The following is a 47227-nucleotide window of genomic DNA, read 5'->3' as shown; positions in this document are numbered from 1 at the left end:
CGAGCAGGCCCGTACGCCAACTGCCGCCGAGGACCGTGGTCATCGGTACGGTCGCGGCAGCGGCGAGCGAGGTTCCGACGGCCAGGGGGGCGGCGGTCAGGCCTTGCGGGCCCGCGCCGTCGCCTTCTTGGCCGGGGCGGCGGCATTCTTGGCCGTGGCCCGCTTCCGGGCCGCCGGCACCACCGGGGCCGCGTCCGAGATGCGGTCCGCGCCCAGGATGTCCCGCAGGAACTTGCCCGTGTGGCTCGCGCCCACCGCCGCGACCTGCTCGGGCGTGCCCTCGGCCACCACGAGACCGCCGCCGTAGCCGCCCTCGGGACCCATGTCGATGACCCAGTCCGCCGTCTTGATGACGTCGAGGTTGTGCTCGATGACGATCACCGAGTTCCCCTTGTCCACCAGCCCCGACAGCACCTTGATCAGCTTCGAGATGTCCTCGAAGTGCAGACCGGTCGTCGGCTCGTCCAGGACGTACACGGTCCGCCCCGTCGACCGCTTCTGGAGCTCCGAAGCCAGCTTCACGCGCTGCGCCTCACCGCCCGAGAGCGTCGGCGCCGACTGGCCGAGCCGCACGTACCCGAGGCCCACCTCGTTCAACGTCCGCAGGTGCCGCGCGATCGTCGGCACGGCCTCGAAGAAGTCCAGCGCCTCCTCGATCGGCATGTTCAGGACTTCCGCGATGGACTTGCCCTTGTAGTGGACCTCCAGCGTCTCCCGGTTGTAGCGGTCGCCGTGGCACACCTCGCACGGGACGTACACGTCCGGCAGGAAGTTCATCTCGATCTTGATCGTGCCGTCGCCGGAGCAGTTCTCGCACCGGCCGCCCTTCACGTTGAAGGAGAAGCGGCCCGGCAGGTAGCCGCGCACCTTCGCCTCCATCGTCTCGGCGAAGAGCTTGCGCACGTGGTCGAAGACACCCGTGTACGTCGCCGGGTTCGACCGCGGCGTGCGCCCGATCGGCGACTGGTCGACGTGCACGACCTTGTCGACCAGGTCGTCCCCGTCCACCCGCGTGTGCCGCCCCGGCACCGACCGGGCGCCGTTCAGCTCGCGCGCCAGGTGCGTGTAGAGGATGTCGTTGACCAGCGTGGACTTGCCGGAGCCGGAGACGCCCGTGACCGCCGTGAGCACGCCCAGCGGGAAGGACACGTCGATGTCCCGCAGGTTGTTCTCCTTGGCGCCGTGGACAGTGAGCCTGCGGTCCCCGTTCACCGGGCGGCGTACGTCCGGGACGGCGATGGACCGCTTGCCGGACAGGTACTGCCCGGTCATCGACTCGCCGTTCTTCAGCAGCTCCTTCAGCGAGCCGCTGTGCACGACCTTGCCGCCGTGCTCGCCCGCGCCCGGACCGATGTCCACGACCCAGTCGGCCACCTTGATGGTGTCCTCGTCGTGCTCGACCACGATCAGGGTGTTGCCCATGTCGCGCAGCCGCACCAGCGTCTCGATCAGCCGGTGGTTGTCCCGCTGGTGCAGGCCGATGGAGGGCTCGTCGAGCACGTACAGCACGCCCACCAGGCCCGAGCCGATCTGCGTGGCCAGCCGGATGCGCTGGGCCTCGCCGCCCGACAGGGTCCCGGCGGCGCGGTTCAGCGAGAGGTAGTCCAGGCCGACGTCCACGAGGAAGCGCAGCCGCTCGTTGACCTCCTTGAGGACCCGCTCGGCGATCTTCTTGTCCCGGGCGTCGAGCCGCAGCTGCCCCAGGAACTCCGCGCACTCGCTGATCGACATCGCGGCGACCTCGGCGATGGACTTCTCCATCACCGTCACCGCGAGGACGATCGGCTTGAGGCGGGTGCCCTCACAGGTCGGACACGGCACCTCGCGCATGTAGCCCTCGAAGCGCTCGCGGCTCGCGTCGCTCTCCGACTCCGCGTGCCGCCGCTTGACGAACGGCACGGCGCCCTCGAATGCCGTCGTGTAGGCCCGCTCCCGTCCGTACCGGTTGCGGTAGCGGACCTCGATCTGGGTCCGGTGCCCGTACAGCAGGGCCTTCTTCGCACGCGCCGGCAGCCCGGCCCACGGGATGTCCGTACGGAAGCCCAGCTCGCCGGCGAGCGCGCCGATCAGCCGCTGGAAGTAGTCCTTGGTGTGGCCGAGCGACCACGGGGAGACCGCCCCCTCGTCCAGGGACTTGTCCTCGTCCGGAATGATCAGCTCCGGGTCCACCTCCATGCGCGTACCGATGCCGGTGCACTCGGGGCAGGCTCCGAAGGGCGAGTTGAAGGAGAAGGACCGCGGCTCCAGCTCCTCGAAGGACAGGTCGTCGTACGGACAGTAGAGGTGCTCGGAGAACATCCGCTCACGCTCGGGGTCGTCCTCGGCCAGGTCGACGAAGTCCAGGATCACCATGCCGCCGGAGAGGCCGAGGGCGGTCTCCACCGAGTCGGTGAGCCGGCGCTTGGCGCTGTCCTTGACGGTGAGGCGGTCGACGACCACCTCGATGGTGTGCTTCTCCTGCTTCTTCAGCGTGGGCGGCTCGGAGAGCTGGATCGTCTCCCCGTCCACCCGCGCCCGGCTGTAGCCCTTGGTCTGGAGGTCGGAGAAGAGGTCGACGAACTCGCCCTTGCGCTCGCGCACCAGCGGCGAGAGCACCTGGAAGCGGCTGCCCTCCGGGAGCGCGAGCACCCTGTCCACGATCGCCTGCGGGGACTGCCGCGAGATCGGGCGGCGGCACTCGGGGCAGTGGGGCTTGCCGATGCGCGCGAAGAGCAGGCGGAGGTAGTCGTAGACCTCGGTGATGGTGCCGACGGTCGAGCGCGGGTTGCGCGAGGTCGACTTCTGGTCGATCGAGACGGCCGGGGAGAGGCCCTCGATGAAGTCGACGTCGGGCTTGTCCATCTGCCCGAGGAACTGGCGGGCGTACGACGAGAGCGACTCGACGTAGCGGCGCTGGCCCTCGGCGAAGATCGTGTCGAAGGCCAGGGAGGACTTGCCCGACCCGGAAAGTCCGGTGAAGACGATGAGGGAGTCGCGGGGCAGGTCGAGCGAGACGTTCTTGAGGTTGTGCTCGCGAGCGCCACGAACGATGAGACGGTCGGTCACGCCGGTCCGCACCTTTCTTGAGAGAGCGGGGGGCACGGGCCCCCGTCCCAGGGTATGGGGGGCGCCTCTGCGGTGGGGTGGTGCTTGACTTACGAGCGTATAGCACGCGCATTCGATTTACGGCACGCCCGGGACGGCTTCACCCGATCGGGTGGCCGACGCCCCGGGCCCACTAGGCTCGCTCCCATGACTGATCATGTGCACGACCTGCGATCTGTACGTGAGGCCACGGACCGGCTGCTGACCGCGGCCGCGAAACTGGACAACGCCGCCCTGGCCGGGGAGTCACACCTCCCCGGGTGGACCCGCGGCCACATCCTGGCCCACCTCGCACGCAACGCGGACGCCCTCGTCAACGTCTTGGAGGGCCGCCCGATGTACGAGAGCGGCGAAGCCCGCGACGCGGACATCGAGCGCGATGCCGGTCGGCCTCTGGTGGAACAGCTGGAGGACGTGCGGAATTCCGCGGACCGCTTCCAGGCCGTCGCGGAAGTCCCCCAGGACTGGTCCCGGACCGTCGAACTGCGCAACGGTGTGACCGACCTCGCCGCGAACGTGCCCTTCCGTCGGCTCGTCGAGGTGGAGCTGCACCACGTCGACCTCAACATCGGCTACGGGCTCGACGACCTGCCGGAGGAGTTCACCGGGCGCGAGATCGCGTTCCTCGCGGACCGCTGGGCCGGGCGCCCGGAAGTCCCCGCCACCGCCCTGACCGCGACGGACGGCCGCACCTGGCGGACCGGCACCGCCGGGGACCCCGTCGTCTCGGTCTCCGGCCCGGCGGCCGGGCTGCTGGCCTGGCTGGCCGGCCGCGGCGACAAAGGCGCCTCGCTGACCACCGCGGGCGGAGCCCTGCCCGCCCTCCCGGCGCTCTAGGATCACGACATGACGTACAGCGGAGCGGTCAAGGTCGGCGGTCCGGCCGACGTGCATGAACTCTCGGACCTGATGATTTCCAAGGTCGCGGTGGGCTCGATGAACAACAACGCCTACCTGCTGCGCTGCCGGGCCACCGGCGAACAGCTGCTGATCGACGCAGCCGCCGAGGCGCACACGCTGCTGCAGCTGATCGGGGACGACGGCATCGCCTCGGTCGTCACCACACACCGCCACGGCGACCACTGGGGCGCCCTCCAGGAGGTGGTCGACGCGACCGGCGCCCGGACGTACGCGGGCGCCTTCGACGCCGAGGGCATCCCGGTGCCCACCGACGTGGCGGTGGCGGACGGCGACACGATCACGGTGGGACGGGTCACTCTGACCGCCCGCCACCTGGTGGGACACACTCCGGGCTCGATCGCGCTGGTCTACGACGACCCGCACGGGCACCCGCACGTCTTCACCGGGGACTGCCTCTTCCCCGGCGGCGTCGGCAACACGTGGGGGGACCCGGAGGCCTTCGCGAGCCTCATCGACGACGTGCAGCACAAGCTGTTCGAGCAGCTGCCGGACGAGACCTGGGTGTACCCGGGGCACGGCAACGACACCACGCTCGGCGCCGAGCGCCCGCACCTGGCCGAGTGGCGCGAGCGGGGCTGGTAGTCCCGGCCCGGCCGGCACCGGCCGGTCGCCGTCCGGTCAACTCCGCGGAGGAGTGCACTCCTTCCGGTCGAAGATGACCGAACGCACGTCCCGGAGGTGTGGGGCGGGGTAGTTGCTGCACCATGCACCACGACCCCGCCCCCGCCTCGGCGACGCCTCCGTCCCCGGCCACGTCGTCGCCGCCGCCGTCGCCGACGCCGTCGATGCCGCGACTGGCCCTGGCCTCGCTCGCCGGAACGGCCATCGAGTTCTACGACTTCTTCGTCTACGGCACGGCCGCCGCCCTCGTGCTCGGCCCGCTCTTCTTCCCCTCGTTCTCCCCTCTGGCCGGGACCCTCGCGGCCTTCGGCACCTTCGGCATCGGCTTCCTCGCCCGCCCGCTGGGCTCCGCCGTCTTCGGCCACATCGGCGACCGCTACGGCCGCCGCCCGGTGCTACTCGTCTCCCTGCTGCTGACCGGCCTCGCCACCGTCGGGGTCGGCTGCGTGCCGACGTTCTCCTCGATCGGGGCGGCCGCGCCGGTCCTGCTGCTCCTGCTGCGGTTCCTGCAGGGGCTCGGCCTCGGCGGCGAGTGGGGCGGGGCAGTGCTGCTGACGGCCGAGCACGCCCCCGAGCACCGGCGCGGGCTGTGGGCGAGCTTCCCCCAGATCGGGCCGCCCGTGGGCTTCATGCTGGCCAACGGCATGATCCTGGCGCTGTCCGCGGCCCTCAGCGACGAGCAGTTCACCTCTTGGGGCTGGCGGGTGCCGTTCTGGGCCGCCGGGCTGCTGGCCCTGGCCGGGCTGTGGCTGCGCCGCTCGGTGGAGGAGACCCCGCAGTTCCGCGCGCTCGCGGAGACCGGGCGGCGCGCCGACGCCCCGCTGTCCGAGGTGGTCCGCGGGCACTGGCGGCTGCTCCTGCTGACCGGCGGGGCCCTCGCCTCGGGGTACGCCGTCTTCTACGCGGTCACCACCTGGTCCCTCGCGTACGCCACCAAGCACCTTGAGGTGGACCGCACCGTGATGCTGGCCTGCATCATGGCGGCCGTCGTGCTCAAGGCCACGGTGACCCCGCTCGCAGCCGTGCTGGGCGACCGGTACGGGCGCAAACCGCTGTGCCTGATCGGCTGCGCGATGTGCGCGGTGTGGATGTTCCCCTTCGTCGCGCTGCTGCGCACCACGGATCCGCTGCTGATGACGATCGGCTTCCTGGGCGGCCTGCTGGGCATGGTGACCACTTTCGCCGTGGTGGGCGCGTACCTGCCGGAGCTGTACGCCCCGCGGATCCGCTGTACGGGCGCGGCCGTCGGCTACAACCTGGGCGGGGTGCTGGGCGGGGCCCTGACCCCGATGGTGGCGACGGCGCTGGCGGACGGCTCGGGCCCGCCGTGGGGCGTGGCCCTGTACCTGAGCGGCCTCTCCCTGCTCAGCCTGGGCTGCTTCGCGCTCCTGCCGGAGACCAACCCCGCGGTCGTCCGGCCCCGCAGGGGGCCGGGGGCGGGCAGGGAAGCGGGGGCGGCCGAAGCGGCCGCCCCCGTGTAGTGCCGGCCCGCGGGCCGGCGGCGGATCAGGCGCCGATGCTCTCCGAGCGGGCGGCGGCCTCGGCGGCCGCCTGCTTCTTCGAGGCCCGCAGGCTGGTGAGGGTGGTGATCACCAGGACGCCGCAGATGACGCCGAGGGAGACCGGGATGGAGATCTGCGGTACGTGGACGCCCGACTCGTGCAGGGCGTGCAGCACCAGCTTGACGCCGATGAAGCCGAGGATGACGGACAGGCCGTAGCTGAGGTGGACCAGCTTCTGGAGCAGGCCGCCGATGAGGAAGTACAGCTGGCGCAGGCCCATCAGGGCGAAGGCGTTGGCGGTGAAGACGATGTACGGGTCCTGGGTGAGGCCGAAGATCGCGGGGATCGAGTCCAGGGCGAACAGCACGTCGGTGGTGCCGATGGCGAGCATGACCACCATCAGGGGGGTCAGGATGCGCTTGCCGTTGTTGCGGATGAACAGCCTGGTCCCGTGGTACCGGTCCGCGACGCCGAACTTCTTCTCGATCGACTTGAGGAGGCGGTTCTCCTCGAACTCCTCTTCTTCCTCGCCCTTGCGGGCCTCCTGGATGAGCTTCCACGCGGTGTAGATCAGGAAGGCGCCGAAGAGGTAGAAGACCCAGGAGAAGGTGGTGATGATCGCGGCTCCGGCGGCGATGAAGATCGCGCGCAGGACGAGGGCTATCAGCACGCCCACGAGCAGCACCCGCTGCTGGAGCTGGGAGGGCACCGAGAACTTCGCCATGATCAGGACGAAGACGAAGAGGTTGTCCACGCTCAGGGACTTCTCGGTGATGAAGCCCGCGAAGAACTCCTGGGAGGCCTGGCCGCTGCCGAAGAACAGCAGGCCGAGGCCGAAGAGCGCGGCGAGGACGATCCAGACGACCGTCCAGGTGCCCGCTTCCTTGATCGATACGTCGTGCGGTTTGCGGCCGATGAAGAAATCGGCGCCGATCAGGATGCCCAGACCGAGAATGGTCAGCACCCAGAGGGTCAACGAAACGTCCACTTTTCACGCCTCCGGCGGATGGCTCGGCACACAGGTCAGCGTCATCGCTGCCGGAGGTCTCTTCCACCCGGGCCGCTGGGGGCCACGGGCCGACGCCCCGGGACCGACTGCGGTTCACATGACCGAGTGGTCCGTACTGACGGGCGCGCCGTGCAGGAAAGCAGGAATACTCCCCTCCGCACGATCAGGGTACCGGTCAGAGGCGGAAAAGGTAAAGGGAACGCCAAGGGATGGTCATGCGCGGCCCTGGCGGCGGGCCGTGGCGATCCTCTCCAGCGTCTCCTCCAGGACCTGGCTGCCCTGCGGCGGCAGGTCGGGTTCGAAGGTCCAGGCATGGCCGACCCACGGGTCGGCGAGGTGGTGGTCCGGGACCGGCGACAGCCGCATCAGCGAGCGCCACAGCGGGTCGAGCAGCGGCCCGTACGCCGAGGCCTCGTCCCGGTCCGCGACCATCAGCAGGTGCACGCCGACGGCCGGACCCTCGTCGGCCAGGTACCGCAGCTGCGTGACCGCCCGGTCGTCGAAGCCGTGCGGGAAGTCGTGCACGATCAGGAGCTGCTCGGCCGTGTCCACGTCCGGCGGCAGGTCCTCGGGCGCCCCGGCCCGCAGCGCCATCTGTACGAGGTCCACCCGCCGGGTCAGCTGCGCCAGGGTCTGCGTGACCGCCGCGGCGCCGGCGGCGGGCGGCCCGGCCAGCACCCCGGCGCGTACGAGCGGAGCCAGTGAAGCGGCCCCGGCCCCGGCCGCGTCGATGACATGGACCGTGTACCGGTCGCCGGGGTGGACCGCGAGGAGGCGGACCGCGTGGGCGACGGCCATGTCCATGGCGGCCCGGCGCAGCCGGTCGGTGTCCATGGCCATCGCGGCCTCCGAGCCGGTGCGGCCGTTGTCGATCCAGAGCCCCCGCTCCAACGGGAGGCGCACCAGCATCGGAATGCGCAGTCCGGGCCGCTCCGGCAGGTACAGGTCCCCCAGGCGCAGGGCCAGCGGCTCCTCCTGGGGCACTTCCCTGCCGTGCCAGACGGGATTGGCCCAGCGGGCGTACGCGGTCGGCAGCGCGGGCTCGACCACCTCGGACTCGGCGGCCAGCTGGGCGAGGTCCCGGTCGAGCACCGCCTGCGCCCGGGCGACGAGCTCGTCACGGCGGGCCCGGGCCTCGTCGCGGGCGGCGCTGCCGGAACCCGCGAGGCGGTGGCGGGGGTCGGACAGGGCCTCGTCCAGCTCCCGGTCCATCCGGGAGTCGGCGAAGTCGCAGGCGCTCCGGTAGGCGGCGACCGTCCGGGCCAGGTCCTCGAACATGCCCCAGACCTGGTTGTAGAGGCGCTCCTCCATGGACCAGCCACTGGCGTCGCCCGCGACGGGACGCGGCACCTCGCCGGGCCCCGGGGTCTCGGCGGCCCGGGGCGCCGGCTCCGGCGCCTCCGCGGTGGTCCGGCGGCGGCGCGGGTGTACGTAGTCGAGGGTGGGCGGGCTCAGCGCGGGCGGCCCGTCGGCGGCGGCCGACGGCTCGGAGGCGGCCTGGCCGGGGAAGGGCGTTTCCCCGCCCTGTGGAGCGGGCAGGCCCCGTCCGGCCGTCGGAGCCGCGGCTGCCGGCGTCGGCGTCGAGGCGGCAGGGGCCGTGGCCGTGGCCGTGGCCGTGGCCGTGGCCGAAAGGACGGTGGCAACCAGTGCCGCGGCGGCCTGCCCGCCCAGTCCGGCGTCGGCGAGCAGCGCGCCGAGCCCGTCGGCGTAGCCCTGGCCGACGGCCCGTACCTTCCAGGCGCCCTGGCGCCGGTACAGCTCCAGGGCGAGCACGGCGGTCTCGGAGTCCAGCCCGGTCAGGGTGTAGCCGGCGAGCTCCGGGCCCGCCGGGTCGGCGACGGAGACGGAGGGTGCGGGGACCGCGCCGAACCGCGCGGGGCCCCCGGGCGGCAGCACCAGGACCACCCCGACGCGGTGCACGGCCGGCCCGACGGCGTCGAGGTCGACGGCGAAGCGGTGTTCGGCCGCCGTCCTCCCCGGTGCCTCCAGGCCGGGCAGGGCGGGGGCGCCGGGGTGGGCGAGCGCCTCGGGGCCCGCCAGCCGTCCCGCGTCGTCGCAGACCGGGACCACGGCGAGCACGGGTGTGCCCGCCGAGACCCTGATCTCCACCCGGCTCCGGGACAGGGGGTGGTTCTGCCCCCGGACCAGTTCGGCCGTCATCGTGCAGCCCCTCCCCCGCCCTCGCCCTGCTCTTGCTTCTGCTCGTGTTCTCTTGTCCCGTACGGCTGTTCTCGGCTCCGTACGGCTGTTCTCGGCTCCGTACGGCTTACAGGTGCGGCAGGATCGCCGGCATCAGGTCCTGGAAGGTACGGCCGTTGGCCGGGTTCCCGAGGGCCGTCATCTGCCAGCCGGCGCCCACCCGCGACACCTTGGCCATGATCTGCGCGGTGTACGCGCCGCCGCCGTCGAGGGTGTAGCGGGCCAGCTCCTGGCCGTTGGTCTCGTCGACGATCCGGCAGAAGGCGTTCTGCACCTCCTGGAACGTCTGGCCGGTGAAGGAATTCACCGTGAAGACGATCTGGTCGATGTGCACCGGCACGCGCTGCAGGTCGACGAGGATCGACTCGTCGTCCCCGCCCTGGCCGGCGCCGCCGACGAGGTTGTCACCGGTGTGGCGGACCGAGCCGTCGTCGCTCTGCAGGTGCCGGAAGAACACGACGTCGACGGGCTGCTTGTCGGCGAAGAGCACCGCCGACGCGTCGAGGTCGATCTCCCGGGTCCGGGAGCCGAACAGCCCCCGGCGCTTGGCCGCCTGCCAGCCGAGGCCCATCCGGACCGCGGTCAGGGTGCCTCCGTCCTGCTTCTGCAGACTGATGGCCTGACCCTTGGTCATGTTGACCGTCACGCGCTGTCCCCTCTCCTAGCCCGCCCCCGATGTGGGCGCGCAGCGTGTACCTGCGGCTGCCGCCAACCCTACTGACCGCTCACGGGTCAGGCGAGGCCCGCTTCCTTCATCTGCCGCAGCTCCTTCTTCAGCTCGCTCACCTCGTCCCGGATCCGGGCCGCGACCTCGAACTGGAGCTCGGCGGCTGCGCCCCGCATCCGCTCGGTCATCTGCTCGATGAGTGCGGCCAGTTCCTGGGCGGGACGGTCGGTCGCCACCACGGGCGCCTTGGCGGCCTTGGCCCCCTTGCCGGCCCCCTTGGCCGCCTTGGCCGGGGACGCCACGCCGGCGGAGAGCGCCGGGACGGGGGCCTTGGGCCCCTTGCCGTCCTTGCCCTGCCGGTAGCCGGTGCCGAGCAGCTGCTCGGTGTCCAGCTCCTCCCGGGCGATGGTGGCCACGATGTCGTTGATCTTCTTGCGCAGCGGCTGCGGGTCGATCCCGTTGGCCTTGTTGTAGGCGACCTGCTTCTCCCGGCGCCGGTTGGTCTCATCGATGGCCTTCTCCATCGCCGGGGTCATCTTGTCCGCGTACATGTGGACCTGGCCGGAGACGTTGCGCGCCGCGCGGCCGATGGTCTGGATCAGCGAGGTCCCCGAGCGCAGGAAGCCCTCCTTGTCGGCGTCGAGGATCGCCACCAGCGACACCTCGGGCAGGTCGAGGCCCTCGCGCAGCAGGTTGATGCCGACCAGGACGTCGTACTCGCCGGCCCGCAGCTCCCGCAGCAGCTCGACCCGGCGCAGGGTGTCGACGTCGCTGTGCAGGTAGCGGACGGCGATGCCGAGCTCCAGGAAGTAGTCGGTGAGGTCCTCCGCCATCTTCTTGGTGAGGGTGGTGACCAGGACGCGTTCGTCCTTCTCCACCCGCTGGCGGATCTCGTGCACCAGGTCGTCGATCTGGCCCTCGGTCGGCTTGACCACGACCTCGGGGTCGATGAGGCCGGTGGGGCGGATGATCTGCTCGACGAAGCCGTCGCTGCGGGAGAGCTCGTAGGCGCCGGGGGTGGCCGACAGGTAGACGGTCTGGCCGATCCGCTCCTGGAACTCCTCCCACTTCAGGGGCCGGTTGTCGAGCGCGGAGGGCAGCCGGAAGCCGTGGTCGACCAAGGTGCGCTTGCGGGAGGCGTCACCCTCGTACATCGCGCCGATCTGCGGGACGGTCACGTGCGACTCGTCGATCACGAGGAGGAAGTCCTCGGGGAAGTAGTCGATGAGGGTGTTGGGCGCGGAGCCCGGCGCCCGGTCGTCCATGTGCAGCGAGTAGTTCTCGATGCCGGAGCAGGACCCGATCTGGCGCATCATCTCCAGGTCGTAGGTGGTGCGCATGCGCAGCCGCTGGGCCTCCAGCATCTTGCCCTGCTTCTCCAGCTCGGCGAGGCGCTCGGCCAGCTCCGCCTCGATGCCGGCGATCGCCTTCTCCATGCGCTCGGGGCCGGCGACGTAGTGGCTGGCGGGGAACACGTACAGCTCGCGGTCCTCGCTGATGACCTCGCCGGTCAGCGGGTGCAGGGTGGACAGGGCCTCGATCTCGTCGCCGAACATCTCGATGCGGACGGCCAGTTCCTCGTAGACCGGGAAGATCTCGATGGTGTCGCCGCGCACCCGGAAGGTGCCGCGGGTGAAGGCGACGTCGTTGCGCGTGTACTGGATGTCGACGAAGCGGCGCAGCAGCTGGTCCCGGTCGATCTCCTCGCCGACCTTGAGGGGGACCATCCGGTCGACGTACTCCTGCGGGGTGCCGAGGCCGTAGATGCAGGAAACGGAGGCGACGACGATGACGTCGCGCCGGGTGAGCAGCGAGTTGGTCGCGGAGTGGCGCAGCCGCTCCACCTCCTCGTTGATCGAGGAGTCCTTCTCGATGTACGTGTCCGACTGCGGAACGTAAGCCTCGGGCTGGTAGTAGTCGTAGTACGACACGAAGTACTCGACGGCGTTGTTCGGCAGGAGCTCGCGGAACTCGTTCGCCAGCTGGGCGGCGAGCGTCTTGTTCGGCGCCATCACCAGGGTGGGGCGCTGGAGCTTCTCGATCATCCACGCGGTGGTCGCCGACTTGCCGGTGCCGGTCGCGCCCAGCAGGACGACATCCTTCTCACCTGCGCGGATGCGCTTCTCCAGGTCGGCGATGGCCGCCGGCTGGTCGCCGCTGGGCTGGTAGGGGCTGACGACCTCGAAAGGCGCCACCGTGCGTTCGATCTTCGATACGGGCCGCATGAGTCCACCGTACGACCCTCCACTGACACTCACGCATTCCCCGCCGGCCCGCGGCACGCACCGCAGGGGGCGGGCGGAGCGGATCTCCTCCTTTCTGGTCCGTTTGTCGTAGTTCGGTGGCGGCCTGGTGATCTTCAAGCCGATGATCGCCCTAGCGGTCCCGCCGTGAGGTGCATCGCCACAACGTCTGCCGTTCCGCACCCGCCTGACGCAGGAACAGGGCTCCGACCCGAGGAGAACGCACATGTACGTCCGACCTGCCGCCGCGGCCGCGGCCGCCTTCCTGGGCTTCACCCTGACCGTCATGGGCGGGACGGCCTCGTCCGCCGCCACCGGCCCCGAGACCGGGCCCGGCACGGGCACCGGAACCGGAACGGGCACCGGAACCGGCGCCGCCGGCTCGGCCCCGGCCGCCACCGCGACCGGGCCGCTGGGGCCCGTCGTGTACGCCCACCGGGGGGCTTCGGCGTACGCGCCGGAGAACACCCTCGCGGCCATCGACCTGGCGATGCGGCTGGGCTTCGACTGGGTCGAGAACGACGTCCAGCGCACCAAGGACGGGGAGCTGGTGGTGATCCACGACGACTCCCTGACCCGCACGACCGACGTCGAGCAGGTGTTCCCGGACCGCAAGTCCTGGCTGGTCAAGGACTTCACCGCGGCGGAGATCGCCCGGCTCGACGCGGGCAGCTGGTTCGGCCCGCAGTTCACCGGCGCCCGGGTCCCGACGCTGCGGCAGTACCTCGACCGGGTGCAGCGCAACCAGCAGCGGCTGCTGCTCGAAATCAAGAAGCCCGAGCTCTACCCGGGGATCGAGGAGCAGACCCTGCGGGTCCTGGACGAGGCGGGCTGGCTCGACGAGAGCCACGTCCAGCGCCGCCTGGTGGTGCAGAGCTTCAGCGCGGACTCCGTCCGCATCGTGCACGACGTGCGCCCCGACCTGGTGACGGCCTTCCTCGGCACCCCCACGGTGGCCGACCTCCCGCGGTACGCCGAGTTCACCGACCGGATCAACCCGTGGCACACCACGATCTCGGCGGACTGGGTCGCGGCGGTGCACGGCCTGCTGGGGGCGCACGGCAAGGCGATGGAAGTCGACACCTGGATCGTGGACGACGCGGCGACCGCCCGGAAGGTCCAGGGGATGGGCGTGGACGGGATCATCACCAACGCCCCGGACGTCGTGCAGGAGGCGGTACTCGGGCAGGAGGCGGCGCTCGGGCGCGAGGGGCTGCTCGGGCAGGACGGGCTGCTGGGACAGGGCGGGCTGCTCGGACAGGGCGGGGTGCTCGGACAGGGCGGGGTGCTCGGACAGGGCGGGCTGCTCGGACAGGACGGGGTGCTGGGGCGCGAAGGGGCGCTCGGGAGCTGAACCGCGCGGGATCCCGCTGTCGGTGGCGGCCCGTACGGTGGAGGGGTGGACAGCACCGAGCGGCCGCGCGGGCCGCACCTCGAATGGACCGTCGTCGCCAGCGACATCGGTCCCCTGCTCCTGGCCGCGACCCCGGAGGGGCTGGTCCGGGTCGAGTTCCATGCCGAGCCGGACCGGGTGGAGGCGATGATCGGCGCGCTGGTCTCCCGGCTCGGCGCCGATGCCCGGCGTCCCGCGCCGGGCGAGGAGGTCCTGCTGGCCAAGCCGATACGCCAGCTGACCGCGTACTTCGCGGGCTCGCTGCGGCGCTTCGCACTGCCGCTGGACTGGCGGCTCAGCTCCGGCTTCCACCGCAAGGTGCTCCAGGAGCTGGACCGCTCGGTGCCGTACGGGGCGGTCGTGGGGTACGTGGAGCTCGCCGCCCGGGTCGGCCAACCGGGCGCGGCCCAGGCCGTGGGCCACGCCATGGGCTCGAATCCGCTGCCGCTGGTGGTGGCCTGCCACCGGGTCGTGGAGAACGACGGCGGGATCGGCGGCTTCGGTGGCGGGGTGGAGACCAAGCGGAGCCTGCTGGCGCTGGAGGGCGTGCTTCCGCAGCCGCTGTTCTGAGCGGCCGAGGGGTGGTGAGGGGTGGTAAGGGGTGGGACACTGCCGCGGTGACTACTGTCGCCGCCCCTGGCCTCCTCGCACCCGTACGCCGCCCCTCCCCGCGACAGGGGTGTACGGCGTGAGCGCGCTGCCCGGCACCGACCGGCCGGCCCTGCCCGTCGACCCCGCGGACCTCCCCCGCCTGCAGCGGCGTACCTCCGGCGTGCTGGTCGCCGCCCAGATGCTGGGCGGCGTCGGCGTGCCCATCAGCATTGCCCTGGCCCCCGTCCTCGCCACCGAGATCAGCGGCACCGAGGCGCTGTCCGGCTTCGCCTCCACCGCCGCCGTCATCGGCACGGCCCTCGTCTCGCTGCCCCTGGCGGCCCTGATGACCGCGCGGGGCCGCCGGCCGGGGCTGGTGCTCGGCTACGCGATCGGAGCCGCCGGCGCGGGCCTGGTCGTCCTGGCCGCCGCGGTCCGGAGCTTCCCGCTGCTGATGCTCGGCATGGCCGCTTTCGGAGCCGCCTCCTCCGCCAACCTCCAGGCGCGGTTCGCCGCCGCCGACCTCGCCGCCCCCGACCACCGGGCGCGGGCCATCTCGGTCGTGGTCTGGGCCTCCACGATCGGCGCGGTGCTCGGCCCGAACCTCTCCGCGCCGGCCAGCCGGAGCTTCGCCGGCACCTCCATACCCGAGACGGCGGGCCCCTTCGTATGGGCCGCCGCCGTCTTCGTCCTCACCGGCACGCTGATCGGCGTCCTGCTGCGCCCCGATCCGCTGCTGACGGCCCGGGCGCTGGCCGCGCCCGAGGAACAGACCCGCGAGGGCCGCTCGCTGCGCGCCGGGTTCGCGACCGTCCGGTCCTCGCCGCGGGCACGGCTCGCCCTGCTGACCGTCGCCGTGTCCCACACCACCATGGTCTCGATCATGGTGATGACCCCCGTCGAGCTCGGCCACCACGGGGCCGGCCTGGAGCTCGTCGGCCTGGTGATCAGCGGTCACATCGCGGGCATGTTCGCCTTCTCACCCGTCATGGGCTGGCTCGCGGACCGGCTCGGACGCCTCACGGTGATCGGCCTGGCGGCGGGACTGCTGTCGCTCGCGGCGCTGCTCGCCGGAACGGCCGGGCCGCACCACGGCCAGAGCGCGGCCGGCCTCTTCCTGCTCGGCCTCGGCTGGTCCGCCGGCATGGTCTCCGGCTCGGCCCTGCTCACCGACTCGGTGCCGCAGGCCGCGCGGGCCGCCGTACAGGGCCTGAGCGATCTCACGATGAACACGGCCGCGGGCGTGGGCGGGGCGGCGGCCGGCCTGGTCATGTCCCAGGCGGGCTACGGCTGGCTGACCGCCACCGGCGCCTGCCTGCTCCTGCCCATGGCGGCGCTCGCGCTGTTCACGGCGCGCCGCCATCCGGTGGCGGCCAAGGGCTGAACAGCCAGGCTCAGAGGTTGATGTGGTAGGCCTTGCGCAGCGTCTCGTGCACGGTCCAGGTGGTCTTGTCGCCCTCCCGGAGCACGCAGGCGGAGCCGGGTCCCACCTCCAGGGTCGCGCCGCCCTCGACCTCGATGGTGGCCCGGCCGCTGATCACCACGAACAGTTCGTCGGCCTCGGTGTCGGTGACCACGCCCGGGGTGATCTGCCAGATGCCGCGCAGCTGCCTGCCGTCCGGGGACTCCCACAGGACCTTGCCGGTCACGACGGGCTCGCCGGAGACGATCTGGGCGGGGTCGAGGTCCTCCGGCTCCAGCTCGGCATCGGGAACGGACACGGCGAAGGAGGCCGGGGCGTGCTCACTGGTGCTCATGGCGCGCCAGCGTAGTCCGCACGCCCGGCGGACCGCGGTGGCCGAACCGTCCAGCGTCGCCCCGCCGCATGCGTCACCCTGTCCACCGGGCAGCGCTCATGGGACAGGTTCGGACCGTCGGCCCGGGAAGGCGTTTGGCGGGGGGAATCCCGTGCCATGGATGGGGACATGTCACAGCACACAGCATTTGCATCAGGCGTCCCCGGACCGGTCCCGGTTCTGTCCGACGAAGTACGCGAGGCCCTCGACCGGCAGGGGCCCGTCGTGGCCCTGGAGTCGACGATCATCGCGCACGGCCTGCCCCGCCCGCGCAATCTGGCGGTGGCCGCCGAGCTGGAGGCGCTGGTCCGCACGGAAGGAGCCGTTCCGGCGACGGTCGCGGTCCTGGACGGCGTGGCCCACGTGGGGCTGGACAAGGACCAGCTGGAGCGGGTGGCCGCCGGGGAGGGCGTGCGCAAGCTCGGCCACCGGGATCTGGCGCCCGCGCTCGCGACGGGGGCGACCGGGGCGACGACGGTGTCCGCGACGGCGTTCCTGGCCGCGCGCGCCGGGCTGCGGGTCTTCGCCACGGGCGGACTGGGCGGCGTACACCGCGAATGGGCGCAGACGCAGGACGAGTCGGCCGATCTCGCGCTGCTGGCCCGCACGCGGATCACGGTCGTGTGCGCGGGCGTGAAATCGATCCTGGACGTGCCGGCCACCTTGCAGCGGCTGGAGACGCTGGGGGTGGCGGTCCTGGGTTACGGGACGGATCACTTCCCCGGCTTCTACCTCTCCAGCTCCGGCGAGCCGGTGGACTGGAGCGTGAGCCGCCCGGAAGAGGTGGCGGCGGTGATGGCCGCTCAGGACCGGCTGGGCGGCGCCGGATCGGCCCTGCTGGTGGCCAATCCGGTGGCGGAGGCGGAGCAGCTGGATCCGCGCCTGCACGACCGGGTCCTGGCCCAGGCCCTCGACGCGTGCCGGGAGCGCGGCATCACGGGGCAGGCGGTGACCCCGTTCCTGCTGGGGTTCCTGGTGCGGGCGACGGGCGGGGCCTCCCTGGAGGCCAACCTCGCGGCGGTACGGGGCAACGTGGCGCTCGGTGCCCGCATCGCGGGAGCCTGGGCGGACCGGGAGGACCGGGCGTGACCGCGGCGGGGGGCGAGGCGGGGGCTGCTGTGGCGGGGGCCACCGGGACGGGGTCCGCCGGGGCGCTGCTCGTCGTCGGGGACGTGGTCACGGACGTGGTGGCGATACATCCGGAACCGCTCGCCCCGGCCACGGACACGGCGGCCCGGATCCGCACCCTGCCCGGCGGCGCCGGGGCCAACGCGGCGTGCTGGGCGGTCCGGGCGGGGGCCGCGGAGGTGCGCCTCCTCGCACGGGTGGGCACCGAGTCCGCGCAGTGGCACGAGCAGGCGCTGCTCGACGCAGGGGTGCGGCCCCATCTGGTGGTCGACCCGGCCGAGCCGACGGGCACGGTGGTGGCGCTGGTCGGCAAGGACACCGAGCGTACGTTCCTCACCGACAGCGGGGCCGCGCTGCGGCTCTCGCCCGCGGACTGGGCGCCCGCCCTGCTCGACGGGGTCGGCCATCTCCACCTGTCCGGCTACCTGTTCTTCGCCGACAGCAGCCGCGAGCTGGCCCTGGTCGCCCTGCGCGCCGCCCGGGCCCGGGGCGTGCCGGTGAGCGTCGACCCCGCCTCGGCCGGGTTCCTGGTCACGCTGGGCCCCCAGCGCTTCCTCGACGCCGTGGCGGGGGCGGATGTCCTGCTGCCCAACGAGGACGAGGCGCGGCTGCTGGCCGGGCTGCCGGAACCGGCCGGTTCGGCGCGGGCGGCGGCGGAGCTGAGCCGGCGGTTCCCGCTGGTGGTGGTCACCCGGGGCGCGGCGGGGGCCCTGGTGGCGGAGGCGGGCCGGGTCACGGCCGAGATCGCCGCCGAGGCGGCCGAGGCGGTGGATTCGACGGGCGCCGGCGACGCCTTCACCGGCGGCTTCCTCGCAGCCCGGCTCGCGGGCGCCGGCCCGGCGGAAGCCGCCCGGGCGGGTTGCCGCACCGCCGCCCAGGCGGTCACCCGGCTGGGCGGACGCCCGTAAGCCTCAGGCGAGGTATTCCTCCTGGCCGAGGGTCTCGATCGCGCCCGACGTGCCCACGTTGTAGTGGAACACCAGGCCCTTGTCGGGTGGGTGACGAGCCACTCGGTGAGCTCGTGGAGGGTGATCGGCTTGCTCACCGGGCTTGCGACGATCGGGGTGAGAGCCGTGATCTCGGCGTCCTCGGCGATCGGGATGAAGGTCTCCACGCCGACCGTCTCGAAGTGGGCGGCACCGCCCGGACCGGGGCAGCCCCGGTGGCCGTGCCTGACGATCAGGCTGTGGAAGCCGCCTTCGGGGGTGTAGCGGTAGACGGCGATCTCGTCCGGCGAGATCGGCCTCGCGCACAGGGCCGGCGCGGCCAGTGCCGCTGCCTTGGGGCCTCTGCTCCTTGCCGTCTCCTCTGCCAAGGGGCCAGGGCGTGGCCGCCGTTGAAGCGTTCCCGTCAACGTAGCGTCCGGTATCGGCCACGACGATGGCCTGATCGCGGTCGTCACCGGGCGGGGATCGGCTGTTGCGGATCGGGTACGCCGGTGACCCGACGGCAGGGCTCGGGCCGGCCGCCGCCGCTCAGGGCGCATCCCCGCGGATGCCGGTCCACGCCGGGTGGCGGGGGTCGTCGGCCCTCACCAGGGCGTCGGCGGTCGAGGCCGGGTCGGTCTCGGACTCGTAGCGCGCGAAGGCGGGCAGGGTCCAGCGCGCGGACTCCTCCGTGCGGCGGGCCAGGGCTGCCGCGGAGAGGTGGATGTGCACGCTGAGGTCGAAGGGGAACCAGTGGCCCAGCAGGAGGGGACCGTGCACGATCACGACGCCGCCCGGCGGCAGTTCCGTGTACGGGCTGCGGGTGGCCCGGTCGGTCACCGGATCCCAGAGGTCGGGCAGGACCCTGCCGGTGCCGCCCGGGTCGGTGGGGCCGAACACCTCCCGCCAGAGGGCGGCCGTGTCGTACCAGCCGCCGAGGTAGGCGTCCACGTCCTCGCGGCCGTACTCGAAGCGGAGGGAGGCCGGGCGAAGGAATCCCTCGGCCGCCACCACGAGGACCGAGCGGCCGCGCGGCCGCAGCGCGTCGGCGAGCTGCCCGGCGAGCAGCCCGGTGCCTGCTGCGGGCGCGCCGTCGATCCCCACGCGCTGCCAACTCGCCTGGTCCGTCCCGGGTTTGTGTTCGTCGAGGTGACCGGCGAGCCGCTCGGCCATCCGCTGCCATGTGATCGCTTCCAGCTGCACGTGCCCATTGTCAGTGGTGGGCCTTAGCGTTTTTGACGAGGGATCACCGGCGGGAAGGAGCCGTTGGCCCGGCCTTGGGGAGGGGTCTGTCATGGCTCGCGAGACGACTTATCTGGAGCTGTCGCAGGACGGCGGCGGAGCGCACAAGTTCTACGAGGTGACGGTGGACGGCACGGCCGTCTCGGTGCGGTACGGCCGCATCGGGGCGGAAGGCCAGCTGCAGAGCTCCTCGTTCCCGACCGCCGAGAAGGCCCGGGCGGCCGCTGCGAAGAAGATCGGCGAGAAGGTCCGCAAGGGGTACGCGCCGGCCGTGCGCGGCCGGCGCGCCGCCCGGGCGGTGACCCGTCGGCAGGTCACCGCCGCGCCGTCGACGGCGCGCGCGGTGGCTCCGGTGCTGTGGCGTTTCCGTACCGGGTCCTCGGCGTTCGGGATCCATGTGGACGAGGACCGCTGCTGGGTGGGCAACCAGGCGGGGGACGTCTACACGCTCAGCCACGGCGGCGAGGTACTGGCCCGGTACGCGCTGCCGGACGGGGTGAAGTGCCTGGTGGCGGACGAGTTCTGGATATACGCGGGCTGTGACGACGGCACGGTGTACGACCTGTCGTCGAAGGTTCCGTTCGGGGCGTACGACATCGCGGCGGACGTGGACATCTTCTGGCTCGACATCCACGAGGGCGTGCTGAGCGTGTCGGACCGCAGCGGCGGGCTGACCGTCATCGACCACGAGGACGAGTTCCAGTGGTCGCGGCGCTCGTCGGGCTCCAACGCATGGATGGTGCGGGCGGACGAGCGCGCGGTCTACCACGGCGACAGCCGAGGCGTCACGGCGTACGCACCTGACGGCGGGAAGGAGTTGTGGCACACAGCGACGGACGGCTCGGTGCTGTTCGGCTGGCAGGAGGAGCACGCGGTGTTCGCCGGGACCGGCCGCAATACGGTGCAGCGGCTGTCCAAGGCGACGGGCGCGGTGGAGGCCTCGTACCGTTGTGACGCGGCGGTGTACTCCTGCGCGACCTCCCCCGACGGGCGGCACGTGTTCGCCGGCGACCTCGCCTCCTCCGTCTACTGCTTCGACGCGGACGGGCGGCGGCTGTGGAAGCTCGGCACGGGCAGCGGGGCCGCGCTGTCCATGCAGTACCTGGACGAGCGGCTGTACCTGGTGACCACGGACGGCTCGCTGGTCTGCGTGGATGCGAGCGAGGCGGCGATAGCCGCGGCCCAGCAGGGCTCGGTGCCGACGGCGGTGGACGTGAAGTCGGCCGCTGCGCTGCCGGTGTTCACCCCGGCGGCGTCCGCCTCGGCGGTGGCCACCGTCTCGGTGGCCGCGGCGCCGGCGGACGGCGTGGTGGTGGAGTGCGTCCAGCAGGGTGGCCGGATACGGGTCCAGGTGGTGTCGGGCGGCTTCGAGCCCCACTGGAACGTGCAGTTCCCGCGCGGGATCCGGGAGCCCGGCGCCCGGTACGTGGTGGACGGGCTGCATGCGGCCTCGGGCGGTTTCTACCGGGTGCGCGGGGAGATACGCCGCCTGGTGTGAGCGGGCTTGCCTCCCGGGGTGCGGGGAAGGCACCCCGGGCAGGAACACGGTGCGGCGCCCGGCGGGGCCGCGGCGGGTATGGAGAAGGCGTCGCCCTCGGCGAGCGTGGAGGTCACGTACAGCACGACGGGGTCGGGTCCGAGGTTGCGGCCCAGGTGGACGTGTTCGATGCCCGGGGGTTCGACGAAGTTGTCCCCGGGCCGGTGCACGACGACCGTGTGGTCGTGCAGGATGCGGGTCAGCGTCCCGGATCGGACCAGTGCGATCAGCGGAACCTCGTGGAAGTGCCAGCCGGTGCAACCGCCGGGCTCTATGACGACCTCCTGCCCGGCCAGGTGCTTCGTTCGGGTCCGCACCCGCGCCGCCGCCCGGTCGGCTGCTCGGGCCTCCGCTCTGGAAAGCCGCGCCGTCGTCTGCTGCCCGCCCATGTGTCCTCCTTCATGGGCCGTACGGCCATACCGCAGCCCCGTCCACCCACGGTAGAGGGACATCCGGACATCGAGGGAGAGTTCGTCAAACCCCAACCCCGGTGTGCGGCAAGGTGATAAGAGGACCCGGTGGCGGTATCACATCGGCATGAGCCTCGTGGTCTTCGAGTCGCTGAAGGCGGTCCACTGCGCGCAGTGCCGTCAGGGACCGATGCGTCATCTCGTCCGCGAGGTCGGCGTGCCCCGCTGTCTGGACTGCGCCGACCTCGGACACCTCGTGTACCTGCCGCGCGGGGACGCCGCGCTCTCCCGGCGGGCCCGCGAGGCCAGTTCGCTGTCCGCCGTCGTCGTCCGCTTCAACAAGCGGCGCCGCCGCTACGAACGCCAGGGCATCCTGGTCGAGGAACCGGCCCTGGCCCGCGCGGAGCGCGCCTGCCTCGCGGATGCCGAGGCACGGGCCCGCCGCCGGGAGCGCGACCGGCTGCGCCGCGCGGCCGAGGACGTCCGGTTCACGGCGGCGTTCGCCGCCGAGATACTGCGGCTGTTCCCGGGATGCCCGGCCGAGCGGGCGCAGGCGATCGCGGCCCACGCCTCGGTGCGCGGCAGCGGCCGGGTCGGCCGTACCGCGGCCGGCCGCGCGCTGGACGGGCCGGCGGTGTCGGTGGCGGTCCGGGCTGCCGTACGGCATGTCGACACCGAGTACGACGCCCTGCTGATGGCGGGCGTACCGCGGTTCGCGGCCCGGGCCCGCCTGGCCCCGCAGATCGACGCGGTCCTGGACGCCTGGCGGACACCGCCACCACCGCAGGTGTCCTGCGAGGCCCTACCCGAGGCGGAAGCGGCGGTAGAGCAGCATTCCGCCCAGTAGCAGGGCGCCGCCGCCGGGCAGCAGGTAGCCCACGCCTTCGGCCCCCGTGTGGGCGAGCGCCGGGCCGTGCTGCGGCGGTGCGGCGGGGGTGAGGGGCCGCCCCGCGGCGGCCGGCTGGGACGGGACGGCGGGCCGCGATGACTCGGTGGGCCGGGTCGGCTGGGACGGCTGGGACGGCTTGGGGCTGCTGGGCGTGCCGTTGACGGAGGTGTTGCCCCCGGTTCCGTTGCCGACTCCGACGACGCTGACGGAGTTGCCGCTCACGTTCAGCGGGAGGTCGACCGGGAGCTGGATCCCGTTGCCGGACAGGACGCCCGGCGAATCCTTTCCCCCTGCGGCGGCGTGCGCACCGCCCCCGTTCGCGGTCCCCGGCTTCGCCGGGTGCGAGGGCTCCGAGGACGGCTGGGAGGGCCCCGGTTGCCCGTTGGCACAGCGATTGCCCGCGGCCGGGTTGAGCAAGCCGATCACGCTCACGGTGTTGCCGCACACATTCACCGGCGTGTGCACCGGCAGTTGCACCAGGTTCCCGGACAGCAACCCCGGCGAACGCTCGGCCGCCCCGCCGGCATCCGCGTCGGCATAGGCGAAGCCGCTCACACCCGCGACCACAAGTCCGCCTCCCGCAACCACCGTGGCGATCAAGCCATTCCGACGACTGTGACGCATCAGTTTCCCTGCTTTCCGGAGGAGTGACGGGTGTTGGACCCGCACCGGAACAACGCGGTAAACCCATTCGGGTTATAGAGCCGGTGGGCATTTCACTCCATCGTGTACTGGGTAGGGCCTCCTTCATGAGTGTTCGCCCCTTGCTGCTCCTGGATGTGGACGGCCCCCTCAACCCCTTCCGCTCCCCCCTGGCCGGCCTGCGCGGATACACCAGCCACCGGATGCGCCCGGCCGTCTGGATGTCCCGCCGGCCCCCGGACTCGCGCAGCGCGCAGCGCGGCCTGCACGTCCGCCTCCACCCCGCCCACGGCGCCCGCCTGCTCGCCCTGCCCTACGAACTCGTGTGGGCCACCACATGGATGCACGAGGCCAACACGATGATCGCCCCGCACATCGGACTACCCGCCGATCTTCCCGTCATCGAATGGCCGGAACTCTTCGCGCGTGACCCCGACGGGCTCTCCTGGAAGACCCGCCCCCTCCTGGACTGGGCCGCGGGCCGTCCCTTCGCCTGGGTAGACGACATGATCAGCTCCCGGGACCGCGCGTGGGTCGCCGCCCGCCACCCCGCCCCGGCCCTCCTACTGCGCATCCGCCCCCGCCGGGGACTGCGCCCCCGCGATTTCGATGCCCTCGCCGCATGGGCGGCGCAGCTCAGCCGAGGAGGGCGCTGAGGGGGTCGGCCGACGGGCTGCCCGTGGGCCACCAGTCGTCGGTGCCCGGGCGGGACTCGTAGGCGTACCAGAGGCCGTCGCGGCCCAGCCGGAGCTGGCGGGTGTGGCCGGTGAGGCGGTTGCGGTCGGGTCGGAACGCCCCCAGGGAGGCGGCCAGGAGCGCCGGGCGCGCCCGGTCGAAGGGGCCGGCCGGCGGATCCCACGGCTCCTCAAGCGCGTCGAGTGCGGGCAGCCCGCCCTGGCGCCAGGCCGCTGCGGCCCGCGCCAGGTCGGTGGGGGTGCGGCCGGTGACGCGCGCCAGGTCCCGGTAGAGGGTGCGGGCCGCGCCGGTCAGCCCCGCGGTGGGGTGGGCGGAGGCCAGGCGGACCGCGTCCTGCCAGAGGGTGAGCCCGGCGAAGGGGTCCTCGCCGGTGGTGAGCAGGGCGAGGGCCCGGGCAGCGGCGTCCGTGGCGAGCTGCTCCAGGGCGAGGGGGTCCGGGGCGGCGGGATCGGCCGGGTAGGCGGGCGGGAGGCCGGCCGCGGCCGGCGGGGCGAGCGGCGCCGGCAGCGGGGGCAGCACGCCACGGGCGAGCGCGGCCCGCGCCGGCACGCCGGGAAGGCCGGGTGCCGGCGCGGGCCGCTCGCGGGCCGCATGGGCGGCGCTGCGGCGGGTCAGCTCGTCGAGGAGCTCCCGCTCGCCCCGGCCGCGCAGGAGCAGCACGACGAACGGGTCCTCATCGAGCAGGCGCGCCGCCCGGTAGCAGAGGGCCGCGGCGTGCTTGCACGGCGGACGGCCCGTGTCCGGGCAGGAGCAGCGGGGCAGGAGCTCGCCCGCGCCGGGCATGACGGTACCCGCCAGCGACTGTGGAACCTCCCGCTCCAGCAGCGCGGCCAGAGCCCCGGGGTCGGCCGCCAGTTCCTCCAGGACCTCGCTCCAGACACTGTCGGGGAAGGGGCTCAGCGCCAGCTCCGTCCGGTACGGGCGGGCCCGGCTGCCCCGGACGTACGCGACGATCCGGCCCGGGGTGACCGTGACCGACTCCACGTGGCCCTCGACCGCATACGCCCGCCCCCGCGCGAGGCGGGCCGGGTCGCGGGAGGTCTCCTCCAAGGCCGACACCCAGGCCCGGCCCCACCAGCTGACCGCCTCCACCCCGGCGGGCACGGCGTCGAAGGTCCGGCGGCGGTCGTCCCGCGCGGTGATCATGCTGGCCTCCGCAGCGCGACGAGGTCGGCCAGCTCGCGGTCGGTCAGCTCGGTCAGCGCCGCCTCGCCCGAACCGAGGACGGCGTCGGCCAGGGCACGCTTCGCCTCCAGCATCTCGGCGATCCGGTCCTCCACCGTGCCCTCCGCGATGATCCGGTGGACCTGGACGGGCTGGGTCTGGCCGATGCGGTAGGCGCGGTCGGTGGCCTGTTCCTCGACGGCCGGGTTCCACCAGCGGTCGAAGTGGATGACATGCCCGGCCCGGGTCAGGTTCAGCCCGGTACCCGCCGCCTTCAACGAGAGCAGGAAGACCGGGACTTCACCGGACTGGAAGCGGTCCACGAGCTCCTCCCGGCGCGCGACCGGGGTGCCGCCGTGCAGCAGCTGGTGCGCGATCCCCCGCGCCGACAGGTGCCGCTCGATGATCCGGGCCATCGTCACGTACTGCGTGAAGACCAGGACCGAGCCGTCCTCCGCCAGGATCGTGTCCAGCAGCTCGTCCAGCAGGGCCAGCTTGCCCGAGCGGTGCGGGATCCGGGGCTGCTCCTCCTTCAGGTACTGCGCCGGGTGGTTGCAGATCTGCTTGAGCGAGGCCAGCAGCTTCATGATCATGCCGCGCCGCTCGATGCCCTCGCTCGCCCCGATCACCGCCATCGCCTCGTCCACCGCCGCCTGGTAGAGCGAGGCCTGCTCGCGGGTGAGGGAGACCGGGTGGTCGGTCTCCGTCTTGGGCGGCAGCTCGGGGGCGATACCGGGGTCGGACTTCTTGCGGCGCAGCAGGAACGGCCGCACCAGCGCCGCCAGCCGGGCAACGGCCGCCTCATTGCCACCGTCCTCCTCCTGCTGGTGCTCCACGGGGCGGGCATGGCGGGCCCGGAAGGTGGTGAGCGGTCCCAGCAGACCCGGCGTGGTCCAGTCGAGCAACGCCCACAACTCGGACAGGTTGTTCTCCACCGGGGTGCCCGTCAGCGCCACCCGGGCGGGCGCCGCCAGGGTGCGCAGCGCCTTCGCCGTCGCCGAATGCGGGTTCTTGACGTGCTGCGCCTCGTCGGCGACGACCAGGCCCCAGCTCTGCTCGGCCAGCCGGGCCGCGCTCGCGCGCATCGTCCCGTACGTGGTGAGCACGAAGCCGCCGGCCAGTCCGTCGAGGCTGCGGCCGGCGCCGTGGAAGCGCCGTACCGGCACCCCCGGGGCGAACTTCTCGATCTCCCGCTGCCAGTTGCCCAGCAGCGAGGCCGGGCACACGACGAGGGTCGGCTCGGGGCGGTCCCGGTGCAGGTGCAGCGCGATCAGGGTGACGGTCTTGCCGAGGCCCATGTCGTCGGCGAGGCAGCCTCCGAGGCCGAGCGAGGTCATCAGGTCCAGCCAAGCCAGGCCGCGGGCCTGGTAGTCCCGCAGGGTCGCCTTCAGTCCGGCGGGCTGCGGCAGCGGGGCCAGTTCCCCGGTCAGCCGCTCCCGCAGCGCGGCCAGCGCCCCGACGGGAACCGCCTCGACCGGCTCGCCGTCGACCTCGGCCGTCCCCGTCAGTACGGTGGCCAGCGCGTCCACCGGGTCCAGCAGTCCGAGCTCGCGCTTGCGCGCCTTGCGCACCAGCTCCGGATCGACCCGCACCCACTGGTCGCGCAGGCGCACCACGGGCCGGTGGGCCTGCGCCAGCGCGTCCATCTCCCCCGGGGTGAGCCGGTCGCCGCCGAGCGCGAGCTCCCAGGAGAAGGCGAAGAGCTGGTCGGCGTCGAAGAAGGCGGTGCCGTCGGTGGCCGATCCGGGCGCGGCGGACCGTACGACCGCGGTCGCGGACAGCGTACGGGCCAGCTCGCGCGGCCAGTGGACCGCGACCCCGGCGGCCGCCAGCCGGCTCGCGCCCACGCCCAGCAGCTCTTCGAGCTCCGGGTCCGAGAGGGCGAGGGCATCGGGGACCGGTTGGTCCAGCAGGCGCAGCAGCGGCGGCCAGACGCGGGCGGCCCGGCGCAGCGCGAGGACGGCATCGATCCGGGCGCGCGGGCCGAACCCGGCGGCGGACGCGCCGGCCCACAGCTGCGCGGCGTCGGTGACGAGGGTGGGGTCGGCGAGGCTGTGCACCTGGACCACGGCGGCCCCCGCCCGGCGGGTGTCGCTCTCCCCGGGCTCCTCCGGCGTATCGAAGATCTCGAAGGAGGACAGGTCGAGCCGCAGGGAGATGCCCACCCCGGCGTCGGCGCCGGCCGCGACCTGCGCGGCCCAGGCCTCCATCGCGCGGACCTGCTGCGGCTCCGCGGCCGCGAACGGCCTCCCGGCGGCCACGGGCGCGGCCGGGGTCCGGGGCAGTATGTCGGCGACGGCGTCGAGGAACGCCCGCACCAGAGCCTCCGGTTCGGGCAACTGAAGCGGGCGCCGTCCGGGCAGTGGGACCGCATGCCCCTCGGGCGGGAGGGCGGCGGCGACCGCCCGGAGGTGGCCGATGTCCTCGGCGTCGAGCGGACCGGCCCGCCAGGCGTCGACCCCGTCGGCGGTGAGACCGGGGAGCATCCGGCCGCGCGCCACGAGACCGAGGGCCTGCACGGCGGCCGTGCCCCAGGCCCGGGCCGCCGGATGCGCGGCGGGGCTGCGCGGGGCGCGGGCGAGCAGCGGCAGGGCGGCCCCGAGGGGCAGGGTCACGGCGGGAACGGTACGGGTGCGGACACCGGTGCCGTGGGGGCGGACCACGGTGAGCGGTGTGGGCGTCCCGGTGTCGGGCAGGGCGTCGCCGTCGGGGGCCCAGAAGGCGATACGGGCCTCGCGGGGGACGGGGGCGGGGAGGAACACGGCGGCATGCCGCAGCAGGGCGGCTGCCGGCGCCTCGGCCTGCGCTGCCATGGTGTCCCCCTCTCCTGGTGCTGTCCGGGTGCCCCACCCGACGGATCTGCTCTGCCGCCGAGTCTAGGCGGCCTCACTGACACCGCTCCCGGCCTGGGCCTTTGCCGGAATCGGAGCCCGCCGTGCGGGGCGTGGCCCGCCGTGCAGCCGCCCGGGTGGTGCAGCGGTGGCAGCATGGGTAGGAGGGCGTAGGACGATGACGGCGAGGCGATGGTCATGCGTTCCGGAAACGAGCCGGTGACGGCACGCAGCCCGCTGCGGCTGCGGTTCTGGCTGAGCCTGTGGGGACTGGTCTGGGCTGCCGCGGGCACGGCCGCCTTCTCGATGGTCGGCCGCCCCGGCTGGGCTGCCGCCTGCGGGGTGGTCGCGGTGCTCGCGGCCATCGACCTGATGGTGGTGGTGCACCACATCCACCAGGGCCCGCACTACCAGCCCGGCCCCGACATCCCGCCGTACGAGCCGCCCAGACACTGAGGGAACGCGCCGTACAGCCGCCGTGGCCGGCCCGTCCCGGACGAGCCGCCCAGCCACCGACGGCCACGGCCCGCCCTGTACAGCCGCCCACCGCCGGGGCATCGAGGGCCTCGGCCGAGGCCTACTCCTCGAAGCGGGCCGCCGCCAGGTAGTCCGGCTGGGGGTCCAGCGCCGCGGCGAGGCGGAAGTGCTTGCGGGCCTGAGCGGGACGGCCCGCGCGTTCATGGGTGCGGGCCAGCGCGAAGTGCGCGAACGCGTTGTCCGGCTCCCGCTCCAGCACGAGCTCGAACTCCAGCGCCGCCGGACGCAGTTGGGCCGACGCGAAGAAGGCCCGGGCGCGCAGCAGCCGGGCCGCGGTGTTCTCCGGGTGGGCGGCTATGACCGAGTCGAGCAGTTTCACTGCACCGCGCGGGTCCCGCGCGGCCAGCAGCTGCTCGGCGGCCCGGTAGTCGATGACGTGCGTCTCCGGGGACGCGCCGGACGGCGAAGGCTGCGGCGCCGGCTGCGGCGTGGTGTCGGACACGGTCTGTTCCTTCCCTCTCCCCGCGCGTTCAACGCCGACCGCCCCGCCCGCATTCCGACGGGCCCGGCCCGGCCGCCGACCGGGACCGGCCGGTCCGCCGGTCAGGCCCCGTTTCCGGCGGCCGCCCGTGCGGCGAGTTCCTCCCAGACGTCGCGCACCTGCGGCTCCAGCGCCGCCAGCGGCCCGTCGTTGTCGATCACCAGCGTGGCCACCGCCAGCCGCTGCTCACGCGTGGCCTGCGCGGCCATCCGGGCCCGCGCCTCCTCCTCGGCCATCCCGCGCAGCCCGGTCAGCCTGGCCAGCTGCGTCTGCGGCGCCGCGTCCACCACGACCACCAGGTCGTACAGCGGCGCCAGGCCGTTCTCCGCGAGCAGCGGTACGTCGTGCACCACGATCGCCTCGGGCCCCGCGACAGCCTCCAGCTCGGCCGACCGGGCGCCGACCAGCGGGTGCACGATCGCGTTGAGGGTCTGGAGCTTCGCCTGGTCGGCGAAGACGATCGATCCGAGCTTGGGCCGGTCCAGCCCGCCCTCGGGGGTCAGGACGGACTCCCCGAAGGCCGCGACGATCGCCGCGAGCCCCGGTGTCCCGGGCTCGACGACCTCCCGCGCGATGCGGTCGGCGTCCACGACGACCGCCCCGTACCCCGCCAGCAGCCGCGATACCTCGCTCTTGCCGGCGCCGATTCCGCCTGTCAGGCCCACCTTCAGCATGCCCAGCAGCCTAGACCCCGCGCCCCCGCCGCCGTACGGCACCCCGCACGGCGTCGCCGGCGCGGCTCCGCGCCCCCATGGTCAGCCCTCGCCCTCGCGCTCCGCGAGGAACCGCTCGAACTCGCGGCCGATCTCGTCCGCCGACGGGATCTCCGCCGGCTCGGCGATCATGTTCCCCCGGGTTTCGGCCCCGGCCGCCGCGTCGTACTGGTGTTCAAGACCTTGGACCAGGGCGACCAGCTCCTCGTCCCCTTCGCGGATCTGCCGGTCGATCTCCGTCTGCGTGCGGTGCGCCTCGGTCCGCAGGGCGTGCGCCACGGCCGGCAGGACCAGCCCGGTCGCCGCCGTGATCGCCTCCAGCACGGTCAGCGCGGCGTCCGGGTACGGGGAGCGGGCCACGTAGTGCGGTACGTGGGCGGCGACGCCCAGCACGTCGTGCCCGGCCTGGCCGAGGCGGAACTCGACCAGCGATTCGGCACTGCCCGGTACCTGCGCCTCGTCGAACGGGCTGCGGTGGCCCGGCATCAGGTCGATGCGGTTGCCGTGCGGGGTGATGCCCACGGGCCGGGTGTGCGGGACTCCCATCGGGATGCCGTGGAAGTTGACCGAGAGCCGCACGCCGAGCCGCTCGACGATCTGCCGGACGGCGGCTGCGAAGCGCTCCCACTCCACGTCCGGCTCGGGGCCGGACAGCAGCAGGAAGGGCGCACCCGTGGCGTCCTGCACGAGGCGGACCTCCAGCCGGGGCTCCTCGAACTCGGTCCAGTGGTCGCGCTGGAAGGTCAGCAGCGGGCGCCGGGCCCGGTAGTCGACCAGCCGGTCGGCGTCGAAACGGGCGACGACCTGGTGCGGCAGCGTGTCGAGCAACCGCTCGACGATCTGCTCACCGGCCTCACCCGCGTCGATGTATCCCTCGAAGTGGTAGAGCATGACCAGCCCGGCCGAGTCCTGGGCCAACGCCAGGTCCGCCACCGCCAGGCCCTTGGCATCCCATTCGTACAAACCTCGTGGATCAAGCACCGCCACCACTCCTCCTCGCCGCCTTCCCTGCCAAGAACGTCCAAGAGGGCTACACCATTCCCCAGTTGGCCCTTTCACAGGAACGCAACAGGCCACCGGCCGCCCATGCCCGGACAAACCGGGCGCCGGGACGGGCCGCGCGCCGGACCGGCCGCGCGCCGGACCGGCGACCGCAGCCCGGCCCGCCTTGCACAGCGGCGCGCCCCGCCCGCCCCGAACAGCAGTAAGGCCCGCCCCCCAGAGGGGACGGGCCTTACCTTTCAGCTCAGCTCACACCGCAGCGCGGTGCGTGCGTCGTGCTGCGATCAGCTCTGGCCGCCGGCCAGCTTCTCGCGCAGCGCCGCCAGGGCCTCGTCGGAGGCCAGGGCGCCCGAGGTCTCGTCCGACTCCGAGGAGTAGGAGCCACCCGAGATGCTCGCACCGGCGTTGCCACCGGCGGCCGGGGCGGCAGCGCCCTCGGCGGCAGCGGCCTCGTCGGCCTCGCGGCTCTTGATGACCTGAGCCTGGTGCTGCTCGAAGCGGACCTGCGCCTCGGCGTACTGGCGCTCCCAGGTCTCGCGCTGGGTCTCGTAGCCCTCAAGCCAGTCGTTGGTCTCGGGGTCGAAGCCCTCGGGGTAGATGTAGTTGCCCTGGTCGTCGTAGGACGCGGCCATGCCGTACAGGGTCGGGTCGAACTCGACCGACGCCGGGTCGGCACCGAAGGACTCGTTGGCCTGCTTCAGCGACAGCGAGATCCGGCGACGCTCAAGGTCGATGTCGATGACCTTGACGAAGATCTCGTCGTTGACCTGGACGACCTGCTCCGGGATCTCCACGTGGCGCTCGGCCAGCTCGGAGATGTGGACCAGGCCCTCGATGCCCTCGTCCACGCGGACGAACGCACCGAACGGAACCAGCTTGGTGACCTTACCCGGGACGACCTGACCGATCTGGTGGGTCCGGGCGAACTGCTGCCACGGGTCCTCCTGCGTCGCCTTCAGCGACAGGGAGACGCGCTCGCGGTCCATGTCCACGTCGAGAACCTCGACGGTGACCTCCTGGCCGACCTCGACGACCTCGGACGGGTGGTCGATGTGCTTCCAGGACAGCTCGGAGACGTGCACGAGACCGTCGACGCCACCCAGGTCCACGAAGGCACCGAAGTTGACGATCGAGGAGACGACGCCGGAGCGGACCTGACCCTTCTGCAGGGTGGTGAGGAACGTCTGGCGGACCTCGGACTGGGTCTGCTCCAGCCAGGCGCGGCGGGACAGGACCACGTTGTTGCGGTTCTTGTCCAGCTCGATGATCTTCGCCTCAAGCTCCTTGCCCACGTAGGGCTGGAGGTCGCGGACGCGACGCATCTCGACGAGGGAGGCCGGCAGGAAGCCACGGAGGCCGATGTCGAGGATGAGACCACCCTTGACGACCTCGATGACGGTACCGGTGACGATGCCGTCCTCTTCCTTGATCTTCTCGATCGTGCCCCAGGCACGCTCGTACTGAGCGCGCTTCTTGGACAGGATCAGACGGCCTTCCTTGTCCTCCTTCTGGAGAACCAGGGCCTCGATCTCGTCGCCGACCTTGACGACCTCGTTCGGGTCGACGTCGTGCTTGATCGAGAGCTCGCGGCTCGGGATCACGCCTTCGGTCTTGTAACCGATGTCGAGCAGGACCTCGTCCCGGTCGACCTTCACGATGACGCCGTCGACGATGTCGCCGTCGTTGAAGTACTTGATCGTCTCGTCGATCGCGGCGAGGAAGGCTTCCTCGTTACCGATGTCGTTGACCGCTACCTGCGGAGTGGTAGAGGTGGTCTCGGTGCTGCTCGTCATGTGGGAAAGGGCTCCGGTTACGGACAGAAAGTCGTAGGTACTGCTACGCCGGGAGCCCTTATCGGCATCTGCCGAAGAAGCCGGACAGCCAAGGAAGCCCCAGATTCCGCCGAAGGCGGCAAGGGCCTCGAAAACCGAGGGGTCATCAACAGATGCAAGCGCAGCCTGCTAGGTCTGAGGAGCACAGGCTCGCAGCGCAACTTGTAGCATACGGGGGCAGCCGGACACGGTCAATGCGCGAAGGCGCACACCCCGGGCGGATCACCGCATAACCGGCACAATTCGTGGGCGGGAGCACGCCGGTGGCCTTCTGCCTCCGGCCGGAAAGTTCCGCGGAGACACGGCCGCGCACACCACTCACGACGCATCCGAAGACACGTCCGAAGACATCCGCAGACTACGACGACGGGCCCCATGAACCAAGAGGACTACGCCCCCGAAGACGCGTACCAGGCCGCCGCCGGCGCCGAGGACGACGCCGAGGCCACGCGCCGTGACGCCGACGAAGCGGAGAGCAGCCGGGCGAGCCGCAGCTGGTGGGACCGCAACGCCGACGACTACCAGAGCGAGCACGGGGCCTTCCTCGGCGACGACCGCTTCGTATGGGGCCCCGAGGGCCTCGACGAGGCGGAGGCCGCCCTGCTCGGCCCGGCGGCCTCCCTCAAGGGCAAGACCGTCCTGGAGATCGGCGCCGGCGCCGCCCAGTGCTCGCGCTGGCTGGCCGCCCAGGGCGCCCGCCCGGTGGCCCTGGACCTCTCCCACCGCCAGCTCCAGCACGCCCTGCGCATCGGCGAGGACGTCCCGCTGGTGGAGGCCGACGCCGGACGGCTGCCCTTCCGCGACGGCTCCTTCGACCTGGCCTGCTCCGCCTACGGCGCCGTCCCCTTCGTCGCCGACCCCATCAACGTGATGCGCGAGGTGCACCGCGTCCTGCGCCCCGGCGGCCGCTGGGTCTTCTCCGTCACCCACCCCGTGCGCTGGGCCTTCCCCGACGAGCCCGGCCCCGAGGGGCTGTCCGTGTCCGCCTCCTATTTCGACCGCACCCCGTACGTGGAGCAGGACGAGCAGGGGCGCGCGGTGTACGTCGAGCACCACCGCACCCTCGGCGACCGGGTCCGCGACGTGGTGGCGGGCGGCTTCCGCCTGCTCGACCTGGTCGAGCCGGAATGGCCCGAATGGAACAGCCAGGAGTGGGGCGGCTGGTCCCCGCTGCGCGGCAACCTGATCCCCGGCACCGCGATCTTCGTCTGCGAACGACCCGAGGACTGACCCCTTGATCCGTACGGCTGCCCTCGACTCCCTCCCCGTACGCGAGGCCGTGCCCGCGCTCGTCTCGGCGCTGGACGGGCACGGCGCCGCTGTGCTCTGTGCCCCGCCCGGCACCGGCAAGACCACGCTGGTGCCGCTGGTGCTGGCCGGGCTGGCCGGGCCGGCCGGCGGCGGGCCGCGGCGCCGGGTCGTGGTGGCCGAGCCCCGCCGGATCGCGGCCCGGGCCGCGGCGCGCCGGATGGCCTGGCTGCTGGGCGAGCCGGTCGGCGGGTCCGTGGGCTTCACCGTGCGCGGGGAGCGGGTGGCCGGCCCCGGGACGGTGGTGGAAGTGGTCACCACCGGCGTGCTGCTCCAGCGCCTCCAGCGGGACCAGGAGCTGGCCGGCGTCGACGTGGTCGTCCTGGACGAGTGCCACGAGCGGCACCTCGACGCCGACACCGTCGCCGCCTTCCTCCTGGACGTACGCGAGACCCTGCGCCCGGAGCTGCGCCTGGTGGCCGCTTCGGCGACGACGGACGCGGCCGGGTGGGCGCGGCTGCTGGGCGGCGCACCGGTGGTGGAGGCCGCGGGGGTCTCGTATCCCGTGGAGACGGTCTGGGCGCCTCCGGCCCGGCCGGTGCGGCCCCCGCACGGGATGCGGGTGGACCCGGCGCAGCTGGCGCACGTGGCCTCGGTGGTGCGGCGGGCACTGGCGGAACGTTCCGGCGACGTCCTGTGCTTCCTGCCCGGCGTCGGGGAGATCTCCCGGGTCGCCGGGCAGCTGGGGCCGGTCGAGGCGGAGGTGCTCCAGGTCCACGGCCGGGCCCCGGCGTCCGTGCAGGAGGCCGTGCTGACGGCGGCCGCGCACCGCCGGGTGATCCTGGCGACGGCGGTCGCGGAGTCCAGCCTGACCGTGCCCGGCGTACGGGTGGTCGTGGACTGCGGGCTGGCCCGGGAACCCCGGGTCGACCACGCGCGGGGCCTGGGCTCCCTCGCGACCGTACGGGCGTCCCGCGCGACGGCCCGGCAGCGGGCCGGACGGGCCGGACGCGAGGCGCCGGGGACGGTGTACCGCTGCTGGTCCGACGCCGAGGACTCCCGGCTGACTCCCTACCCGCCGCCGGAGATCCGGACCGCGGACCTGGCGGCGTTCGCGCTCCAGACCGCCTGCTGGGGCGACCCCGACGCGTCCGGGCTGGCCCTGCTGGACCCGCCGCCCGCCGGGGCGATGGCCGCAGCGCGGGAGGTCCTGGCGGCGGTCGGCGCCGTGGACGGCGAGGGCCGCGCCACCCCGCGGGGCGTCGCCATGTCCCGGCTCGGGCTGCATCCGCGGCTGGCCAGGGCCCTGCTCGACGGAACCCCGGCCCTCGGCGCCCGGCGGGCGGCCGAGGTGGTGGCCCTGCTGAGCGAGGAGCCGCCGCGGGAGTACGGCGACGACCTGGCCGCGGCCTGGCGTTCGGCCCGCCGGGGCGCCGACGGCTACGCCGCGCGCTGGCGCGCGGAGGCCTCCCGCCTGGCGCGTGCCGCGGGGGCGGATTCCGCTGCGCGGAGCCTGCCCGCCACCCGGCCCGGTCCCGACGCCGGGGGCCGCCCGGACCCGGCCGGCGCGGACGCCGCCCCGGGAGCGTCCGGGTCTCCGCCCCGGGAGCGGGGTCTTCGGGCGGAGCCCCGCTTTTCCGGAAAGGGCGGGGCGGGGGACGACTCCCTCCCCGACGACGGCGCCGTCGGACTCGTCGCGGCCCTGGCGTTTCCCGAGCGGGTGGCGAGAGCCAAGGGCGAGGGGGCCTTCCTCATGGCCTCCGGGACTGCGGCCCAGCTCTCCGAAGGCTCGCGGCTGCGCCACGCTCCCTGGCTGGCCGTCGCCGCCGCCGACCGCACCCCGCATTCCGCCTCCGCGCGGGTGCGGCTGGGCGCCGTCATCGACGAGGACACCGCCCGCGGCGCAGCCGGCCACCTCCTCGCCGCCGGAGAAGAGGTGTGCTGGGAGGACGGGGACGTCCTCGCCCGCACGGTGGAACGGCTCGGGGCGATAGAACTCGCCGTACGCCCCCTGCGCGGCCCCGACCCCGCACTGGTCCGGGCCGCCCTGCTCGACGGCCTGCGCACCGAGGGGCTCGGCCTGCTGCGCTGGTCCGCGGACGCGGAAGGCCTCCGGGCCCGGCTCGGCTTCCTGCACCGCACGCTCGGCGGCGCCTGGCCCGACGTACAGGACGACGACGTTCTGCTGGACCGCGCCGACGACTGGCTGGAGCCCGAGCTCTCCCGGGCCCGGCGCCGGGCCGACCTCGGGCGGATCGACGCCGGGCAGGCGCTGCAGCGGCTGCTGCCCTGGGCCACCGGCGAGGCGGCCCGCCTCGACGAGCTGGCCCCGGAGCGGATCGAGGTGCCCAGCGGTTCCCGGATCCGGGTCGACTACTCCGCCGAGCACGGGCAGCCCGTCCTCGCCGTGAAACTGCAGGAGCTGTTCGGGCTCGCCGCGACCCCCCGGGTCGCGGGCGTTCCCGTACTCGTCCACCTGCTGTCACCGGCCGGGCGGCCCGCCGCCGTGACCGCCGACCTCGCCTCCTTCTGGCGGGACGGCTACCGCGCCGTCCGCGCCGAGCTGCGCGGGCGCTATCCCAAGCACCCCTGGCCGCAGGACCCGGCCACCGCGGAGCCCACCCGCCACACCAACGCCCGCCTCAGGCGGTGAGCTCCTCGTCGGCGCGGCGGCCGCGCGCCTCCAGCCACAGCGCGAGCCCGAACAGTGCGAGCCCGCCCGCCGCCAGCCCGAGCGGGGCGTACGTGTGCAGCGCGAGGACCTTCACCCGGTTCGAGGCGACGAGCTCGCGCGTGTACTTCGCGTAGTCGTCCCTCATCTTCACGTGCCCCGCGAAGACGGTGAGCCTGCCGTCGGGGGCCCCGGCCGCGATGCCGCCGCGCATCTCCTGCTCGATGACCTGCTCGGCGTTGACGGGGGCCCCGGTCACCGGGTCGACCCAGAACATCGCCTTCGTCTTGTACCAGAGGCTGGTGCCGGTGCTCTGCTCGAAGGTCGCCGGGTCGATGCCCTCGATCGGCATCTTCTTCGGCAGGGAGACCTTGGTCCAGGGCACGGTCTGCTCGTAGTAGTACACGTCCAGCCCGTGGAAGGTGCGCGGGCCGACGTAGTGGATGGGCGAGGAGGTGCGGGTCTGCGCGTCGAAGTAGAGGTAGTCGCGCGGCTCGGTGAAGAAAGGCCACTTGAACTCGATGCCCTCGCGCCTGACCGGGTCCCCGTCGACCGCCTCGCCGGTGGCGTGCACGGGTTCCTGGGTGTGGGCGTCGAAGATGTAGCGCTCGGGGATCTGGGAGACCATCTTGCCGTCCGGGCCCATGATGTGGGTGAGGGTGTCCCACACGACGACGTCCTTGCCGGCGCTCGCCTCGATCTCCTCGGAGGCCTCGACGTCGCCCTTCAGGGTCTGGACGATCGTGACCTTGTCGACCTTCTTGGGCTCCATGCCGGCGGTGTAGTCGAGGAGGGTGGCGTCCTTCGCCTCCAGGACCACCTCCTGGTACTGGTTCGGCGGGATCTTGGCGAGCCGGGGGTACGCGTACCAGCGCAGCAGTGGGGCGAGGGCTGCGCAGAAGACCGCCAGGGCCAGCAGGACGAGGCTCACTCTGCGTCGCACGGCCGGGCCTCCCTACTCCTGTCCGGGCGCGGTGGGCGCGGTGGTGAGCAGCGGCCTGGGCGAGGTCTTGCCTTCCGGCACTCCGAACGCCGTGACGGCGAACACGAGGGCCAGCGCGGCGGCAAGCCCGACGGCGGCGGCGGCGAGTGCGCGCATGGCAGGGCCCTCCGGGATCTGATGGGGTGTCAGGGAGGAGGCACCGTAGCAATGCGCGAGCGAGATGAGAACCGTTCGACTACGGGCTTTGCGTACGGCTCGGCGACGGTGGCGGCGACGGTGGCGGCGGCTGCCTCTGCGTCTGCGTCGGGCCGGGGGACGCGGGCGGGCTCGGCCGGGTGCTCGGGGCCGGACTGGGGGTCGGCCGGGGGGACGGCGTAGGCGTCGGCCCGGCCGTACCGCTCGGTGAGGGTGAGGGCGGAGCCGTGGGCGTCGGGCTCGGCGTCGGCGTCGGCGTCGGCGAGGGCGTGGTCCTGCATCGGCCCGACCGCCCGGTCGTAGACCGCGTCGCCGTCGTACGCCCCGCCGTCGGTGTCCTTGACGGTCGCGAAGCCGCGGCCGTCGAGTACGGGCCCGCGGATCGGCCGGAGCGTGGTGCCCGCGGCGTCGACCCGGCCGCCGGCCGCCTGATCGGACTCCACCTTGCCGATCGCCGCGAGGAGTTGCCGGCGCAGCCCGCAGTGCGGGTCGGACGCCCCCACGCGCTGCTCCGCCTGCCGGTACGCCGCCAGCACGGTCGCCGGTATGCCCTGGGCTCCCGCTTCGGCGCCGCCTATGGCGACGGGCTCGTTGCGCGGCCCGGGGTCGGGCGCAGCGGTGGCCGGCGGCTCGGGGCCGGTTGCGGGCGGGAGTTCGGCGGACCAGGCGGTGTCCCCGCCCGCGCCCGGTGGCGGCGGGGGCGGCGGCGCGGCCTGTGCGAGGCCTTCCACGTCGGCTGCCGAGGGCCTTACTCCGGGGGGACCTTGGGAACCGGCCACCGCCGCAGCCAGGAGTCCGCAGACGAGGGCGCCGGCCTGGCCCCTGCGCGGCCTGCGTCCGAATCGAGCCGTCCGAGCCGACATGAGCCGGACCCCTTCCCCTCGAAGTCCGCGTGACCCTACGTCAACTCCCTTCACGCCACCACGGATCGTCGCCCGGGTTTCACGAGGTCCTCACGCCGTGCGCAGCTCACGCATACTGGCTGCTCCGCGCCAGACTCCAGGAGAGGTGCCATGCCGTTCACGCTCAGCCATGCGGCTGCCGTCCTGCCGGCCGTCCGCCGGACAGGCCGCGCACGGGGGCCGCTGGTCGCCTCGGCGCTCGTCCTCGGCTCGTTCGCGCCCGACACGTTCTACTTCGCGGACGCCGTGGTCGAGGGCGTCATGCCGTACGGCGATTTCACGCACTCGCTGCCCGGCGTGTTCACCGCGGACGCCGTGCTCACCGCCGCCCTCACGGCGTGCTGGCTGCTGCTGCGCGAGCCGCTGACCGCGCTGCTGCCCCGCCCCTGGCGGGGGCGTGTGCACGCCGCCGTGCGGGGCGAGCGGTGGCGGCAGGAACGCCGGCCGGCCCCGCTGGCCCTCTGGTTCTACCTCTCGGCGGTCCTCGGCTCGCTCACGCACGTCCTGTGGGACAGCTTCACGCACATGGACCGGTGGGGTACGAACGCGCTGCCCTGGCTCGGTGAGCCGATCGCCTTCGGCTTTCCGCCCTACACCTTCCTCCAGTACGGATCTTCGGCGGTGGCGGCCGGCGTCCTGCTCTGGTTCACGGTGACCGCCCTGCGCCGCCTGCCCGCCTCCCCGCTCCCGGCGTCCGTGCCGGTGCTGGGCCGCGGGGAGATGCTGTGCGGGGCCGCCCTGGTCGTGGTGTGCGGGGCGGCCGGCGTGACGATGCGCGTCCTGCGCTTCTTCACCTTCTTCGACCGGATCCGCACGCCGCTCGACATCATCCCGACCGTCTGCTTCGGCGCGGGCGGCGGACTCGCCGTGGGCCTGCTGCTGTACGGGGTCCTCGTACGCCTCCGGCACCGCCCGCTCCAGGACCGCGACCGGGACGACGACGGGGACCGGTCCCGCGACGAGACGCGAACGCCCGTCCCCACCGCATAGCGGGGACGGGCGCCGCCCGGGCCGTGCCCGGGATCAGTGCGCGGCGGACTCCCAGTCGGGGCCCACACCCACGGAGACGTCCAGCGGGGCGCGCAGCTCGACGGCCGCGCCCATCTCGCGGCGCACGAGCTCCTCCACCTGCTTGCGCTCGCCGGGGGCGATCTCCAGCACGATTTCGTCGTGGACCTGGAGCAGCATCCGCGACTTCAGGCCGGCCCCGGTGATCGCCCGGTCCACGCGCAGCATCGCCACCTTCACGATGTCGGCGGCGGTGCCCTGGATCGGGGCGTTCAGCGCCATCCGCTCGGCGGCCTCGCGGCGCTGGCGGTTGTCGCTGCCCAGGTCCGGCAGGTACCGGCGGCGGCCGAAGATCGTCGCCGTGTAGCCGGTGGCGCGGGCCTCCTCCACCACCCGCCCCAGGTAGTCCCGGACCCCGCCGAACCGCTCGAAGAAGGTCTCCATCAGCCCGCGCGCCTCGGCGGGCTCGATGCCGAGCTGCTGGGAGAGGCCGAAGGCGGAGAGCCCGTACGCAAGTCCGTACGACATCGCCTTGATCTTGCGGCGCATCTCGGGGTCGACCCGGTCGCGCTCCACCGCGAACACCTGGGAGGCAACCGTGGTGTGGAGGTCCTCACCGGACAGGAACGCCTCGATCAGGCCCGCGTCCTCGGAGAGGTGGGCCATCACCCGCAGCTCGATCTGGCTGTAGTCGGCGGTCATCAGGGACTCGAAGCCCTCGCCGACGACGAAACCGCGGCGGATGGCACGGCCCTCGTCGGTGCGCACCGGCACGTTCTGCAGGTTGGGGTCGGTGGAGGACAGCCGGCCGGTCGCGGCGACGGTCTGGCTGAAGCTGGTGTGCACCCGGCCGTCGGCGGCGATCGTCTTGACCAGGCCCTCGACGGTGACCCGCAGCTTGGCCTGCTCCCGGTGCCGCAGCATGATCACGGGCAGTTCGTGGTCGGTCTGGGTGGCCAGCCAGGCCAGCGCGTCCGCGTCCGTGGTGTAGCCGGTCTTGGTCTTCTTCGTCTTCGGCAGGTCCAGCTCGCCGAAGAACACCTCCTGGAGCTGCTTGGGCGACCCGAGGTTGAACTCGTGGCCGACCGCCGCGTGCGCCTCCTTCACCGCCTGCTGCACCGCGCCCGCGAACTGCTGCTCCATCGCCTCCAGGTGATCGCGGTCGGCGGCGATGCCGGCCCGCTCCATCCGGGCGAGCAGCTCGGAGGTCGGCAGCTCCATGTCGTGGAGCAGCTCGACGGCGCCCACCTCGGCGAGCTTGCCGGTGAAGGCCTCGCCGAGGTCGAGGACGGCACGGGCCTGCGCCATCAGCGCCTCCGCCTCGGCCGTCTCGTCGGCGCCGAAGGCGAGCTGCCCGTCGGCCGCAGGCGGCGCCAGCTCCCGGTGCAGGTACTCGTTGGACAGCGCGTCCAGGGCGAAGGAGCGCCGGCCCGGCTTGACCAGGTAGGCGGCGAGCGCGGTGTCCATGGTGACCCCGGCCAGGGTCCAGCCGTGCTCGGGGAAGACCCGCATCAGGCCCTTGGCGTGGTGCACCACCTTGGGCCTGGCCGGGTCGGCGGCCCACGCGGCGAACGCCCGCTCGTCGGCCTCGTCCAGCGCCGACGGCTCGAACCAGGCGGCGGCCCCGTCGGCAGCGGCCAGGCCGATCTCGCTGATGCTGCCCTGGCCCAGCGCCCAGCTGTCGACCGTGGAAATGCCGAGCGGGCCCTGCCCGTGGCGCTCCAGCCACGGGGCCACCTCGCCCGTGCCGAGCACGCTCCCGTCCAGCTCCACACCCGGCGCCGGAGCCGGGGCCTGCTCCTCGCCCGCACCCGGGTCCACACCGAGGAGCCGCTCGCGCAGAGAGGCGTTGCGGATCTCCAGGACGTCCAGCACACCCGTCACCGCGGACCGGTCGTACGGCAGGCGGGCCAGGTCGCCCGGCGCCTTGGGCAGCTCGACGTCCCGCACCATCTCGGTCAGGACCCGGTTCAGCTTCACGGCCTCCAGGTGGTCGCGCAGGTTCTGCCCGACCTTGCCCTTGACCTCCTCCACCCGCTCCACCAGCTGCGCGAACGACCCGAACTGGGTGATCCACTTGGCGGCGGTCTTCTCACCGACACCGGGGATGCCCGGCAGGTTGTCGGACGGGTCCCCGCGCAGCGCCGCGAAGTCCGGGTACTGCTGCGGGGTCAGCCCGTACTTCTCCTCGACCTTCTCCGGGGTGAAACGGGTCAGCTCGGAGACCCCCTTGGTGGGGTACAGCACGGTGGTGTGCTCGGAGACCAGCTGGAACGAGTCCCGGTCACCGGTGACGATCAGCACCTCGAAGCCCAGGGCCTCGGCCTGCGTGGCCAGCGTCGCGATCACGTCGTCGGCCTCGTAGCCGTCGATCGCGAACCGCGGCACGTTCATCGCGTCGAGCAGCTCACCGATCAGCTCGACCTGCCCCTTGAACTCGTCGGGAGTCTTCGAGCGGTTCGCCTTGTACTCGGGGAACTCCGTCGAACGCCACGTCTTGCGCGAGACGTCGAACGCCACCGCGAAATGCGTGGGCACCTCGTCGCGCAGCGTGTTCGCCAGCATCGACGCGAAACCGTAGATGGCGTTGGTCGGCTGCCCCGTCGCGGTCGTGAAGTTCTCCGCGGGCAGCGCGAAGAACGCCCGGTACGCCAGGGAGTGCCCGTCCATGAGCATCAGGCGGGGGCGGTCCGCTGCGGTCGTCTGGTCGGTCTTCTTCGATGCGTTCTCTGCCACGCCCCCGATCCTAGGCGGCCCCACCGACAATTCCCCCCGTCGGCGATGTCGGCGGTCCGTGGCAGGATCGGAGCCGCACCACCGCCCGCGCGGCTCCCTCCGCCGCGCTGCTCGACTGCTCAAAGGGGAGCGACATGGCCACCAAGCCGCCCGCAGGTGATCCCGTACAGGACGCGCCGCAGGTCGCGCCCCCTCAGCACGCCGCGGCCGGCCTGCCCGCCATCGGGCACACCCTGAAGATCGCCCAGCAGCAGATGGGCCTCGCCCGCACCGCCCGCACCCTCCTCAAGGTCAACCAGAAGGACGGCTTCGACTGCCCCGGCTGCGCCTGGCCCGAAGGTGACAAGCGGCACACCGCCGAATTCTGCGAGAACGGCGCCAAGGCCGTCGCCGAGGAAGCCACCCTGCGCCGGGTCACCCCCGCCTTCTTCGCCGCCCACCCCGTGGCCGACCTCGCCGAACGCTCCGGCTACTGGCTGGGCCAGCAGGGCCGCATCACCGAGCCCGTGCTCCTGCAGGAAGGCGCCGACCGGTACGAGGCGGTCACCTGGCAGCGCGCCTTCGAGATCATCGCCGAGGAGCTGAACGCCCTCGACTCCCCCGACCAGGCCCTCTTCTACACCTCGGGCCGCACCAGCAACGAGGCCGCGTTCCTCTTCCAGCTCTTCGCCCGCGAGTTCGGCACCAACAACCTGCCCGACTGCTCCAACATGTGCCACGAGTCCTCCGGCTCCGCGCTGAACGAGACCATCGGCATCGGCAAGGGCAGCGTCTCCCTCGAAGACCTCCACCAGGCCGACCTGATCATCGTCGCCGGGCAGAACCCGGGCACCAACCACCCCCGCATGCTGTCCGCCCTGGAGAAGGCCAAGTCCGCCGGAGCGCAGATCATCTCGGTCAATCCGCTGCCCGAGGCCGGCCTGGAGCGGTTCAAGAACCCGCAGACCCCCCTCGGCATGCTCAAGGGCACCGCCCTGACCGACCTCTTCCTCCAGATCCGCATCGGCGGCGACCAGGCCCTCTTCCGCCTCCTCAACAAACTCGTGATCGAGACGGACGGCGCCGTCGACGAGGACTTCATCCGCGAGCACACCCACGGCTACGAGGAGTTCACCGCCGCCGCCCGGCAGGCCGACTGGGACGACACCCTGAAGGCGACCGGCCTGACCCGCCCCGAGATCGAACGCGCCCTCGCCATGATCCTGGCCTCGCAGCGCACCATCGTCTGCTGGGCCATGGGCCTCACCCAGCACAAGCACGCCGTCGCCACCATCCGCGAGGTCGTCAACCTCCTGCTGCTGCGCGGCAACATCGGCCGCCCCGGCGCCGGCGTCTGCCCCGTCCGCGGCCACTCCAACGTCCAGGGCGACCGCACCATGGGGATCTTCGAGCGCCCCGCGCCCGCCTTCCTCGACGCCCTCGACAAGGAATTCGGCATCACCTCGCCCCGCCACCACGGATACGACGTCGTCCGCTCCATCCGGGCCCTGCGCGACGGCGAGGCCAAGGTCCTCTTCGCCATGGGCGGCAACTTCGTCGGCGCCACCCCCGACACCGAGGTCACCGAGGCCGCGATCCGCAAGGCCTCCCTCACCGTCCACGTCTCCACCAAACTCAACCGCTCCCACGCGGTCACCGGACGGCGCGCCCTGATCCTGCCCACCCTCGGCCGCACCGACAAGGACGTCCAGGCCGGCGGCCGGCAGTTCGTGACCGTCGAGGACTCCATGGGCATGGTCCACTCCTCCCGCGGCAACCTCACCCCCGCCTCCCCGCACCTGCTCTCCGAGCCCGCGATCGTCGCCCGCATGGCCCGCGCCGTCCTCGGCACGGCCTCCGCCACCCCGTGGGAGGAGTTCGAGAAGGACTACGCCGCCATCCGCGACCGCATCTCCCGCGTGGTCCCCGGCTTCGAGGACTTCAACGCCCGCGCGGCCCGCCCCGACGGCTTCCGCCTCCCGCACGCCCCCCGCGACGAGCGCCGCTTCCCCACGAAGACCGGCAAGGCGAACTTCACCGCCGCACCCGTGGAGTACCCCGAGCTCCCGGCCGGCCGGCTGCTGCTCCAGACCCTGCGCAGCCACGACCAGTACAACACCACCATCTACGGCCTCGACGACCGCTACCGCGGGATCACCGGCGGCCGCCGCGTCGTCATGGTCCACCCCGAGGACGCCGCCGAGCTCGGACTCGCCGACGGCTCCTACACGGACCTCGTCAGCGAGTGGAAGGACGGCGTCGAGCGGCGCGCCCCCGGCTTCCGCGTCGTCCACTACCCGACCGCCCGCGGCTGCGCCGCCGCCTACTACCCCGAGACCAATGTGCTCGTCCCGCTGGACTCCACCGCGGACACCAGCAACACCCCCGCCAGCAAGTCCGTCGTCGTGCGCTTCGAACCGGCCTGATAGAACGGCCTCACGACAAGATGGTTAACGATCGTTGACGAAGGAGCCCGGCCATGGGCGAGCAGCACGCTGTGAAGTTCCCGCAGGAAGTCCTCGACGAGTACGCGGCCCTGGGCATCGACCTGCCCGCCCTCTTCTCCGCGGGCGACCTCGGCGAGCGGATGGACATCCGCATCCTGGAGGCCTCCGCGGAGCGGGTCGTCGCCACCATGCCGGTCAAGGGCAACACCCAGCCGTACGGACTGCTGCACGGCGGCGCCTCCGCGGTCCTGGCCGAAACCCTCGGCTCGGTCGGCGCGATGATGCACGGCGGCATCAACAAGATCGCCGTCGGCGTGGACCTGAACTGCACCCACCACCGCGGCGTCCGCTCCGGCACCGTCACGGGCGTCGCCACCCCCGTCCACCGCGGCCGCTCCACCGCCACCTACGAGGTCGTCATCAGCGACGAGCAGGACCGCCGCGTGTGCACCGCCCGCCTGACCTGCCTGCTGCGCGACGCGAGCCCGGCCACCGAAGCCTGACCCGCACCGCCCCCGCAGGCCCGTACCACGCCCCCACAGGGACGGATACGGGCCTGCGGCCTTCCCTCCCGCCGCCGGCCCCGCCCCCGCCCCGCACGCCCCGCACCCGCCCGGAATCCGCCAGTCCGCACCCATTGCGCCGACGCCTGTTGTGTCACCGAAGGTGACGGCCTACCTTCCCTACATGGGGATCCAGCCACGCACAGCGGCCCGGTACGGCGCCGCCGCCCTCCTGGCGGCCCTCACCCTGTCCGGTTGCTCCACTCCCGCCCCACCTGCACCGCAGCACCCGACAACGCCCGCAGCGGGCCCTTCCTCACCGGCGCAGATCTGCACAAGCCTGGTGTCCTACTGGGCCAAGGAGACCCTCAAGGGCAGCACCTGGGCCGGTCTGGACTGGGAGCAGAAGGGCCTGTCCAACGCGCAGTACGCAATTCACGAGGACGCGGTCGCAGCCGGCCGGGCCGAAGAGCGAACTGCCGGACGTGACAGGGCACTTGAGCTGATCGACCGGTTCGTGGCGCAGCGCTGCGCCGAGCAGGGCGGGGCCACCTGGAGCTCGGAGAACTGGCGCCCGCCGAGCCCGAGCGGCTGACCGGAATCCCGTGCGCGCTGTCCGGCTTCCGGTCACCCGCCCGCGTACGGCACAACCCCAGGTCGGACGCCCTTTCGCCCTGCCGCCCGTGATCCGTTCACGCCAAGTGGATCAAGGCCCGTCATTACCGTCAGTAATGCTCACGCCCTACAGAATCCCCTTTTTCCCTGCCCGAATGCCACCGCCCGGATTCTTTCGGACACAGTCAGCGACATTCGGCCGCCATGGATCAATGACAGGACCATGAGGCCCTCAAGCCCCTTAAAGGAGCGGGTAATTCTCACGATGCGGACGATCTCCGAAGTCGCCAAACGCCCGATCTGTCCACACTCCCACCACGCATTCTTGGCCTTGGCATAACAAGACAGTCACATCCTCCTTTCCCCGCTCCCCGCACTCGCCCCCTCGGCCTAGAGTCACGGCCAGTCACCGCGCCGCAGGGCGCGACCAGCACGGCCGTGGACATCCCAGTGCGGCCCGGCGACCCAACGGCACCTCAGATGAGGAGGCCGCGCCAGGGAAAGGAAGAATCGTGCGACACCGTTCTCTGCTCGTCCTCACCACCGTGATCACCACGGGAGCACTGACCCTCACCGCATGCGGATCGCGCGACGAGGCGAAGACCGGAGACAAGGCCGACGGCTCCAAGACCGTCGTCGTCATCGGCGTGGACGCCCCCCTCACCGGATCGCTCTCCGCGCTCGGCCAGGGAATCAAGAACTCCGTCGACCTCGCGGCCAAGACGGCCAACAAGAACAACGAGGTCCCGGGCATCGAATTCAAGGTCGAAGCCCTCGACGACCAGGCCGTCCCCGCCTCCGGCCAGGCCAACGCCACCAAGCTCGTCGGCAACAAGGACGTCATCGGCGTCGTCGGCCCGCTCAACTCCGGCGTCTCCCAGTCCATGCAGGGCGTCTTCGCCGCCGCCAACCTGGCCCAGGTCTCCCCCGCCAACACCAACCCCTCACTCAGCCAGGGTGACAACTGGGGCAAGGGCGAGCCCAAGCGCCCCTTCAAGACCTACTTCCGCACCGCCGCCACCGACGTCGTCCAGGGCAAGTTCGCCGCCCAGTACCTCTTCAAGGACGCCGGCAAGAAAAAGGTCTTCGTCGTCGACGACAAGCAGACCTACGGCGCCGGCCTCGCCGCGATCTTCTCCGACGAGTTCAAGAAGCTCGGCGGCGAGGTCGTCGGCACCGACCACGTCACCGTGAAGGAGACCGACTTCTCCTCCACCGCCGACAAGGTCAAGTCCTCCGGCGCCGACTCCGTCTACTTCGGCGGCCAGTACCCCGAGGGCGGCCTCCTCGCCGACCAGGTCAAGAAGACCGGCGCCAACATCCCGCTCATGGGCGGCGACGGCATCCAGGACCCCGCCTTCATCACCGCCTCCGGCGAAGCCAACGAAGGCGACCTCTCCACCTCCATCGGCTACCCCGTCGAGAAGCTGCCCACCGCCAAGACCTTCATCGCCGACTACCAGGCAGCCGGCTACAAGGACCCCTACGCGGCCTACGGCGGCTACTCCTACGACGCCGGCTGGGCCGTCATCCAGGCCGTCAAGACCGCCGTCGCCGCCAACGGCGGCAAGCTGCCCACCGACGCCCGCGCCAAGGTCGTCGAGGCCCTCGCCAAGGTCTCCTTCGACGGCGTCACCGGCAAGGTCGCCTTCGACGAGTTCGGCGACACCACCAACAAGCAGCTCACGGTCTACAAGGTCGAGGGCGGCAAGTGGATCGACGTCAAGAGCGACACCTTCAACCAGTAATCCCCAGCTCGCTCTGGACCCGCACCACACGCTGCACCTGGTCACGCAGCGTCTGATCACCAAATGAACCACGCCGCGGGGGGGGGGGGGGGGGGGGCCCGCCGCCGCGGGGGAAGCGCACCACAAAACGGCGGACCGCGGGGGGCGGACAACAGCGCCACAAGCGCACCACCCCT

37 protein-coding genes and 1 pseudogene are annotated in these 47227 nt (G+C 72.7%); 19 read left to right on the top strand and 19 right to left on the bottom strand.

All coding sequences use genetic code 11. From position 1 onward, the window contains the following. Nucleotides 1–96 precede the first annotated feature (96 nt). Nucleotides 97–3045, bottom strand: coding sequence for an excinuclease ABC subunit UvrA (gene uvrA / locus AB0B01_RS21025; RefSeq protein WP_361721029.1), 2949 nt, complete (start codon nt 3043–3045; stop codon nt 97–99). A 186-nt stretch (nt 3046–3231) separates the two neighbouring features. Here uvrA and AB0B01_RS21020 point away from each other — a divergent pair, with 186 nt between their 5' ends. The 3 genes from AB0B01_RS21020 to AB0B01_RS21010 all read left to right on the top strand — a co-directional run bounded on the left by AB0B01_RS21020 (nt 3232) and on the right by AB0B01_RS21010 (nt 6107). Then, nucleotides 3232–3921: a maleylpyruvate isomerase family mycothiol-dependent enzyme gene (locus tag AB0B01_RS21020; protein WP_361721026.1), complete on the top strand. Its 690-nt coding sequence runs from the start codon at nt 3232–3234 to the stop codon at nt 3919–3921. Nucleotides 3922–3930: 9 nt separating this feature from the next. Then, nucleotides 3931–4587 carry an MBL fold metallo-hydrolase gene (locus AB0B01_RS21015; protein ID WP_361721023.1) on the top strand — a complete coding sequence of 219 codons (657 nt, stop codon included), beginning with the start codon at nt 3931–3933 and terminating at the stop codon, nt 4585–4587. A gap of 203 nt (nt 4588–4790) precedes the next feature. Then, nucleotides 4791–6107: an MFS transporter gene (locus AB0B01_RS21010; RefSeq protein WP_361721037.1), complete on the top strand. Its 1317-nt coding sequence runs from the start codon at nt 4791–4793 to the stop codon at nt 6105–6107. 25 nt (nt 6108–6132) lie between these two features. On the opposite strand, the gene AB0B01_RS21005 is transcribed toward AB0B01_RS21010, so the two are convergent. The 4 genes from AB0B01_RS21005 to uvrB form a co-directional block, all read right to left on the bottom strand. Next, nucleotides 6133–7116, bottom strand: coding sequence for a TerC/Alx family metal homeostasis membrane protein (locus tag AB0B01_RS21005; RefSeq protein WP_361721020.1), 984 nt, complete (start codon nt 7114–7116; stop codon nt 6133–6135). A gap of 234 nt (nt 7117–7350) precedes the next feature. Next, nucleotides 7351–9297 carry a TerD family protein gene (locus AB0B01_RS21000; RefSeq protein ID WP_361721017.1) on the bottom strand — a complete coding sequence of 649 codons (1947 nt, stop codon included), beginning with the start codon at nt 9295–9297 and terminating at the stop codon, nt 7351–7353. 106 nt (nt 9298–9403) lie between these two features. Further along, nucleotides 9404–9982 carry a TerD family protein gene (locus AB0B01_RS20995; RefSeq protein WP_361721014.1) on the bottom strand — a complete coding sequence of 193 codons (579 nt, stop codon included), beginning with the start codon at nt 9980–9982 and terminating at the stop codon, nt 9404–9406. A gap of 86 nt (nt 9983–10068) precedes the next feature. Next, complete coding sequence (gene uvrB, locus AB0B01_RS20990) at nt 10069–12228, bottom strand: excinuclease ABC subunit UvrB (protein ID WP_361721011.1); 2160 nt, start codon at nt 12226–12228, stop codon at nt 10069–10071. A 244-nt stretch (nt 12229–12472) separates the two neighbouring features. Here uvrB and AB0B01_RS20985 point away from each other — a divergent pair. The 3 genes and pseudogenes from AB0B01_RS20985 to AB0B01_RS20975 form a co-directional block, all read left to right on the top strand. Further along, nucleotides 12473–13426 (top strand): annotated as a pseudogene (locus AB0B01_RS20985) (glycerophosphodiester phosphodiesterase family protein); the annotation flags it as partial. A 219-nt stretch (nt 13427–13645) separates the two neighbouring features. Beyond that, nucleotides 13646–14209, top strand: a complete 564-nt coding sequence (locus AB0B01_RS20980) for a methylated-DNA--[protein]-cysteine S-methyltransferase (RefSeq protein ID WP_361721008.1) — start codon at nt 13646–13648, stop codon at nt 14207–14209. A 118-nt stretch (nt 14210–14327) separates the two neighbouring features. Continuing rightward, nucleotides 14328–15614, top strand: coding sequence for an MFS transporter (locus AB0B01_RS20975; RefSeq protein WP_361721005.1), 1287 nt, complete (start codon nt 14328–14330; stop codon nt 15612–15614). A gap of 10 nt (nt 15615–15624) precedes the next feature. Here AB0B01_RS20975 and AB0B01_RS20970 read toward each other — a convergent pair whose 3' ends face one another. Continuing rightward, nucleotides 15625–15987, bottom strand: a complete 363-nt coding sequence (locus AB0B01_RS20970; RefSeq protein ID WP_361721002.1) for a cupin domain-containing protein — start codon at nt 15985–15987, stop codon at nt 15625–15627. Nucleotides 15988–16155: 168 nt separating this feature from the next. Here AB0B01_RS20970 and AB0B01_RS20965 point away from each other — a divergent pair, with 168 nt between their 5' ends. Next, a complete protein-coding gene (locus tag AB0B01_RS20965; protein WP_361720999.1) occupies nt 16156–17115 on the top strand; it encodes a pseudouridine-5'-phosphate glycosidase in 960 nt (319 codons plus the stop codon). A 29-nt stretch (nt 17116–17144) separates the two neighbouring features. Next, nucleotides 17145–18062, top strand: a complete 918-nt coding sequence (locus AB0B01_RS20960) for a PfkB family carbohydrate kinase (RefSeq protein WP_361721034.1) — start codon at nt 17145–17147, stop codon at nt 18060–18062. A gap of 567 nt (nt 18063–18629) precedes the next feature. Here AB0B01_RS20960 and AB0B01_RS20955 read toward each other — a convergent pair. Further along, nucleotides 18630–19283: a uridine kinase gene (locus tag AB0B01_RS20955; RefSeq protein ID WP_361720996.1), complete on the bottom strand. Its 654-nt coding sequence runs from the start codon at nt 19281–19283 to the stop codon at nt 18630–18632. A gap of 91 nt (nt 19284–19374) precedes the next feature. Here AB0B01_RS20955 and AB0B01_RS20950 point away from each other — a divergent pair, with 91 nt between their 5' ends. Next, nucleotides 19375–20820 carry a WGR domain-containing protein gene (locus AB0B01_RS20950; RefSeq protein WP_361720993.1) on the top strand — a complete coding sequence of 482 codons (1446 nt, stop codon included), beginning with the start codon at nt 19375–19377 and terminating at the stop codon, nt 20818–20820. Here AB0B01_RS20950 and AB0B01_RS20945 read toward each other — a convergent pair. Beyond that, the gene (locus AB0B01_RS20945) at nt 20784–21248 is read right to left on the bottom strand and encodes a cupin domain-containing protein (RefSeq protein ID WP_361720990.1); all 465 of its coding nucleotides are present in this window, start codon (nt 21246–21248) and stop codon (nt 20784–20786) included. The genes AB0B01_RS20950 and AB0B01_RS20945 overlap by 37 nt on opposite strands. A gap of 148 nt (nt 21249–21396) precedes the next feature. Here AB0B01_RS20945 and AB0B01_RS20940 point away from each other — a divergent pair, with 148 nt between their 5' ends. After that, nucleotides 21397–22116: a DUF2293 domain-containing protein gene (locus tag AB0B01_RS20940; RefSeq protein ID WP_361720987.1), complete on the top strand. Its 720-nt coding sequence runs from the start codon at nt 21397–21399 to the stop codon at nt 22114–22116. Here AB0B01_RS20940 and AB0B01_RS20935 read toward each other — a convergent pair. Beyond that, nucleotides 22072–22713 (bottom strand): chaplin family protein, encoded by a 642-nt coding sequence (locus tag AB0B01_RS20935; RefSeq protein WP_361720985.1) that lies wholly within the window; start codon nt 22711–22713, stop codon nt 22072–22074. The genes AB0B01_RS20940 and AB0B01_RS20935 overlap by 45 nt on opposite strands. A gap of 194 nt (nt 22714–22907) precedes the next feature. Between AB0B01_RS20935 and AB0B01_RS20930 the strand changes: the two genes are divergently transcribed. Further along, nucleotides 22908–23456, top strand: coding sequence for an HAD domain-containing protein (locus AB0B01_RS20930; RefSeq protein WP_361720982.1), 549 nt, complete (start codon nt 22908–22910; stop codon nt 23454–23456). Here the strand turns inward: AB0B01_RS20930 and AB0B01_RS20925 are convergent. Continuing rightward, entirely contained in the window at nt 23437–24642 is a 1206-nt protein-coding gene (locus tag AB0B01_RS20925) for an SWIM zinc finger family protein (RefSeq protein ID WP_361720979.1), read from the bottom strand. The genes AB0B01_RS20930 and AB0B01_RS20925 overlap by 20 nt on opposite strands. Next, complete coding sequence (locus tag AB0B01_RS20920; RefSeq protein ID WP_361720976.1) at nt 24639–27473, bottom strand: DEAD/DEAH box helicase; 2835 nt, start codon at nt 27471–27473, stop codon at nt 24639–24641. The genes AB0B01_RS20925 and AB0B01_RS20920 overlap by 4 nt, the downstream gene beginning before the upstream one ends. Before the next feature lie 216 nt (nt 27474–27689). On the opposite strand from AB0B01_RS20920, the gene AB0B01_RS20915 reads away from it, so the two are divergent. Continuing rightward, entirely contained in the window at nt 27690–27947 is a 258-nt protein-coding gene (locus AB0B01_RS20915) for a DUF6343 family protein (RefSeq protein WP_361720973.1), read from the top strand. 121 nt (nt 27948–28068) lie between these two features. On the opposite strand, the gene AB0B01_RS20910 is transcribed toward AB0B01_RS20915, so the two are convergent. The 4 genes from AB0B01_RS20910 to rpsA all read right to left on the bottom strand — a co-directional run bounded on the left by AB0B01_RS20910 (nt 28069) and on the right by rpsA (nt 32017). After that, nucleotides 28069–28470: a tetratricopeptide repeat protein gene (locus AB0B01_RS20910; protein WP_356849030.1), complete on the bottom strand. Its 402-nt coding sequence runs from the start codon at nt 28468–28470 to the stop codon at nt 28069–28071. 101 nt (nt 28471–28571) lie between these two features. Then, nucleotides 28572–29183 carry a dephospho-CoA kinase gene (gene coaE, locus AB0B01_RS20905; protein ID WP_361720969.1) on the bottom strand — a complete coding sequence of 204 codons (612 nt, stop codon included), beginning with the start codon at nt 29181–29183 and terminating at the stop codon, nt 28572–28574. A gap of 81 nt (nt 29184–29264) precedes the next feature. Then, nucleotides 29265–30203 carry a PAC2 family protein gene (locus tag AB0B01_RS20900; RefSeq protein WP_361720966.1) on the bottom strand — a complete coding sequence of 313 codons (939 nt, stop codon included), beginning with the start codon at nt 30201–30203 and terminating at the stop codon, nt 29265–29267. Nucleotides 30204–30508: 305 nt separating this feature from the next. Continuing rightward, the gene (rpsA, locus tag AB0B01_RS20895) at nt 30509–32017 is read right to left on the bottom strand and encodes a 30S ribosomal protein S1 (protein ID WP_361720963.1); all 1509 of its coding nucleotides are present in this window, start codon (nt 32015–32017) and stop codon (nt 30509–30511) included. A 414-nt stretch (nt 32018–32431) separates the two neighbouring features. On the opposite strand from rpsA, the gene AB0B01_RS20890 reads away from it, so the two are divergent. Continuing rightward, nucleotides 32432–33286, top strand: coding sequence for a class I SAM-dependent methyltransferase (locus tag AB0B01_RS20890; protein WP_361720960.1), 855 nt, complete (start codon nt 32432–32434; stop codon nt 33284–33286). A 4-nt stretch (nt 33287–33290) separates the two neighbouring features. After that, nucleotides 33291–35957, top strand: a complete 2667-nt coding sequence (locus tag AB0B01_RS20885) for an ATP-dependent helicase C-terminal domain-containing protein (protein ID WP_361720957.1) — start codon at nt 33291–33293, stop codon at nt 35955–35957. Here AB0B01_RS20885 and AB0B01_RS20880 read toward each other — a convergent pair. From AB0B01_RS20880 to AB0B01_RS20870, 3 genes are read right to left on the bottom strand one after another with little or no spacing between them, the layout of a single operon-like run. Beyond that, nucleotides 35947–36918 (bottom strand): DUF3068 domain-containing protein, encoded by a 972-nt coding sequence (locus tag AB0B01_RS20880; RefSeq protein ID WP_361720954.1) that lies wholly within the window; start codon nt 36916–36918, stop codon nt 35947–35949. The two genes, AB0B01_RS20885 and AB0B01_RS20880, sit on opposite strands and share 11 nt — an antisense overlap. Nucleotides 36919–36930: 12 nt before the next feature. Continuing rightward, the gene (locus AB0B01_RS20875; RefSeq protein ID WP_361720951.1) at nt 36931–37074 is read right to left on the bottom strand and encodes an SPW_0924 family protein; all 144 of its coding nucleotides are present in this window, start codon (nt 37072–37074) and stop codon (nt 36931–36933) included. Between the two features lie 29 nt (nt 37075–37103). Beyond that, a complete protein-coding gene (locus tag AB0B01_RS20870; protein WP_361720948.1) occupies nt 37104–37844 on the bottom strand; it encodes a hypothetical protein in 741 nt (246 codons plus the stop codon). A 282-nt stretch (nt 37845–38126) separates the two neighbouring features. On the opposite strand from AB0B01_RS20870, the gene AB0B01_RS20865 reads away from it, so the two are divergent. Beyond that, the gene (locus AB0B01_RS20865) at nt 38127–39005 is read left to right on the top strand and encodes a DUF4184 family protein (protein ID WP_361720945.1); all 879 of its coding nucleotides are present in this window, start codon (nt 38127–38129) and stop codon (nt 39003–39005) included. A 33-nt stretch (nt 39006–39038) separates the two neighbouring features. On the opposite strand, the gene polA is transcribed toward AB0B01_RS20865, so the two are convergent. Then, nucleotides 39039–41759, bottom strand: coding sequence for a DNA polymerase I (gene polA, locus AB0B01_RS20860; protein WP_361720942.1), 2721 nt, complete (start codon nt 41757–41759; stop codon nt 39039–39041). A 134-nt stretch (nt 41760–41893) separates the two neighbouring features. On the opposite strand from polA, the gene AB0B01_RS20855 reads away from it, so the two are divergent. The 4 genes from AB0B01_RS20855 to AB0B01_RS20840 all read left to right on the top strand — a co-directional run bounded on the left by AB0B01_RS20855 (nt 41894) and on the right by AB0B01_RS20840 (nt 47051). Continuing rightward, nucleotides 41894–44164 carry an FdhF/YdeP family oxidoreductase gene (locus tag AB0B01_RS20855; RefSeq protein WP_361720939.1) on the top strand — a complete coding sequence of 757 codons (2271 nt, stop codon included), beginning with the start codon at nt 41894–41896 and terminating at the stop codon, nt 44162–44164. Nucleotides 44165–44217: 53 nt separating this feature from the next. Continuing rightward, complete coding sequence (locus tag AB0B01_RS20850; RefSeq protein WP_361720936.1) at nt 44218–44688, top strand: hotdog fold thioesterase; 471 nt, start codon at nt 44218–44220, stop codon at nt 44686–44688. A 184-nt stretch (nt 44689–44872) separates the two neighbouring features. Next, the gene (locus tag AB0B01_RS20845; protein ID WP_361720933.1) at nt 44873–45283 is read left to right on the top strand and encodes a hypothetical protein; all 411 of its coding nucleotides are present in this window, start codon (nt 44873–44875) and stop codon (nt 45281–45283) included. A 532-nt stretch (nt 45284–45815) separates the two neighbouring features. After that, nucleotides 45816–47051: a branched-chain amino acid ABC transporter substrate-binding protein gene (locus AB0B01_RS20840; RefSeq protein ID WP_361720931.1), complete on the top strand. Its 1236-nt coding sequence runs from the start codon at nt 45816–45818 to the stop codon at nt 47049–47051. Nucleotides 47052–47227: the final 176 nt, after the last annotated feature.

The organism is Streptomyces sp. NPDC044571, from assembly GCF_040647115.1.
In the GTDB taxonomy this organism is placed as follows: Bacteria; Actinomycetota; Actinomycetes; order Streptomycetales; family Streptomycetaceae; genus Streptomyces.
Note: the sequence above shows the minus strand (reverse complement) of the source record. Positions and strands in the feature narration are given on the sequence as shown.

Excerpts from the sequence above, each read along its gene's own strand:
- AB0B01_RS21015 (WP_361721023.1), top strand. The coding sequence starts at position 3,931 with ATGACGTACAGCGGAGCGGTCAAGGTCGGCGGTCCGGCCGACGTGCAT.
- AB0B01_RS21000 (WP_361721017.1), bottom strand. The coding sequence starts at position 9,297 with ATGACGGCCGAACTGGTCCGGGGGCAGAACCACCCCCTGTCCCGGAGC.
- AB0B01_RS21020 (WP_361721026.1), top strand. The coding sequence starts at position 3,232 with ATGACTGATCATGTGCACGACCTGCGATCTGTACGTGAGGCCACGGAC.
- AB0B01_RS20930 (WP_361720982.1), top strand. The coding sequence starts at position 22,908 with ATGAGTGTTCGCCCCTTGCTGCTCCTGGATGTGGACGGCCCCCTCAAC.
- AB0B01_RS21010 (WP_361721037.1), top strand. The coding sequence starts at position 4,791 with ATGCCGCGACTGGCCCTGGCCTCGCTCGCCGGAACGGCCATCGAGTTC.
- AB0B01_RS20915 (WP_361720973.1), top strand. The coding sequence starts at position 27,690 with ATGCGTTCCGGAAACGAGCCGGTGACGGCACGCAGCCCGCTGCGGCTG.
- rpsA (WP_361720963.1), bottom strand. The coding sequence starts at position 32,017 with ATGACGAGCAGCACCGAGACCACCTCTACCACTCCGCAGGTAGCGGTC.
- AB0B01_RS20950 (WP_361720993.1), top strand. The coding sequence starts at position 19,375 with ATGGCTCGCGAGACGACTTATCTGGAGCTGTCGCAGGACGGCGGCGGA.
- AB0B01_RS20920 (WP_361720976.1), bottom strand. The coding sequence starts at position 27,473 with ATGGCAGCGCAGGCCGAGGCGCCGGCAGCCGCCCTGCTGCGGCATGCC.
- AB0B01_RS20940 (WP_361720987.1), top strand. The coding sequence starts at position 21,397 with ATGAGCCTCGTGGTCTTCGAGTCGCTGAAGGCGGTCCACTGCGCGCAG.
- AB0B01_RS20865 (WP_361720945.1), top strand. The coding sequence starts at position 38,127 with ATGCCGTTCACGCTCAGCCATGCGGCTGCCGTCCTGCCGGCCGTCCGC.
- uvrB (WP_361721011.1), bottom strand. The coding sequence starts at position 12,228 with ATGCGGCCCGTATCGAAGATCGAACGCACGGTGGCGCCTTTCGAGGTC.
- AB0B01_RS20890 (WP_361720960.1), top strand. The coding sequence starts at position 32,432 with ATGAACCAAGAGGACTACGCCCCCGAAGACGCGTACCAGGCCGCCGCC.
- AB0B01_RS20875 (WP_361720951.1), bottom strand. The coding sequence starts at position 37,074 with ATGCGCGCACTCGCCGCCGCCGCCGTCGGGCTTGCCGCCGCGCTGGCC.
- coaE (WP_361720969.1), bottom strand. The coding sequence starts at position 29,183 with ATGCTGAAGGTGGGCCTGACAGGCGGAATCGGCGCCGGCAAGAGCGAG.
- AB0B01_RS20855 (WP_361720939.1), top strand. The coding sequence starts at position 41,894 with ATGGCCACCAAGCCGCCCGCAGGTGATCCCGTACAGGACGCGCCGCAG.
- AB0B01_RS20845 (WP_361720933.1), top strand. The coding sequence starts at position 44,873 with ATGGGGATCCAGCCACGCACAGCGGCCCGGTACGGCGCCGCCGCCCTC.
- AB0B01_RS20970 (WP_361721002.1), bottom strand. The coding sequence starts at position 15,987 with ATGAGCACCAGTGAGCACGCCCCGGCCTCCTTCGCCGTGTCCGTTCCC.
- AB0B01_RS20925 (WP_361720979.1), bottom strand. The coding sequence starts at position 24,642 with ATGATCACCGCGCGGGACGACCGCCGCCGGACCTTCGACGCCGTGCCC.
- AB0B01_RS20965 (WP_361720999.1), top strand. The coding sequence starts at position 16,156 with ATGTCACAGCACACAGCATTTGCATCAGGCGTCCCCGGACCGGTCCCG.
- AB0B01_RS20945 (WP_361720990.1), bottom strand. The coding sequence starts at position 21,248 with ATGGGCGGGCAGCAGACGACGGCGCGGCTTTCCAGAGCGGAGGCCCGA.
- AB0B01_RS20850 (WP_361720936.1), top strand. The coding sequence starts at position 44,218 with ATGGGCGAGCAGCACGCTGTGAAGTTCCCGCAGGAAGTCCTCGACGAG.